Annotated in this window: 38 protein-coding genes and 1 pseudogene; 18 read left to right on the forward strand and 21 right to left on the reverse strand. The window is 71.5% G+C overall.

Translation table 11 applies throughout. The features are described 5' to 3' along the window. Nucleotides 1-83 precede the first annotated feature (83 nt). Both ACZ499_RS33445 and ACZ499_RS33450 read left to right on the forward strand, forming a co-directional pair. Nucleotides 84-698 (forward strand): sigma-70 family RNA polymerase sigma factor, encoded by a 615-nt coding sequence (locus tag ACZ499_RS33445; protein WP_468680072.1) that lies wholly within the window; start codon nt 84-86, stop codon nt 696-698. Continuing rightward, on the forward strand, nt 695-1,036 hold the full coding sequence (locus ACZ499_RS33450; RefSeq protein WP_468680073.1) for a hypothetical protein: 342 nt from the start codon (nt 695-697) through the stop codon (nt 1,034-1,036). The genes ACZ499_RS33445 and ACZ499_RS33450 overlap by 4 nt, the downstream gene beginning before the upstream one ends. A 217-nt stretch (nt 1,037-1,253) precedes the next feature. On the opposite strand, the gene ACZ499_RS33455 is transcribed toward ACZ499_RS33450, so the two are convergent. Beyond that, complete coding sequence (locus tag ACZ499_RS33455; protein WP_468680075.1) at nt 1,254-2,081, reverse strand: dienelactone hydrolase family protein; 828 nt, start codon at nt 2,079-2,081, stop codon at nt 1,254-1,256. A gap of 96 nt (nt 2,082-2,177) precedes the next feature. Between ACZ499_RS33455 and ACZ499_RS33460 the strand changes: the two genes are divergently transcribed. Beyond that, the gene (locus tag ACZ499_RS33460; protein WP_468680077.1) at nt 2,178-3,149 is read left to right on the forward strand and encodes a GlxA family transcriptional regulator; all 972 of its coding nucleotides are present in this window, start codon (nt 2,178-2,180) and stop codon (nt 3,147-3,149) included. Nucleotides 3,150-3,152: 3 nt separating this feature from the next. Here ACZ499_RS33460 and ACZ499_RS33465 read toward each other — a convergent pair whose 3' ends face one another. Both ACZ499_RS33465 and ACZ499_RS33470 read right to left on the reverse strand, forming a co-directional pair. Beyond that, nucleotides 3,153-4,424, reverse strand: a complete 1,272-nt coding sequence (locus ACZ499_RS33465; protein WP_468680081.1) for an MFS transporter — start codon at nt 4,422-4,424, stop codon at nt 3,153-3,155. Between the two features lie 32 nt (nt 4,425-4,456). Next, on the reverse strand, nt 4,457-5,050 hold the full coding sequence (locus ACZ499_RS33470) for an ArsR/SmtB family transcription factor (RefSeq protein WP_468680084.1): 594 nt from the start codon (nt 5,048-5,050) through the stop codon (nt 4,457-4,459). 190 nt (nt 5,051-5,240) lie between these two features. On the opposite strand from ACZ499_RS33470, the gene leuE reads away from it, so the two are divergent. Both leuE and ACZ499_RS33480 read left to right on the forward strand, forming a co-directional pair. After that, nucleotides 5,241-5,903 (forward strand): leucine efflux protein LeuE, encoded by a 663-nt coding sequence (gene leuE / locus ACZ499_RS33475; RefSeq protein ID WP_468680086.1) that lies wholly within the window; start codon nt 5,241-5,243, stop codon nt 5,901-5,903. A 79-nt stretch (nt 5,904-5,982) separates the two neighbouring features. Then, nucleotides 5,983-6,771: an HAD family acid phosphatase gene (locus ACZ499_RS33480; RefSeq protein ID WP_468680088.1), complete on the forward strand. Its 789-nt coding sequence runs from the start codon at nt 5,983-5,985 to the stop codon at nt 6,769-6,771. A 62-nt stretch (nt 6,772-6,833) separates the two neighbouring features. Here the strand turns inward: ACZ499_RS33480 and rox are convergent, their stop codons facing one another. After that, the gene (gene rox, locus ACZ499_RS33485) at nt 6,834-8,264 is read right to left on the reverse strand and encodes a rifampin monooxygenase (RefSeq protein WP_468680090.1); all 1,431 of its coding nucleotides are present in this window, start codon (nt 8,262-8,264) and stop codon (nt 6,834-6,836) included. A 333-nt stretch (nt 8,265-8,597) separates the two neighbouring features. Here rox and ACZ499_RS33490 point away from each other — a divergent pair, with 333 nt between their 5' ends. Further along, entirely contained in the window at nt 8,598-8,756 is a 159-nt protein-coding gene (locus ACZ499_RS33490) for a chaplin family protein (protein ID WP_468680091.1), read from the forward strand. A gap of 25 nt (nt 8,757-8,781) precedes the next feature. Here ACZ499_RS33490 and ACZ499_RS33495 read toward each other — a convergent pair whose 3' ends face one another. The 3 genes from ACZ499_RS33495 to ACZ499_RS33505 form a co-directional block, all read right to left on the reverse strand. Continuing rightward, on the reverse strand, nt 8,782-11,616 hold the full coding sequence (locus ACZ499_RS33495; RefSeq protein ID WP_468680093.1) for a type 2 lanthipeptide synthetase LanM family protein: 2,835 nt from the start codon (nt 11,614-11,616) through the stop codon (nt 8,782-8,784). A gap of 240 nt (nt 11,617-11,856) precedes the next feature. Then, nucleotides 11,857-12,057 carry a DUF6229 family protein gene (locus ACZ499_RS33500; protein WP_190087684.1) on the reverse strand — a complete coding sequence of 67 codons (201 nt, stop codon included), beginning with the start codon at nt 12,055-12,057 and terminating at the stop codon, nt 11,857-11,859. Between the two features lie 491 nt (nt 12,058-12,548). Next, nucleotides 12,549-13,076 carry a DinB family protein gene (locus ACZ499_RS33505; protein ID WP_468402075.1) on the reverse strand — a complete coding sequence of 176 codons (528 nt, stop codon included), beginning with the start codon at nt 13,074-13,076 and terminating at the stop codon, nt 12,549-12,551. Between the two features lie 718 nt (nt 13,077-13,794). On the opposite strand from ACZ499_RS33505, the pseudogene ACZ499_RS33510 reads away from it, so the two are divergent. Continuing rightward, nucleotides 13,795-13,884: pseudogene (locus ACZ499_RS33510) on the forward strand (SAM-dependent methyltransferase); the annotation flags it as partial. Nucleotides 13,885-14,210: 326 nt separating this feature from the next. On the opposite strand, the gene ACZ499_RS33515 reads toward ACZ499_RS33510, so the two are convergent. Together ACZ499_RS33515 and ACZ499_RS33520 are read right to left on the reverse strand one after the other, a co-directional pair. Continuing rightward, nucleotides 14,211-14,663: an iron chaperone gene (locus ACZ499_RS33515; protein WP_468680096.1), complete on the reverse strand. Its 453-nt coding sequence runs from the start codon at nt 14,661-14,663 to the stop codon at nt 14,211-14,213. 106 nt (nt 14,664-14,769) lie between these two features. Beyond that, entirely contained in the window at nt 14,770-15,279 is a 510-nt protein-coding gene (locus ACZ499_RS33520; protein ID WP_468402079.1) for a cupin domain-containing protein, read from the reverse strand. A 281-nt stretch (nt 15,280-15,560) separates the two neighbouring features. Between ACZ499_RS33520 and ACZ499_RS33525 the strand changes: the two genes are divergently transcribed. Then, nucleotides 15,561-16,436 (forward strand): NmrA family NAD(P)-binding protein, encoded by an 876-nt coding sequence (locus ACZ499_RS33525; protein ID WP_468680098.1) that lies wholly within the window; start codon nt 15,561-15,563, stop codon nt 16,434-16,436. A 71-nt stretch (nt 16,437-16,507) separates the two neighbouring features. Here ACZ499_RS33525 and ACZ499_RS33530 read toward each other — a convergent pair whose 3' ends face one another. Further along, nucleotides 16,508-17,086, reverse strand: a complete 579-nt coding sequence (locus tag ACZ499_RS33530; RefSeq protein WP_468680100.1) for a CGNR zinc finger domain-containing protein — start codon at nt 17,084-17,086, stop codon at nt 16,508-16,510. An 81-nt stretch (nt 17,087-17,167) separates the two neighbouring features. Here ACZ499_RS33530 and ACZ499_RS33535 point away from each other — a divergent pair, with 81 nt between their 5' ends. Beyond that, complete coding sequence (locus ACZ499_RS33535) at nt 17,168-18,499, forward strand: MFS transporter (protein WP_468680102.1); 1,332 nt, start codon at nt 17,168-17,170, stop codon at nt 18,497-18,499. A gap of 90 nt (nt 18,500-18,589) precedes the next feature. On the opposite strand, the gene ACZ499_RS33540 is transcribed toward ACZ499_RS33535, so the two are convergent. Further along, a complete protein-coding gene (locus ACZ499_RS33540; RefSeq protein ID WP_468680104.1) occupies nt 18,590-19,543 on the reverse strand; it encodes a TIGR01777 family oxidoreductase in 954 nt (317 codons plus the stop codon). A gap of 467 nt (nt 19,544-20,010) precedes the next feature. Between ACZ499_RS33540 and ACZ499_RS33545 the strand changes: the two genes are divergently transcribed. Together ACZ499_RS33545 and ACZ499_RS33550 are read left to right on the forward strand one after the other, a co-directional pair. After that, the gene (locus ACZ499_RS33545; protein WP_385820134.1) at nt 20,011-20,397 is read left to right on the forward strand and encodes a VOC family protein; all 387 of its coding nucleotides are present in this window, start codon (nt 20,011-20,013) and stop codon (nt 20,395-20,397) included. Then, nucleotides 20,394-21,035, forward strand: coding sequence for a TetR-like C-terminal domain-containing protein (locus ACZ499_RS33550; RefSeq protein ID WP_468680106.1), 642 nt, complete (start codon nt 20,394-20,396; stop codon nt 21,033-21,035). Before ACZ499_RS33545 ends, ACZ499_RS33550 begins: the two co-directional genes overlap by 4 nt. A 52-nt stretch (nt 21,036-21,087) precedes the next feature. Here ACZ499_RS33550 and ACZ499_RS33555 read toward each other — a convergent pair whose 3' ends face one another. Beyond that, a complete protein-coding gene (locus ACZ499_RS33555; protein WP_468680108.1) occupies nt 21,088-21,510 on the reverse strand; it encodes a hypothetical protein in 423 nt (140 codons plus the stop codon). A 130-nt stretch (nt 21,511-21,640) separates the two neighbouring features. Further along, entirely contained in the window at nt 21,641-22,090 is a 450-nt protein-coding gene (locus ACZ499_RS33560) for a carboxymuconolactone decarboxylase family protein (protein ID WP_468680110.1), read from the reverse strand. A gap of 83 nt (nt 22,091-22,173) precedes the next feature. Between ACZ499_RS33560 and ACZ499_RS33565 the strand changes: the two genes are divergently transcribed. Continuing rightward, nucleotides 22,174-23,052, forward strand: coding sequence for a sigma-70 family RNA polymerase sigma factor (locus ACZ499_RS33565; RefSeq protein WP_468680112.1), 879 nt, complete (start codon nt 22,174-22,176; stop codon nt 23,050-23,052). Between the two features lie 1,228 nt (nt 23,053-24,280). Here ACZ499_RS33565 and ACZ499_RS33570 read toward each other — a convergent pair. Both ACZ499_RS33570 and ACZ499_RS33575 read right to left on the reverse strand, forming a co-directional pair. Next, nucleotides 24,281-24,940 carry a response regulator gene (locus tag ACZ499_RS33570; protein ID WP_468680114.1) on the reverse strand — a complete coding sequence of 220 codons (660 nt, stop codon included), beginning with the start codon at nt 24,938-24,940 and terminating at the stop codon, nt 24,281-24,283. Beyond that, entirely contained in the window at nt 24,937-26,133 is a 1,197-nt protein-coding gene (locus ACZ499_RS33575) for a sensor histidine kinase (protein WP_468680117.1), read from the reverse strand. The genes ACZ499_RS33570 and ACZ499_RS33575 overlap by 4 nt, the downstream gene beginning before the upstream one ends. A 177-nt stretch (nt 26,134-26,310) precedes the next feature. Here ACZ499_RS33575 and ACZ499_RS33580 point away from each other — a divergent pair, with 177 nt between their 5' ends. From ACZ499_RS33580 to ACZ499_RS33590, 3 genes are read left to right on the forward strand one after another with little or no spacing between them, the layout of a single operon-like run. Further along, nucleotides 26,311-26,838 carry a YceI family protein gene (locus ACZ499_RS33580; RefSeq protein WP_468680119.1) on the forward strand — a complete coding sequence of 176 codons (528 nt, stop codon included), beginning with the start codon at nt 26,311-26,313 and terminating at the stop codon, nt 26,836-26,838. Nucleotides 26,839-26,874: 36 nt separating this feature from the next. Beyond that, on the forward strand, nt 26,875-27,816 hold the full coding sequence (locus tag ACZ499_RS33585) for an ABC transporter ATP-binding protein (protein ID WP_468680121.1): 942 nt from the start codon (nt 26,875-26,877) through the stop codon (nt 27,814-27,816). Next, nucleotides 27,813-28,619 carry an ABC transporter permease gene (locus ACZ499_RS33590; RefSeq protein WP_468680123.1) on the forward strand — a complete coding sequence of 269 codons (807 nt, stop codon included), beginning with the start codon at nt 27,813-27,815 and terminating at the stop codon, nt 28,617-28,619. Before ACZ499_RS33585 ends, ACZ499_RS33590 begins: the two co-directional genes overlap by 4 nt. 198 nt (nt 28,620-28,817) lie before the next feature. Here ACZ499_RS33590 and ACZ499_RS33595 read toward each other — a convergent pair whose 3' ends face one another. Both ACZ499_RS33595 and ACZ499_RS33600 read right to left on the reverse strand, forming a co-directional pair. Then, on the reverse strand, nt 28,818-29,258 hold the full coding sequence (locus ACZ499_RS33595; protein ID WP_385543165.1) for a carboxymuconolactone decarboxylase family protein: 441 nt from the start codon (nt 29,256-29,258) through the stop codon (nt 28,818-28,820). After that, complete coding sequence (locus tag ACZ499_RS33600; RefSeq protein ID WP_468680127.1) at nt 29,255-29,920, reverse strand: class II aldolase/adducin family protein; 666 nt, start codon at nt 29,918-29,920, stop codon at nt 29,255-29,257. Before ACZ499_RS33600 ends, ACZ499_RS33595 begins: the two co-directional genes overlap by 4 nt. A gap of 132 nt (nt 29,921-30,052) precedes the next feature. Here ACZ499_RS33600 and ACZ499_RS33605 point away from each other — a divergent pair, with 132 nt between their 5' ends. Continuing rightward, nucleotides 30,053-30,439, forward strand: a complete 387-nt coding sequence (locus ACZ499_RS33605) for a MerR family transcriptional regulator (protein WP_468680129.1) — start codon at nt 30,053-30,055, stop codon at nt 30,437-30,439. 722 nt (nt 30,440-31,161) lie between these two features. On the opposite strand, the gene ACZ499_RS33610 is transcribed toward ACZ499_RS33605, so the two are convergent. Next, complete coding sequence (locus ACZ499_RS33610; RefSeq protein WP_468680131.1) at nt 31,162-32,019, reverse strand: oxidoreductase; 858 nt, start codon at nt 32,017-32,019, stop codon at nt 31,162-31,164. 469 nt (nt 32,020-32,488) lie between these two features. Here ACZ499_RS33610 and ACZ499_RS33615 point away from each other — a divergent pair, with 469 nt between their 5' ends. Both ACZ499_RS33615 and ACZ499_RS33620 read left to right on the forward strand, forming a co-directional pair. Further along, nucleotides 32,489-36,559: a CHAT domain-containing protein gene (locus tag ACZ499_RS33615; protein ID WP_468680133.1), complete on the forward strand. Its 4,071-nt coding sequence runs from the start codon at nt 32,489-32,491 to the stop codon at nt 36,557-36,559. 375 nt (nt 36,560-36,934) lie between these two features. Further along, complete coding sequence (locus ACZ499_RS33620) at nt 36,935-37,426, forward strand: LysM peptidoglycan-binding domain-containing protein (RefSeq protein WP_468680135.1); 492 nt, start codon at nt 36,935-36,937, stop codon at nt 37,424-37,426. A 66-nt stretch (nt 37,427-37,492) separates the two neighbouring features. Here the strand turns inward: ACZ499_RS33620 and ACZ499_RS33625 are convergent, their stop codons facing one another. From ACZ499_RS33625 to ACZ499_RS33635, 3 genes are all read right to left on the reverse strand, one after another. Beyond that, nucleotides 37,493-38,674, reverse strand: a complete 1,182-nt coding sequence (locus ACZ499_RS33625) for a M6 family metalloprotease domain-containing protein (protein ID WP_468680137.1) — start codon at nt 38,672-38,674, stop codon at nt 37,493-37,495. Nucleotides 38,675-38,716: 42 nt separating this feature from the next. Beyond that, nucleotides 38,717-39,982, reverse strand: a complete 1,266-nt coding sequence (locus tag ACZ499_RS33630; RefSeq protein ID WP_468680138.1) for an alpha/beta fold hydrolase — start codon at nt 39,980-39,982, stop codon at nt 38,717-38,719. A 162-nt stretch (nt 39,983-40,144) separates the two neighbouring features. Further along, nucleotides 40,145-41,527 (reverse strand): aldehyde dehydrogenase family protein, encoded by a 1,383-nt coding sequence (locus ACZ499_RS33635; RefSeq protein WP_468680140.1) that lies wholly within the window; start codon nt 41,525-41,527, stop codon nt 40,145-40,147. Between the last annotated feature and the right edge of the window lie 182 nt (nt 41,528-41,709).

The following is a 41,709-nucleotide window of genomic DNA, read 5'->3' on the forward strand; positions in this document are numbered from 1 at the left end:
ACGCCAGAAGGCACCAACGTCCCCCAGGGCGCCGCCCCCCCTCCCCCCCCCCCCCCCCGCTCCTCCGTAACGGATCGAGGCCCATGCAGTACGCCATACCCGCAGCACTGCCCTGGTGGCCCCGGCTGCTCGCCCGTATGTCCCGGACCGAGGACGTCCCCGTACGCCGGCACGGTCTGCGGGCAGTCGGCACACCGTACGGCTGCGAGCCGCCGCCCACGCTCACCGAGCTGTACCGGGCGCGGCGGCTCGACATGGTGCGGCTCGCGCTCTTCCTGGTGGACGACCTGTACACCGCCGAGGACGTCGTCCAGGACGCCTTCGCCGCCCTCTGCCGCAGATACGGCACCTCGCTGGACGGGCTCGACGACCCCGCGTCCTATCTGCACACCGCCGTGGTCAACGCGGCCCGCTCCGTGCTGCGCAGACGTCGCACCGCCCGCGCCTACACCCCGCCCCACCAGGGGCACGGACCGCCCGTCGACGAGGGGCTGCTACTCGCCGAGGAACACCGTCAAGTCATGGACGCCCTAGCACAGTTGACGCAGCGTCAGCGCGAGGTGCTGGTGCTGCGCTACTGGTCGGAGCTGACCGAGGCGCAGATAGCCCACACGCTCGGCCTGTCGCGGGGCACGGTGAAGTCCACCGCGAGCCGCGCGCTGGACGTCCTGGAGAAGAAGCTGGAGGCGGGCCGATGAAGCCGCTTGCCGAAGACCGCCGGTCCGCGGCCGAGGACCGGGTGCGCGCCGCGCTGGCCGCCCGCGCATCGCTCGTCACCCACCACGACCTGAGCCACGAGGCGCCCCCGCAGGGGCGCAGTTGGGGAGTACGCCGGGTGCGCAGGGTCGCCTTCGCGGGTCTCGGCGTGGCTGCCGCCGTGGTGGCCGTGTGCCTGCTGGTGCTGCCCGGCGGCCCGCTGGCCCCGGCTCCGGCGCCGCCCGCCCACGCTCCGGGCATCAGCGAACGGCCGCCGTCCACGCCTACGGACCCGGTGGACCCCTCCGTCGCGGACCCCCGGGTGATCACCCAGCCATGAAGCACGTCCGTATCGCCCCGACTCACGTGTCGTCAGCCCGTCCGCGGGACCTTGGCGAACCCGGGCAGCGCGAACCAGGTGGGCAGCGCGCGGCGCACCTGCGGCGGCCTCTCTCTGAGCGAGAGCTGCCCGGCCCGGACCCGCACCCCCGTGGCGCGTCCGGGCCGGGCGGTATCGGGGAATTCCCGTAACCGCCTCGCCACGGCCTACCCCGGTGTCACGAGGTGTGTCGGCTCAGTCGGTCGGTCAGAAAAGCGAGGATCTCGTCCCTTGCCTTCAGGGTGGGGTGTCCGTCCTCGTCCACGAGGTGGGCGGTGACCACGCTGTGGGGAGACCCGACCACGTCGGCGAAGAACGGCGGCGGGGTGGTGTTCGCGGAACTGCCCGTAAGGACGCGGCCGTCGAAGGCGTCGCCCAGGAGCCTGCGGTAGGCGGCGAAGCGCTGGCCGGTGCACCAGCGGTCGTCGTCGAAGCGGTAGGCGAGAACCTTCAGCCCGTCGCGCTCGATGCGGTCGCGGACCGCACGCGCGTCCTCGTCGCTGATCTCGATTCCGGCAGGATCGTCCAGCGGCAGGGACGGGTGGTTGACCACGGGCGCGATGACGGCCGGCTCAAGTGCCATGGTGAGGGCGAAGTTGCCGGTGAAGCACAGCCCGATCGCGCCGACTCCTGGACCGCCGCATTCGGTGTGGGCCTGGCGCGCGAGCCCGCGCAGCCATGCGGTGACGGGGCTGGTGCCGCCCCCGGCGAACGCACGGAACTCGGCGCTGACGCACGCGCGGCGGACGACCTCGCTACCGCCCTCGGCCGTGGGGTAGGCGCCGTCGGTCCCGAAGAGGGAGGGGACGTAGACGGTGAAGCCCGCATCCCGTACCCACCGCGCCAGCCGAAGGACGTCGGGGCTGATGCCGGGCATCTCCGGCATCAGCACGACGGCTGGCCCGGTACCCGCGACGTACACCGTCTTGACCGTCCCGTCCACGTCCACGAGCCGGCGGGAGAAATCCGTAATGGCGTCGTCACGACATCCGTTGGCAGCGCTCATGGGGACAGCGTGTCCTCATGCCGCCGCACACCATGAGGGGCCAGATCGCCATGTGCGAGGGTAATCTCGCCAAGGGCCGACAGCGAGGAGGCGAGCGTGAGCGCATTGCGCGTGGGTGTCCTGGCCTATCCGGGCTGCTTCGCGTCCGAGGTGTTCGGCGTGCCCGACCTCCTGACCATGGCCACGCACGTCGCCGGTCCTGACCATGCGGGATACGAGGTGTCGATCGTTTCGCCCCGCCGTCGCGTCGCCGCGTCGGGCGGTGCGGCCCTGGCCGTCTCTCCCCTGCGCGAGGTCGACGTCCTTGTCGTACCCGGGTTCGAGCTGCTGCCGGGCCTGGACATGGACGCCAAGCTCGCCCTCCTCGCCCCCGAGATCGCGGCGATCCGCTCACACACCGACGCGGGCAACGCCGTGGTGTCGATCTGTGTCGGCGCGTTCCTGCTCGCCGAGGCGGGGCTCCTCGACCGGCGCCGGGCCACGACGTCATGGCTCTTCGCGGACGAACTGGCCCGACGCTGTCCGGACGCCGATGTCCGGCCCCACCACCTGGTCGTCACCGACGAGGGGGTGACGACGACGGCAGCCTTCAGCGCGATGTACGACTTCGCGCTGGAACTGATCCGCCGGCACAGCGGCGCCGACGTGGCACGGACGACCGCGCGGGTCGCGCTCGTCGACGACGCGCGATCGTCCCAGACCCCCTACGTCGACGCGCGGCTGCTTCCACGGCCCGGCAACGAGTTCTCCCACCGCGTCATGCGACGCCTCGACCAGACCCTTGCCGCCCGATACGACCTCACCGCACTGTCGGACACCTTCAACGTCAGCACCCGCACGCTGCTGCGGCGCTTCGCCGACGAGACCGGCCAGAGTCCGCTCGAGTATCTGCAGTCATCACGCGTCCGCCGCGCCCGTCACCTGCTGGAGACCACGGACCGGACCGTCGCCGGCATCTCCGCCGCGGTCGGCTACCAGGACTCCGCGACCTTCGCCGCCCTCTTCGCCAGACACACCGGACGCCGCCCGAGGGACTACCGCGCAACCTTCCGGCGCATCGCCCCCTGACACCTACGTGGTGAGGCCTGCCCGCTGACGCGGAAGTTCGGCACGCCGTACCGCGTCCGAGGCCAGGGCGACGACCGCGCCCAGACCGGCGAAGGTTCCGCATCCGACGAACACCGGGGCCGCGCCCCAGGCTCCGATGGCGGCGCCGACCAGCGGGTAGCTGAGGGGCGCGAGGCCGACCATGGTGACCATGACGACGGACGTGACCCTGCCCAGATAGGCGGGGTCCGCCGCGGTCTGTATCAGCGCGTTGTCCAGGCTGCCGAAGACGCCCGCGCTCAGCCCGATGACCCCGGCCAGCACCACCGCCATCCACAGGGTCGGCACCAGCGCGATGGCGGCCGCTCCCGCGCAGCCCACGAGCAGGGTTCCGGCCAGCGTCAGGCCCGCGCGGGGCAGCCAGCCGGCGACGGCGAGCAGCGCGGCGCTGGCCGCCGCTCCCGCACCGAAGCTGCTGACGATCCAGCCGTAGCCGGAAGGCCCCCAGCCGCGCTCGGCGTTGAGGAGCACCATGCCGACGTTGAGGGTGCCGGTCAGGCCCAGCTCGCACAGGGCGCCGACGGCGACGAGTGGCCCGATGAGGCGGTGGCGGCGGATGTAGCACAGACCGTCGAGCAAGTCCGCGCGTGCGGTGCCGAGTTCGGACCGCTCCTCGCGACGCGATCCGAGGCGCCGCATCCGGACCGCCAGCAGGAGCGGCAGGGACAGCGCGAAGAGCAGGCCCGCGACGGTGAAGGCGGCCGCCACGCCTCCGAGCCCCGTGGCCAGCCCGGCGATCGGCGGGCCCGTGATCTGGCTGAGCCGCATCGACAGCGAGCGCATGCCGGTGACCCGGGCCAGTTGCTCGGGGCTGGTGATCCGCGGTGGGAGGGCCCCGATCGCGGGTACGAACAGTGCGTCTATCGCACCGAAGACGAGCGCCACCGCGACCAGGATCCACAGGGCCGGCGCGGACAATGCGATGCAGGCGGCCACCGCCAGGATGAGGAGACAGCGCAGCGCGTCGCTGCCGAGAATGACCCGGCGGGGGTCGAACCGGTCGGCCACCACGCCTCCGCCGAGCATGAGTACCGCCCGCGGCAGTGCCCCGGCGGCCATGACGAGGCCGACTTCGGTGGGGCCTGCGGCTTTCTGGGCGGACCAGCCGAGGGCGACGAAGTACACGCTGTCGCCTATGAGGGAGGCGGTGTACGCGGCGAGCCAGCGCAGCACGTTGGCGTCGCGGTGGGCCGGCGCGGTGGCGCTTTCGGGCAGGGCTGTGTCTGCGGTGGCCATGGCGGGCTCCGGTGAGTGAAGGTGCGGCTGGGTCAGGGCCGGAACGGGAAGCCGTAGAGGTGCACGGACACGTGTTCGCGACCCTCGGTGTCGTCGGCCGCCTTGGCGGCTTTGCCCCGGTCCCGCCAGCGCCGGGCCACTGCTTCGAGCTCGTCGTTCATCTCGGCGAGTTCGGCCGGAGTCAGATCGACCAGCCACTCGGAGCTGAAGGCCGCGTCGGTCCACGTCTTGCCCCAGGCGGCCGTCTGGTCGAGATACGCACGGTACTGGGCGACGCGGGTGTCGAAGATGCCGCGGGTCACCGCGCCCACGGCGGCCGCCCCTTCGGGTGTGTCCGCGAAGTCGGAGTCGCGAAAGCCCCAGCCCTCCTCGGAGGCCACCTGCCACCACCGCTCCCGGCCGTCGGCGCTGCGGCCGCTCGCCTCGGTCACGAAGCCGTGCTCGGCAAGTTTGCGCAGGTGGTAACTGACCAACGAAGGCGCCTGGTCGACCTGCTCGCCGAGCTGGGAGGCGGTCGCGGCGCCCGCGGCGTACAGCAGCCGGTAGAGCTGCATGCGCAGCGGGTTGGTGAACGCCTTCAACCGGGACAGGTCGGTGATCTGCTCGGGCTCACGCTTCGGTCGCATGCACCGACCCTAAGTGTGAAAGATAAATTGCGCAATAAGTCTTTCAGAACCCGTCCGAGCCCTTCGTGGCGGGCACGCCGAACCCTCCGCCGGTTGCGCACGGGTACGCGACCTGGCCACGCGAGGGAACCCGTGCCGCATCGTGAAACCCACGGGCCCCATCTCGCACCTTTGTGCGACACTCCCCCGCATGCTGGGTGTAACCGATCTTCCGACATACCTCGTGGGCCTGGTGCTGATCATTTTGGCGCCGGGACCCAACTCCTTGTACGTGCTGTCCGTCGCAGCCCGGCGCGGCGTGCGGACGGGGTATATCGCCGCGGCAGGGGTGTGGACCGGGGACACGGTGCTGATGACGCTCTCCGCGCTCGGCGCGGCATCGCTGCTCCAGACGACGCCGCTGCTGTTCGACGCCGTCAAGTACGCCGGTGCCGGATATCTCTGCTGGATGGCGATCGGCATGCTGCGCCAGGCCCTCGGCATGTGGCGCAACCGCCACACCGCGACCGGCCCCGATGCGGTCGACGGCCTCCAGCAGGAGGCCACCACCGCCGAACGGCCCTACCGGCGCGCGCTGATGCTCAGCCTCTTCAACCCGAAGGCGATCCTGTTCCTGATCTCCTTCTTCGTGCAGTTCGTGGATCCGGGGTACGCCTATCCGGCGCTGTCGTTCCTGGTGCTCGGCACGCTGCTCCAACTGGCGAGCTTCCTCTACCTGTCCACGCTGATATTCAGCGGCACCCGGCTGGCCGCCGCCTTCCGCCGCCGCAAGCGGCTGTCCGCGGGCGCGACCTCGGCGGCAGGCGTCCTCTTCCTCGGCTTCGCCGCAAAGCTGTCGCTCAGCGGGGTGTGATCACTCTTGCACCGCCGCGCGGTAAAGAGTTGATCAAACACCCTGGCGGGGCGGTATGTGATGCGCGTAGATCTTTCCCATGCGCACTGTCACCAAAACCGCAGCAACTGTCGCCGCCCTCGCCGTCACCGGCGCCGCCTTCTACGGCGCCGGCGCGGCCACCGCAGGGAACACGACGCCGAAGAGCGACAAGGAGATCCCCAACATCACCAAGGTCGAGGACAAGATCAACGCCTACTACGGCGGGGCTCCCGACTCCACCGGGGCCTACCAGGCCTCCCCGACCAGCAACTACGCCAAGCAGGTCGCCGCGATCGAGGCGCGCGCGAAGCGCCAGATAGCGCATGCCGCCGAGCACTCGGGGCGGGACGGCCGTAAGCCCGCCATCGTCCTCGACGTCGACGACACGACGCTGCTGACCTACGACTACGAGAAGAAGAACGGCTTCGCGTACAACGCCACCGCCTTCAACACGTACGTCCAGAGTGCGCAGTCCATAGCCGTGTTCGGCATGCCCGACCTGGTCAACTACGCAGCGAAGAAGGGCGTCACGGTCTTCTTCCTCACCGGCCGCGACGCCTCACAGCGCGACGCGAGCGCCACCAACCTCACCAAGGCGGGCTACGCGGTCCCGGTCGACAGCACGCACTTCTTCCTCAAGGACAAGGCCAACCCGCCGGCCTACCTGAGCTGCGGCAAGCCCACCTGGACCTGCTCCACGGTCGACTACAAGGCAGGCACCCGCAAGCACATCGAGAGCCTCGGCTACCGCATCGTCGCCAACCTCGGCGACCAGTACACCGATCTCGCGGGCGGCCACGCCGACAAGACGTACAAGGTCCCCAACCCGATGTACTTCCTGCCGTAACCCGACCGGCCGGGGCGCACGGAACCACACCGCGCACCCCGGCCGGGCCGGGCAACGCGCGATCAGCCGGCGGCGTCGCCGAACCACTTCGTCAACTGGCCGACCAGATCCTGCTGATCGTCACCGACCCACACCACATGGCCGTCCGGCCGCAGCAGCACGGCGGGCACGTCCAGTTCCTCGCTGACGTCGACGACGTGGTCGACCCGATCCGCCCAGCCCGCCGCCGAGAGCCGGCCGGTCTGGTCGAGCAGCAGTCCGCGGCCGCCGTGCATCAGCTCGTACAGGCGCCCCTGCTTCAGCTTCACGTCCCGCAGCCGTCGGCCGAGCAGTTCGTGGCCCTCGCCGAGGTCGTAGCGGACCTCGACCGCGGTGATCATCCCGGTCACGTACCGGTTCACCTCCTCGAAGTCCATCAGCTTCGAGAACAGCTCGCGCAGCGCGGTGGGGCCCGGATCGGTTCCCATCAGCGTGATCTGCGCGCGGGTGTTGTCCAGCACGGCGGCGCCCACCGGGTGCCGTTCGGCGTGGTAGCTGTCGAGGAGCCCCTCCGGCGCCCAGCCGTTGACCGCGGCGGCCAGCTTCCAGCCGAGGTTGAAGGCGTCCTGCAGGCCGAGGTTCATCCCCTGTCCACCGGTCGGCGGGTGGATGTGCGCGGCGTCGCCGGCCAGGAACGCACGGCCGACCCGGTAGCGCTCGGCCTGTCGGCTCCCATCACCGAACCGGGACAGCCAGCGCGGCGAGTGCACGCCGAAGTCGGTGCCCGCGTAGGCGCGCAGCTGCTGTTTGAAATCGTCGAGGGTCGGCTCGGTCGCACGGTCCTCGGCCACCCCGTCGGCGGGCAGGACAACGCGGCACACCCCGTTCTCGTCGGGGGCGGTGACGCCGAACCGCAGTTGGGTCTTGTTGACTTCCTTGACGACGGCGGCGATCGTCGCCGGATCCTCGGTCACCTCCATTTGGCCCACCAGCGTCTCGACCTTGGCGGGCTCGCCGGGGAAACCGACACCGAGCAGCTTGCGCACCGTACTGCGGCCGCCGTCGCATCCGACCAGGTAACGCGAGCGCAGGTGCGTGCCGTCCACCAGCTCGACGGTCACCCCCTCCTCATCCTGGCTCAGCCCGACCACTTCGCAGCCGCGCCGGATCTCGGTACCGATTTCGAGGGCGCGCTCGTTGAGCAGCCGCTCGGTGACCGGCTGCGGGTGGGCGAGGCCGTACGCGTGAGCCGTGTCCAACCGGTCCGGCCACGGCTTCACGATGCCGCCGAAGAGGCCGCCGACCTGGAACTTCTCACTAACCGCCGAGAACCGGTCCAGCAGGCCGCGCTGATCCATCAGCTCGACACTGCGCGCGTGCAGGCCCTGCCCGCGGGACTGCTTGGTCGGCTCGGCCAACTTCTCCAGCACGACCACCTGCACGCCGTGCAGTCGCAGTTCACCGGCGAGCATCAGGCCGGTCGGTCCACCGCCGACAACGACCACGTCGATCATCAAAGTCTTCCCATTTCCGCAGGTCCTGGCTTCGTCCGATGATTCTGCGGCATGACCGGGGCCTTGCCGCAAGCCCTCCTGTGCGCTATAAATTAAGAGCGGCAAGGAGTCGGTGACCTCCTTGCCCTTCTCTTTGCCACCCGCTACGGGCAAGCGGCTTCGGACATGTAAGTGAACATGCGCTCCCACCGTGCGCGAGATGTGACTCCACCGGTTTTCATCTCCATATGGCCGACACCAAGAAGTACCTGCTCGCCGCGGTTGTCGGCACTGCTCTCACCCTCGGCTCCGCCGCGCCCGCCCTGGCAGACCACGGGCCGGACCACGGTTAGGGTGACCGCAACCACTTCGGCTCCGGCGGGACGGAGTGCACCACGGACGACCCCGGCGCCCACGCCGAGGGAGTCGTCTACGACTCCCCCGGCTTCCGGCAACCTGATCCAGATTCCCCTCAGCATCCCCGTCAACATCTGCGGCAACAGCATCGGCTGAGCGGTCAAACCGCAGTCGAACCCCTTCAGTCCAGCAGGAGGGGATTCGGCAGGATGGCCTCGGGGTGCATCCGCAGGAGGGTGTGCAGGACTCCAGAGAGGCCGGACATGAGGCTGGGGGAGAACGCTTCGCGGGCCAAACCCCCCACCGGCCCGCGTTGTTCGAGACCGGTGAGGATCTCACCGTCGAGATCATCGGCGTTGCCGGAGCCCAGGGACGTGAGGAACTCCCAGAGGCCGAGATCGCCGTGGCACAGGGTGTGGCTCCAGCCGAAGCCCTCGGCGGCGCACGCGCGCGCGGCCCGGTGCGCCATGTCGAGGTGGGCCGGATCGCCCGTACGCCGGTGGAGATCGAGCATGCCGATGCCGATCCCCGCGCTGCCGTGGCACCAACTGGTGAAGAAGTCCTCCTCGGCGCCGATGCGTACGTCCAGCCAGTTGCCTTGTCCGGGCTGGTAGAGGGAGTCCTGGTAGGCGAAGGCCCGCTCGGCGAGGTGGGTCCAGTCGCGGCGTTCGGCCGTGGAGCCCGCGTCGCTCAGGGCGAGTCGGGTCAGCGCCCAGCCGATGCCGGTGGCGCCGTGGGCGAAGCCGCCGATGCCCTCGGGGTTGAGCCGGGTCGTCCAACGGGCGCCGCTCGCGTCGACGATGGCCAGCCCGGACAGCCGGCGGCCGATGTGCGCGGCGGCGGCGAGCCAGCGGTCCTGTCCGGTCGCCTCGGCCAGATCGAGCAGCGGAACCACTCCCCCGGCCGCGCCGTTGAGGAGGTCCACCTCCACGTCGTCCTCGACCAGACGGCCCTGCGCGAGCAGCAGGGCTCGTTGGGCCGCCCGCTCCACCAGCCAGTCCTCACCGAGCACCCGGTGCAGCGCCAACCACGTCCACACCTGCGACGCAGCGCCGCTGAACGCTCCGGCCGACGGCGTCGGCGTCCGGTCCTCGGTGCCGATGAGCACCCGCAGCGCACCCTCGAACGCCTCGGTGACACCCGGGACTTCGTCCGCCCGCCCCGCCCGCGCCTCGGTCACATACTCCGCAAGCGTCAGCGCCACACCGCCCTGCCCGGTGTAGAGGTCGGCGGGCAGCACCCTGATGGACCACCCGGCCGGGGTGAAGACCGGGCTGATCCAGGTGACCGTGCCGTCCTCGCCGCGCACCGCGCCGTCGCACAGGCGCCGTACCATCTGCACGGCCAGGTCGCGGCGCCGCCGCTCGCGGTCACGGGCATGCGGGTCGCGGGCGCCCGCCTGCACCCGCTGGGGCAGTGAACGCTCATTGAGGTACGCGCCCACCAACGCGTCCTGGATCACCGACTCCTCCAGTGGCAGGTCGGCGGTGCGCCAGTCCTCGATGGTGGTCCGTACGACGGCCGTGTCCACCGTGAAGGTGGACATAGGCACGTCCCCGCCCATCAGGTCCGCTATCTCGCCGTCGATGGCCGCACGGTCGGTCGGGGCGCCGGGCAGCACCTCGGCGTTGCGCCGCAGGATGTCCCGGGCCCGTTCGACGGCCCCCGCCTCGTCGTGCAGCGACGCGGGATGCCACAGCATCCGGCCGATGTCCACGTACGCCTGTGTCGGCCGCAGGATCCGCCGCGCCTGGGCGCCCTCGAAGCGGCGCAGCAGCCGGTACGGGTCGGTCCCGGGCCGGCGCAGATGCGCGGTCATCTCGCGGAACCCGGCCAGGATCCGGTCCCAGTACGCGCTCAGCACCGGGGTGGGGCTGGGGTGGTTGCCCGCGGTGGGCATGGCCACCAGGTCCACCTCGAAGCGGGCCGCGGCGGTGCCGCCGTCCGCGATCACGGGGTTGGGGATCAGCGGTTGCTGGCCGGGCAGTGCGCCGACTCCGGAGATGTCCACCCCGCCGAGCGCGAAGCCGGTGCCGCGCACGGGCAGCAGTCCGGTGCGCAGCACCGTCCGGCGGATGGCCGCCGCCGCCACGTCCACCGCGTCGCCCCGGCCGCTGGCCGGGAAGGGCGCGGGGGCGTCGAAGAGGGTCTCCGCGTCCACGATCACCGGTACCGGGCCAGCCGCGATCATGTTCTCGGCGTGCATGTCGGTGCCGCCGGTGAAGCGGAGGACGGCCAGCCAGTGTCCGACGTTGCGGTAGAACGCGGCGAGTTCGGCATCGCCCGCGCAGTAGCGGTGGCGGACGAACTCGGACCAGCCGTACCCCTCACGCACCAACGTCTGCGGCACACGGATGCGCTCGTCGGGAGCCGGGGCGCCGGGGAAGTCCGCGAACAGCTCCTCCAGCAGCGCGCCCAGAGCCACGTCGGCCTGGGACGGCCGGGGCTTGTACATGACGCTGTCGCCGTCGAAGTCGACCCTGCTGACCGTCAGACCGCCGCGGTGGCTGTCGCCCGCCCCGAACTCGACGGCCCGTATCCCGCCCGCGGGTGCTCCCAGCAGCGGCCGCAGCAGTTCGCGGTCCTCGGCGAGCCGTGCGGCGAAACCGGCCGTCGCCGCCACCGCCAGCCGCGCCACCGACGCGATCCGCCGCCGGAGGGTCGGGTACCGGTCGGCCAGCCGGTCGAGATAGCTCTCGTCCTCGGCCTGTTCGATGAACGCGGCCCATATCGCGGTGTCGGGCACGGCCTGGGCAGCGGTGCCCGCCCGCCCACCGCCTTCCGCCATGCGCAGTGCGTGCAGTTCGATCAGGAACAGACGGGACAGCTTCGCGTGCAAGGACCTGATCAGGGCGGTGTGCCCGGCCTCCAGCACGACATCCCGTTCCGCGCTCTCCAGCGCGTCCACGGCGCCCAGCCGCCTGGCCAACTCCTCCCGCCACGGGTCGGCGATGTTACGTACCGGGCGGTCAAACCACTCCGCCTCGTCCCTCTTGTCCGGCGCCGATCCGTCCACGGTCCGCCCCTCCCCAATCCGTCGCGCGTCGGCGCCCTCAAGGCGCTCCACAGGGTGCCTGCACAGGGCGTGGGGAACCGCGCGACCAGCCTCGGACGCGACACGCGCGCCGTGGCATGGTGAGCGGTTCCCCACTCGTCTGTCCGTACTCTCCTGCCTGACTCTCCGGCCTGTGAACGTCACTCAGCGGCGGTGCCCCCGACGGGCGCACTCCGCAGGACGGTCAGCAGCCGTCGGTGATCAGCAACACCAGCTTCCGCGCGACCCGCTAGGGCTGGAGCAGAAGCCGTAGAGGGAGTCGCTCGGGTCCGTGAGCGCGGCCTCGGCGGCGGCGCCGCCGACGTAGAGCGGCCCGGCGGGGTTGGACTGACCGTACGCACTCTCGGCGCCCGACAGCCAGGCGTTGAGCACGGCGGTTGCGGGAACACTGGTCTGGGGCATCTGCGGCCTCCGGACATAGGAATTGGGACGGATTGCCCAGTCCCGAGTATTGCCGGATCCGAACACCTGTCAGACGACTAATCCGGCCACAGTCTTGGGGTGCTCGTGCGCGGTATCGCGCTGCGTGGGGCGACGGTTCACGGCACCACGCCGAGCGAGGGGGCTGGCCCACGAGCCTCAGGAAGGGTTTATCAGCCTTGACTTGATCCAGTTGCGTGGCTGCATTGCGCCTTGACGTTCGGCCCGGACTCCGCGAGGGCAGGCGACCCGGGATCGTGTACCGGACCGGGCAACTCCAGGTACTGGTGTCGGAGTACGCGACCTTGAGGGCAGCGAGAGATACGGGGGGGGGAGCATTGGCAAACAGACACGCACGGTAGGCAGGTGGGGCGATTCCGCGTGTCCGGCCGGCCCGTCGGCGTCCGGCCGGGTACGAGTTGGACGTGCGCTGAACGGCCCGGTGACCGGTCCTACCTCCCGGAACGGACGCGTCAGTCGCCTGTTGCCCCGTCGGTCCGCTCCCGCAGGAAGTCGGCGTGGCCGTTGTGCCGGGCGTACTCCTGGATCAGCAGCATATAGACCCACCGCAAACTGAGCGGCTTGCCCCGCGTGGACACGAACGTCTCGTCGAGACCGCGCCCCGCCACCGCCGCGTCGCACGCTCGCACCTCCGCCCGGAACAGGGCGAAGTCCCGCTCGGCGTCGGCCTGATCGACACCGGCGAGTCCCTCGTCACCAGCCGCCGGACCGGTGAACACCCCGCCGATCTCCTCGCCTGCGAAGCTCCGTCGAAACCACCAGCGCTCCACCTCTGCCATGTGCCTCACCAGACCGAGAAGGGTGAGGTTCGACGGGTCGACGGTCGCCCGCGCCAACTCGCCCGGCTCCAGCCCGGCGCACTTGGCCAGCAACGTTTCCCGGTGCCAGTTCAGCCACCCCTCCAGCATCCCGCGCTCCGGCACTACGCCCAGGCCGCCAAGCTGCGTGGTACGTTCCACCTGCGGTGCTCTCCACGTCATTCCCCCACCTTGGCGTCCACCACGGTCGAAGGCCAACCCGCGGGCCCCGCACCGACCGGCCGCAACCGCCCCCCGCCTGCCTGGCAGCATCGGCTGGTTCCGGGAACGCATCACGCGCCACGACCCGCCGTACGCCACCGAGTACGTCGTCGAGAGCAGCCTGCCACCGTCACGGCACGAACTGGGCGGTGTGGAGCTCAGCGAGGTGGATGACGGCACTCTGGTCCGCTGGACCACCCGCGCCGAGATCCCTGCCCGCTCGTCGGTGCCTTCCTCACCCGCCGCCTCGCACGGCCGATCATCACCCGCACCTTCCGCAACATCCTCGACACAGCCGACGCGGCGTTGACTCAACTCCCCCGGCCAGAACGGGCATGACCACCGGCACCGCATCGATACGCGCCACGCGGAGGGGGTGTCTGCCCGCCGCCCGATGGGCGGGCAGACACCCGCGGTGCACGCCGAGACGGGGGACCTCCGCGTTCACCGCACCGGCGACCGGGCCAGGAGAAAGCCGCGTCGCCGTAGCCACTAGGGCTGAAACGAGCGTGACAGCCGCCGCCCCCGGCTAAACAGCACCCCCTCAGCCAACAAATCCCCGACGGTGGCCGACGCGCGCCGGGTGCCGCCGCTCATCCGTGCCGACGCGGAGCCCGGGGTTCACGCCCACACCGAGCCGTACGAGCTGAACACCGCGGGGTCAAGGCCTGGCCGGGTGCAGGGCGCCCATGTCATCGCCGTGGAGCCGGGCGACGGCACGGCCGCCGAGTTCCGACGCGCTCTGCCCGATGTGCCGGTCGTCCGGGGCGCATAGGTACGTTGGGTGGCCCGGAGAGGGAAGGGCCGGGAGGAATCCGACCTCCCGGCTCACCCTTCTCGTAACGGGCTACGGGCGGCTGTTGATGACCCCGGCCTCGGCCGACGCGTCACCACCCTGCAGGGGCGACAGCGCCGACCGCCGTCAGGCTCAGCGCCGCCACAGCCGTCGCCACCAACGCCGCAACACGCTTGGACATGCTCATCAGTCTCCCTCCCGCAACAGCACCTTGCGATACAGCCGCGATCCTGACAATGCCCACCAACAACCCGTAACAGCGGTCTCCTCAAGCGCGGCTCGTTCCCCGGGCTCGCGTCTCAGCTCACCGCCTGCTTCACGAGCGCGGCGATCCGTGCCTCCACCTCGGCCGTCACCCCGGTCAGGGCGAACGCGGACGCCCACATCGTGCCCTCGTCGAGCTTGGCCTGGTCGCTGAAGCCGAGGGTGGCGTAGCGCGTCTTGAACTTGTCCGCGCTCTGGAAGAAGCAGACGACCTTTCCGTCCAGTGCGTAGGACGGCATCCCGTACCAGAGCTTCGGCGCGAGCGTCGGGGCGTTGGCGGTGATGACGGCGTGGACGCGCCCGGCCATGATCCGGTCCGAGTCCGGCATCTCGGCGATCTTCGCGAGCACGTCCTGCTCCGCCTCCGCCGCCTTTTCCGCGCGCGACTTGCGACGCCCCGCCGTCTTCAGCTCCTTGGCGTGATCCTTCATCGCGGCCCGCTCCTCGGCCGTGAACCCCTCATACCCACTGCTGTCGGTGCTGCTCATGACGCATCTACCCCTTGAGGACCTTGATGTGCGGCTCTTGAAGGGGACCTTAACCGGGGGCACCGACAACGGGGCTCAGCAGCGACCCGGGCGTGTGCCCGCCGGTTCACGACGCGGCGAGTGCGTCGCGCCAAGCGGGGCTGTCGACGTAGTGGTTGTCGTAACGCTCCGAAGACTCCGCGATCTTCTTCGGGTCGGTCTCGCCGCGCATCACACTGCCGAGCAGCCGCAGATAGTCGAAGCGGCCCATGCCGGGCGTGAAGGTGAACAGGACGTCGGCCTCGCAGCCCGGCGCCGCGGCGAAGGCGTGCGGGGTGTGCGGGGGCACGGCGAGGAAGTCGCCGGCGTTCAGAACGGTGACCTCCTCGCCCACCAGCACCTGGAGGGAGCCGCTGATCACGAAGAAGAGCTCCGTGGCCTTGGTGTGGAGGTGCGCGGGAGCGCCGACGGCTCCCTTCGCGAAAGTCGAGCGGTACGCGGTGAATCCGCCGCCGGGCGCGTCCGTGTCGGCCAGCAGCGTCATCACGCTGCTCGGGTCGGCACAGGTCTCGGCCTCGGCGGCGCGGGTGAGGAGAGCGTCGAAGCCGGTGCTCTTGCTGGTGTTCTTGCTGTTCACGGTGGTTTCCCCTTCGGTTCTGCAGCGGCCTCGTCGTCGCTGTGATCACCACTCTATGAAGCCGAAAGACCTTCTACAGAGTGCAATCTGATGCCGGAAATCGAGGTCAATCTTCGACCCGCAGCGATGCCGGGTCCGACCAGGACCAGCACGAGCACGAACCCCGCCCACCGTTGCAAGCTGGCTGGTTCGCACGTGTGGGCTGACTCGATGAAGCGGCTGCGTACACGCGGGGCCCTAGAGTGCGATGTGCTGGCGGAGTCCACGAAAGGGACGCTCCGATGACCATCGTGGTCACTACACCGACCGGACACGTGGGATCGCGCGTGATGCGCCTGCTGCTCCAAGCCGGCGTCCGCCCCCGCGTTCTGGTTCGTGACCCCGCCCGTCTGGACGAGGCGACCCGGGCGCGGGTCGATGTACGCCCGGGCGACCTGACGGACGCCGAGTTCGTACGCGACTCGGTGGCGGGCACACGGACTGTCTTCTGGGTGGATCCCACGCCCCACACGACGGCAGATCCGATCGAGACCTCGCTGCGGACTGCGGCGCCGTTGACAGAGGCCGCCCGGGCCGGTGATGTGGGACGGGTGGTGCTGTTGAGCAGTATCGGGGCGGAGAAGCGGCACGGGGTCGGGCACATCGACGCCCTGGCCGGGATCGAGGAACAACTCGACGCCACCGGAGCGGACGTGCTGCACCTGCGGTGCGCGTACTTCTTCACCAACCTGCTGTTCGACCTCGAAGGACTTGCCCAAGGAGTCCTGACCACGGCGTTCGACCCCGACCACCCGATGCCCTGGGCGGATCCGCGCGACATCGCAGACGTGGTCGCGGCCCGGCTGCTGAGCGACACCTGGCAGGGCCGGGTGGTGCAGGCCGTACACGGGCCGGAGGACCTCACTTTCCATCAGGTCGCGCAGATCCTCACCGAGGCGCTCGGGCACCCCATTCGGCTCAACCCCGTCAGCGACGACGCGACGCGGGACGCGCTGCGCGCGGCCGGGCTGGCGCCATCGGCGGTGGAGGGCATGGTCGGAATGACCGCCGGATCGCGCGATCTGGTGCCCGAACAGCCCCGCGACCTGCTCACCACCACGCCCACCCCGCTCAGTGGGTGGGCTCATGCCCATCTGCGTCCGCTGCTGGAGGGATGACAAGGGCCAGCGAGGTCGCTGGTCATTCAAGACTCTGGAGCTCTGGAGCCCTGGAGGGTCTTGGGGTGGTGTCAGCCGTCGGCGTCTTTGCGGGCACGGAAGGCCGCGGCTTTGGTGCGGTTCTGGCAGGCGGTGGAGCAGAACTGGCGAGCGGCGTTACGAGACGTGTCGACGTACACGCGGTCGCAGCGCTCGGCCCGGCACACGCCCAGCCGGCCCGCGAGACCGCCACCCACCGCCAGGGCGAGTGCGGTGGAACAGCTGGCGCTACAGCCCGCCGCGAACGAGTCGTTGGCGCCGTGGAAGTGCATCTGCCAGGGCTCCGCCCCGCTCCGGTCCAGCCGAGGCCGGGCGCCGGTGTCGCGCAGCAGGGCATTGACGACTTCGGCGGCGGCATCGGTCCTGCCGTCCTGCATGGCCTGGAAGGCCTCACGCATACGCCGTGCCGTCCCGGCCAGGTATGCGGCCTGTTCGGTGTCGATGGCGCGCGGAAGCGAGGATGCGGTGCGCGGTATCGCGGCGTCGATCGCGTCCGCAAGCTCTGCACCGCGTGGCGCGGCGTACGGGCGACCACGCGCCTGTCCGTCGGTCAACGTGTTCACGAGCGATACGGCCTGGTCCAGCAGCATCGCGACGTGACTGTCGAACATCACTTGACCAGTCACTCCTTCGATGGTTAGCGTGCGTGACTGACATTACCCGATTCAACAGTTACGCGAGGGGTGGCGGTCATGCCGCGGACCGTATGGCTGCTGGTGGCGGCACGGGCGATCAACCGGCTGGGCGCCTTCTCCCTGCCCTTCCTGACGGTCCTGATCAGCACCGACTTCGGTGCGAGCACCACGACGGCGGGCCTGCTCTCGGCAGCCTTCGGCCTCGCGACGATCCCCTCCCGGCTCGCGGGCGGCCACCTGGCGGCCCGCCTCGGACGCCGCCGTACGATCGTCATCGGCCTCACCGGCTGCGCCCTCGCACAACTGGGCGTCGCCGCCGCCGGTTCCCTGACCTCGGTGGCCTGCTTCGCGATCCTGCTCGGCCTGGCCTTCGAGCTCTACGAGCCGCCGAGCCAGGCGCTCATCGCCGACACCGTTCCTCCCGCCGAGCGGGTACGCGCGTACGGCCTGCTCAATGCCGCGCTCGCCGCCGGCGGCACGGGCGCCGGACTCATCGCGGCCGCTCTGGGCCGCTACGACCTGCGCTGGCTCTTCGTCGTCGACGCACTCACCTGCCTGGCATGCGCGCTGGCGCTGCGCATGGCGCTGCCCGCAGACCACCCTCACCCACTGGCGGCGGACCATCTGCCCGCCCCGGCCACGGACCATCCCCGCCCTCCCGCCACCCATGACCGCGAACTCGGCGCACCGGTCCGCCCCTGGCGCGACCGCGCACTGTGGGCGATGTTCACGTCCGGCACCGCGTTCGCGCTCATCTCCATGCAGATCGTCATGGCGCTGCCACTCACCCTGGACCGGCGCGGCCACGAGGCCGCCGACGCCGGGCTGCTGTTCACCGCCTCGGCCGCGACCGTCATAGCGGCCCAGCCCGCTCTGCGCCTGCGCCGCCTCGCAGCGCTTGCCGCCCCCGCGGCCCTCGCCCTCGGCTACACCCTGCTGGCAATCGGCCTGGCCGGTTACGCGATCGCGCACACCCTGCCCGCGTTCCTGATCGCGACCGCCGTTTGGAGCCTGGGCGACGTCATCATCCTGGGCCGGGCCATCAGCGTCGTGGCCGGTCTGGCCCCGCCCGGCGCCACCGACCGCTACCTCGCCGCGTACGGCATCAGCTGGGGCATCGCCACCACCGCCGCCCCCGTCACCGCCACGCAAATACTCGAACACACCGGCGTCACGACACTCTGGGCGGCCACCTCATGCCTCGCCCTGGCCCTCGCCGCCGTACAACTCCTCATCGTCAAACCACTCATCAAACAAACTGGCCCGCCCCGGCCGGCCGGAGACACCACCACACCTGGCACACCCACCCCGGCCACGTGCTCGGCCAGGGCGAACACAGCTTCTGCGGCAAGTGGGACGAGGTATCGGAGACCTCGTCCCAGAACTTGAAAGCGAACTGAAAGCCGATGTGAGGCATGACGTCCAGGAGTGCGTCAGGGGCCGTTCCCCGCGTGGGTCGGGGGGAGTCCAGACTCGGCGTCACCCCTCGCGCCGGCGCTGACGTCGACGCTCGGCAAGATCCCGGACGGCGTCCGGCCACTCACCGTGGCCGAACGCGAAGCCCGCATCGAGGAGGCGGCCGGGGACGACGCGGCGGCTCTTCAGCAGGAGTTCGGTGTCCGAGCGCAGTACGAACGCGCCGAGTTCGGCCATACCCTTCGTGGCGGGCAGACCCACCGGGACCCGCCAGGCGGCGCGCAGGGCGCGCATGAAGGCGCGGTGGGGAAGCGGGGCGGGGGCGGCGAGGTTGACCGGGCCGGAGATGTCGTCCCGGTCAACCAGGAACTGGACCGCGCGGACGAAGTCGTACTCGTGGATCCACGACACGTACTGGGCGCCGCCCGCGACGGGCCCGCCGAGGCCGAGCCGCACCATCCACGACATCACGTCGAAGACGCCGCCTCGGTCGGGGCTCATCACCATGGCGGAACGCAGCGCGACCTTGCGCGTGTGCGGGGTGTCGGCCTGCTCCTGCGCACGCTCCCAGGCCTTGGCGATCTCGACGCTGTAGCCCCAGTAGGCCGGGACGCCTGCTTCGGCGCCGCCGATCACACCGGTGGCCTCGTCGTGGGCCGCGTCGTAGCGGTGGGCGTAGATGGTGGCGGTACTCATCTGCAGCCAGAGGCGGGGCGGCCGGGCGGCGTCGGCGATCGCGCGGCCCACGGCCTCCGTCGAGCGCACGCGCGAGTCCATCATGGCCTGCAGGTTGGCCGGGGTGTACCGGCAACTGACACTGCGGCCTGCCAGGTTGATCACCACGTCACTGCCGTCGACCTCCTCGGCCCAAGGCCCCCTGCTCTCCCCGTCCCAATAGACCTCGCGCTCGCGTACGGGCCGCCGGGTGAGGATCACGACCTCATGGCCCGCGGCGGTCAGAGCACGGTCCAGCACAGCGCCGACCTGCCCGGTTCCGCCGGGAATGACTACCTTCATCGACTTCCCCTCCCTCTGTTGCCTTGAGCCTAGAGGAGGACTTGAACGCGTTCAAACGCGGGATCGGTAACGGGCGGGACCGGCGGGGAATCGGGTGGGTGGGCGAGCGCGGCCTGATCCCGCCGGCGGGGCACACACCCCGACGCCACCCCCCGGCCCGGCCGGACGCCGGCCACGCCGACAGTCAGTCGCATCCGAGAGGGCGCCCGCAAGCCCCGGACAGCGGCTGCACACCGTAACCCGAAGAAACACCCCGGCCCCCAAACCGGCCAGCCCCCCATGCGCACCCCGCCGCCGGGCTCAAGACCGAGCCTCGCCACACGCAACAAGCACTCCCCAACCGCCCCTACCCACAGAGCGGATGAGGCACCGTCACCCCTTTCCCAGCAGCCCCTCCCCTGTTACGATCCGATCCGGACCGAATCGAAATCACGACCGGCCCCCACTGACCGAAAGGCTCCGACCTCATGCTGCGCGTCAAGGACTTCGACCACCTCGTCCTCAACGTCCAGAACGTCGAGCGCGCCCTCGACTTCTACACCGGCCCCCTCGGCCTTGAGCCGGTCCGCGTCGAGGAATGGCGGGCCGGCAAGGTGCCCTTCCCCTCCGTCCGGGTCAGCCCCACGATGATCATCGACCTGTTCGACCGCCCGCGCGGCGAGTCGAACGTCGACCACATCTGCCTCGTCGTGGACCCGCTGGACTGGCAGCAGGTCATCGACTCGGGCACCTTCACCGTGCTGGAGGGCCCCGTGTCGCGGTTCGGGGCGCGGGGCAGTGCCACCTCCGTGTACGTCCAGGACCCGGAAGGCAACACCGTCGAGCTGCGGTGGTACCCGCAGGACGCCGAGTGAGTGCGGCCGGGCGCCCGCGCGACCCGGCGATCGACGCCGCCGTCCTCGCCGCCACCCTGGACATCCTGCGTACGGACGGCTACACGGGCTTCGCCCTGGAGGCGGTCGCCGCACGGGCTGGCACCACCAAAGCGGCCATGCGCCGCCGCTGGCCGCTGCGCCAGAACCTCCTCATCGACGCGCTCGCCTCGGTACTCGCCATCCCGCCCGTGCCGGACAACAACTGCACCCGCTGCGACCTCATGCAGAGCGTGCGGTTGCTCGACGAGGCTCTGCACGAGCGGCTGCCCCGCGGTGTCCTGGCACCACTGGTCGCCGACTGCGCCCGCGTACCGGAGTTGCACCGGCGGCTGATGGAGGTGCTCGTCCAACCCAGCAGGCAGGCCGCCACCACCGCCGTCGAACAGGCCGTCAGCCGCGGCGACCTGCGCCCCGACGTCGACCCGCACGTCCTCGTCGACCTCCTCGCCGCCTCCGTCTACCAGCGCGCGCTCCTGGGCGACACCACCACGGCCCGGCCGTCCGCAGCCGACACCGTCGACCTGCTCCTGCGCGGCGCGGCAGTCGACTTCGACCGCCTCGTCCGCATCAGCCAGACACCCGCCCATCTCCGCCGGCACCCGGACCGCCAGACCTGACCACCCCAAGCGCCCCGGCCGAGGCTTGAGCTCGTACCTCGATGGACAGTCTTCAGTCCGCCGTACATCCCCAGTACCGAGCCTCCGTCGGGTCGCCGTCGCGGTACAACACCGTGCACCTGCCCGCTCCACGGCCGGGGAAGGACAGCGGCCCGGTGTCCAGGGCGGCGTCCCATCGCGCGCGTGTCGGTCTGCCCTCGGGGGCCCAACTGCGCAGCTGCTGCTCGGTCAGTGGCCGCACCATGGCGACATCGTCGCGCGACTTGGCGTCGATGACCGCGCAGAAGTCGAGCACCGTGCAGGTGCCGCCGGTCAGGATGTACTCCTGCCAGGCCTCGTCCTGCCACAGCCCGGCGTTTCTCTGTCCGGAGAAACCATGGTCCTTCTCCGCCAGTTCCTGTTCCTGGGCCTGGCGCAACGCCGCCGCCGAATCCTTCCGGTACGGCCCCGTTCCCGCCCACTCGTTGCCACCCACCGCGGAGTCCTCCCTTTCGCAACCACCCGACAGCCGCCGCATGCCAACTCGCATGTTCTGTTCTCGCCGTGCCGGTTGGTGGGACGCCATCGCCTCGGGAAAGGGCCGGGCGTATGGCGTCCCACCCCGCTCACCAGGTCTTGCCGGCCTGCTCCCGGGTCGTGCGGTTGATCCGGTTGAAGAAGTTGGTCATCGCGATCACCAGGATGATCGCGGACAACTGCTCCTCCCTGAAGTGGTCGGCCACGGCGTCCCAGATCTCGTCGGTCACACCCGCCGCGCCGTCCTGGATCCGGGTGGCCGCCTCGGCCAGTTCGAGCGCCGCGCGCTCTTCATCGGTGAAGAACGGCGTCTCGCGCCACGCGACCACGTTGTGCAGCCGCTCCTCCGTCTCTCCGGCCTTCTTCGCCGCGTCGACACCTGCAAAAACGCACGGGCTGCAGCCGTTGATCTGGCTGACGCGCAGGTGGACCAGCTCCAGCAGGCGGGGGCCGGCGCCCCCGGCGTGAACCGCCTTGTGGAGGTGCTGGATCGCGGTGATCAGATCCGGGTTTCCGGCACTCTTCATACGTGCTTCCATCGGTCCCGCCCCTTCATCGGTTACGTGTGCCCTCCCGGGCTCGTCATCACCCACGACGGAGCGGATCCGAGGAAGGTAACAACATGTCCGACACCAGCCCGACGGACCCGGTGGCCGAGGCCTTCGAGTCCCAGCGAGACCGGCTGCGCGCGGTCGCCCACCGCATGCTCGGATCACACGCCGACGCCGAGGACGTAGTACAGGAGGCGTGGCTCCGGCTCTCCCGCCAGGACGCGGCCACCATCCACAACCTCACCGGCTGGCTGACCACGGTGGTCAGCCGGATCAGCCTCGACGTCCTGCGAGCGCGCCAGACCCGCCCCGAGGCTCCGTACGACGACCGGCTGTCCGAGTTCGTAGTGACGCTCGACGACGGGCTTGCTCCTGAGGACGACGCGGTGCTCGCCGACTCGGTCGGGCTCGCCCTCCTCGTCGTCCTCGAGTCGCTCCGGCCGAGCGAGCGGCTGGCGTTCGTACTGCACGACCTGTTCGCGGTGCCGTTCGCCGAGATCGGCCAGATCCTCGGCAAGTCCACCGACGCCGCCAAGATGCTCGCCAGCCGCGCCCGCAGGAAGGTGCAGGCGGCCGAGCGGCCGACAGCCGTCGGACGGGAGCAGCGAGAGGTGGTCCAGGCCTTCCTGGCGGCGGCTCGTCACGGCGACTTCGAGGGACTGCTGCGAGTGCTCGCCCCGGACGTGAGACTGACCGTCGACACCCCCGCCGGTGTGGTCGTCACCCTCGGCGCCACCGAGGTCGCCGCCGGCGCGAAACTGTCTGCCGCCGCAACGGTGCGGGGGCGACCGGTGCTCGTCAACGGCCTCCCCGGGGTCCTCTCCTGGCGCGAGGACGGCACCCCGCTCGCGGTCCTCGCGTTCACCGTCGCCAGCGGCCGGATCACGGAGATCACGGCCGTGGTCGACCCGGCCGAGCTCGCACTGATGGACCTGCCGGATCGGGTGTGAGTCCCCGTCCGGGCCGTCCCCGCAGCGGCGTCGCTTTTCACCGCGGGGGGGGCGGCCGTCAGGACTGAGGCCCAACCCTGCCCTCACGCGGGCAGCGACGGGCCGCGCGCCCACGGCATCATGGCCGCCATGATGCCCCCCTGCCGAAAGGCCGATGCCGCGTAGGCGGCCCGGCGCACTCCGCGCCGTACAGCAACACCAGCACCAACACACACGCTGCGCCCAGTGGGCGTACGACGAGCCGCCCATCGACCGGTTGTCGCAGGCCACAAGCGCCGCGATCCGTACAGCGGAACTGGCCGCCCGCAGCGAGCACGTGCGGCCCGGCAACGCCGCACGCTTCCTCGAAAGCCACCGAGCGTTTCTGCGCCGCCCGGCACGAAGCTGACACTGACCGCCTCCGAGTGCCCGGCCTGTCCGGCTGCCAGTACGACGACGTGGCCGTCGTCAGAGACGCGCTGCAGGACCTCGTGTGCCACCTGCCGCCCCGGGCGCGTACGGAACTGCAGCGCCTGCTCCGGCGCTTGGACGCGGAGTTCCGCCACCGCACCCTCCCCGACCCTGATCCGCCCCAGTGGACGGACTGGACGGGGCGACGCTGTCCGTGGTGGCGTCTGCGGCTCTGTGACGACAGTTGGGGGCCCTCCGAAGCGGGGCTTCATACCCGTTCGGCCGGGGTTCGGCGAATGGCGTAAGTTCCTGAGACACGCGCTGGTTCGGGGCCGCGCGCATGCGACGCGTCCTTGCAGGAGTGCTCCACCCACTCCTGGAGTTCGTGATGCGCCGTCCCTTCGTCCTGGCCACTGCCGCCGTTCTGGTGTGTTCCGCATGTACCCGTGCCGAGACGGTCCGCCCCCCCGCTCAACGATCCCCAGCACACCCTGCGGCAGGTCGCACAGATGCGGCAGGTACGCGCCCGGGGCAAGGACACGGTGAACGGGCTGCTCACCAAGCGCTATCAGGGCACCCTCGACCACGCCACCCTCACCTTGCGCATGGCCAAAGAGGCGCGGCAGCAGGTGGCGCACCCGGCCCCCGGAACGGCAGCGTCCGACTCAAGACGGTTGGTGGGCATGCTCCCGACGCATGGCATCCCCTGCGCTGCACCATGCCGTGGCTGCGCGACGCCACGGCCAGGCTGAAGGCGTACGCGGACGAACAGCACTCCGGCGCTGGAGGCTGCGCAACAGGCGCGACCAGACGTGAGCGCGTCCGCCACGTCAGGTCCCTACGCCCCGACGATCCCCGCATCATGGGCCAGCAGGCCCGCCTGGGTGCGGTTGGTGCAGTTGAGTTTGTCCAGCGTTCGCGACACGTAGCCCTTGATCGTGGCCTCGGAGAGGAACAGGCGGGACGCGATCTGCGCGTTCGACAGGCCTTCGCCGAGGCCGGTCAGGACCTGGAGCTCGCGTTCGGTGAGCGTGGCGACCAGGTCGCGGGCGCGGTCGCGGGTCGAGAGGCTGTCCGTGGAGGCGGCGATGAGTCGGCGGGCGGCGGACGGGGAGAGGACGGTGTGGCCCTGGGCGGCCGTCCGTACGAGGCCGATCAGCTCCTCCGGCGGGGTGGACTTGACCAGGAAGCCCGAAGCCCCGGCCCGCAGGGCGCGCAGCACGTACTGGTCGGCGTCGAAGGTCGTCAGCACCACGATGTGCGGTGGCTGCGGGAACGCGTTGATGTGCTCGATCGCCGTCAGCCCGTCCATGCCGGGCATGCGCAGATCCATCAGGACGACGTCCGGGCGGCTGCGCCGGACGGCCTCGACGCCGGACGCGCCGTCGTGGGCCTGGTCGACGACCTCCAGGTCATCGGCCGAGTCGAGAATGGTGCGCAGGAACACACACACCATCGGCTCGTCGTCCACCACCACGATGCGCACCCCCACGGTCATACCACCCGTTCCGGGGTCGGGACGTACGCGGGCAGCGTTGCCTCGACGCTGAAGCCGCCGTCGGGGGCAGGTCCCGCGCGCAGGGTGCCCTGGACGAGGTCGATGCGTCGGCGCAGATGCTCGATGCCCAGGCCGGAGCCCGTGGCCGCGAGGGCGCTGCGGGGGCTGCCGGTCGGGGCCGTGTTGTGGACCGTGAGGCGCACCCGCGTCTCCTCGTACTGCGCCCGCACGGTCACCCTGGCGCCGGGCGCGTGTTTGCGTACGTTGGTCAGCGCCTCGCGCAGTACGCGGTAGGCGGTGCGGCCCACCACCGGCGAGGCGAGGGCCGGGTCGCCGTCCTCGATCAGTTCTGTCGGTGTGCCCACCGCGACGGACTCGGCGACCAGGTCGGCGAACGCCGCCACCGAGGGCGTGTGGTCGCCCTCGGGCGCGGTGCGCAGAATGCCGACCAGGTCCCGCAGCTCTTCCAGCGCCTGGCAGCCCGCGGCACGCAGTTCCTCCGCCGCCTGCCGGGTCGCCTCGTCCCCGGCTGTCACCCGCAGGGCTCCGGCCTGCAGCACCATCAGGCTCACCCGGTGCGTGACGACGTCGTGCATCTCCCCGGCGAGCCGGGCGCGCTCCTCGGCGCGGGCCTGTTCGGCGAGCAGGTGGCGTTCCCGCTCGGCCCGCTCGGCGCGTTCGACCAGGGCCAGGAACATCCGTCGGCGCGCGTCGAAGCACAGGGCCAGCAGTGGCCCGACCGCGGTGCGCAGCAGCCCGATCGTCATGACGGTGGCCGACGGCTCCCAGGGCCGCATGATGACGAGGGTGGAGGCGGCGAGCACGAGGAACGCCGTGCGGCGGTCGTTGCGGCAGAAGAACGGGCCGTAGGCGGCCACCACGGTCGCGTAGGGGGCCCATACGTTCGTGTCGGTGGCGGGCGTCAGCGCACCGGCGGGCGAGCTCAGCAGCGTCACCGCGAGCGTGAACGCGCCGAGCACCCCGACGACGGCGAGCGGCGCGACGCGGCGGAAGACCAGCGAGGCACAGGCGAGCGCCTGCGCGCCCAGCATCACCCACGCGAGGGCGCCGGGGTGGTCCGGCCACCAGCTGAGGCCGATCAGCGTGGCGCCGGTGTCGAGTACGACGAAGGCGACCGCGATCGCCACGTCCACGGCCACCCGGTGCCGACGGTCGCACGGTCCGTCTGTCATGACGCTTACGGTAGGGCATGCGCGCCGCCGCCCCGCCGCCCCCGGATCCCGCCCTGCTTCCGGCCCGTACGGACCCTACGAAAGTCGTATGCCGGACGCGACGACCAGCCGTTGGTCGCTTCGGGAGCAGACCGCTCGCCCTGCCGGATCACGGGCGCGCTGCCGTGGAATGAGGCCATGGATGCGACAGACGAACCCACCGCCGAAGCCACCACGACGGCTCCCCGGCTCGGCCGCTACACGATCAGCACCGACCGCTCGTCGATCACCTTCAAAACCCGGCACCTCTTCGGCCTCCTGCCCGTGCGCGGCACGTTCGCGATCCGCAGCGGCACGGTCGACGTGGCCGGGCCGCTGTCCGATTCGCGGATGCGCGTGGAGGTCGAGGCGGCGAGCTTCAGCACGGACAACGACCGCCGGGACACCGACGTACGGTCGGCGAAGTTCCTGGACACCGACCGGCACCCGCTGATCACGTTCGTCGCCCGGCGGGTGGACACCACGTCCGTCTCCGGCACGCTCACCGTGTGCGGGATCTCCCGGCCGGCGAGCCTGGCGATCGTGCACACGGAGATACGCAAGGCCTCGTTCACCGTCCGTGCCACCACCCGGGTGGACCGCACCGACTTCGCGGTGACCGCGGCCCGCGGGCTGGCGGGGCGGTATCTCGGCCTGACGCTGGACGTCACGTGCGTACTCGCCTGACGCCGTCGGACGTGTGTCTGCCCGCGGGCGGCCGCCTTGTCTAGCCCGGTCGTGGTCGAAGACCTGCACAAGCGGTACGGCGCGGTGTCGGCGGTGAGCGGGGTGAGCTTCACCGTCGAGCAGGGGGAGATCTTCGCGCTGCTCGGCCGCAACGGCGCCGGGAAGACCACCGCCATGGAGATCATGGAGGGCTTCCGTGCCCGGGACGGCGGTCGCGTCGACGTGCTGGGCCTGGACCCGGGCGACCGGTCCACCGCGCGCGCCCTGCGCGAGCGGATCGGCCTGGTCCTTCAGGACATCGCGGTCGAGCCCTACCTCACGGTCCGAGAGACCCTTGCCCGTGACGCGGGCTACTACCCGGCGCCGCGCGATATCGACGAGGTGATCGCGCTGGTCGGCCTCGCCGGGCAGGAGAGGAAGAAGGTCCGCACGCTCTCCGGCGGGCAGAAGCGGCGTCTGGACCTGGCGCTGGGGATGATCGGGAACCCGAGCCTGCTCTTCCTCGACGAGCCGACGACCGGGTTCGACCCGAACGCGCGCCGGGGCGCATGGCAACTCGTACGGAACCTGCGCGACGCGGGCACCACCGTCCTCATGACCACGCACCACATGGAGGAGGCACAGGAACTGGCCGACCGCGTCGCCGTGATCTCCGCGGGGCGGATCGTCGCCGAGGGCACCCCCTCGACGCTCGGCGGACGCGACACCGCGCCGGCCCGGGTCCGCTTCGCGCTGCCGCCCGGCAGCACGGCCGCCGATCTGCCCGTCGCCGCCGTGCCGGACCGGGACGGACTGGTCGTCGTCGAGGCGGTGGAACCGACCGCCACCCTGCACCGGCTCACCGACTGGGCGCTGCGGCGCGGCACCGTACTCGACCGGCTGACGGTCGACCGGCCGAGTCTGGAGGACGTCTATCTGCGCCTGACCGACCCGGACCGCAACGTGCCCGAACGCCCACTGGAAAGGACCGCGTCGTGAGCACCGCCGCCCCCCGTGCAGCCGAGCCGCAGGCCCGGCGCCGCGGTCCCGCTCTGCTGTGCCATCAGATCCGCTACGAGCAGCTGACGTTCTGGCGCAACCCGCAGAGCGCGTTCTTCACGTTCGTCTTCCCGGTCGTCGTCATCGCGATCTTCGGCGGACTGTTCGGCGGCATCGGGAACAGCGAGTTCTACTACGGCCGCTCGGCGCTGCAGTACTACGTGTCGACGATCGCCGCGGTGTCCGTCCTGGGCTCCTGCTACAGCCAGTTGGCGATCGTACTCGCCGGGCGGCGCCAGAACGGGATCCTGAAACGGGTACGGGCGACACCGCTGCCCGCGTCCGCGTACTTCGTGGGTCTGCTGGCGCACTGCGTTGTCGTGAGCGTCGTCGACGTCGTGCTGATCACGGCGGTCGGCCGACTTTACGGCGTCTCACTGCCCGCCCCCTCGCAACTGCCCGTACTGGCCCTGACACTCGTGCTCGGCGCCACCGCTTTCTGCGCCCTCGGGGTCGCCGTGGCGTCGCTGATCCGCAACGCGGAGGCCGCGCCGTCGGTCGTGCAGTTCGTCCTGTTCCCGCTGGTGTTCATCTCGGGCACCTATATGCCGATCCACTCCGCCCTGCTGAACGGCGTCGCCGGCGCGCTGCCGGTGAAGCCGTTCAACGACGCTCTGCTCGGCGCGTTCACCACGGACCACGCCGGTCTCCCCTGGCGGGACTTCGCGGTCCTGCTCCTGTGGGGCGTGGCCGGTGCGGCCGTGGCGGTCCGGCTGTTCCGATGGGACCCGCGCCCGGAGTGAAGCGTCTTGCCCCGGGCCGCATCGGCGGTCCAGCCCCGGCTTCGCGGCCGTCAACGGCTTGAATCCCCTGTGCGAGCGTGCGCAGATCGGCACCGGCTGGTAGTCCGGCCTGGCCACAGCCACGCGTCGCACGACCGAGGGCCGTCACCGCGCACATACCGCGGTGGCGGCCCTGCCCGTTGCGGGGCGAGTCGTGCTTCAGAGCGGAACCCGGCCACCGGGTGGATGGGTTGGCCCATCCTCGTCACCCTCGCCAGGCGGCAGGAGTTCGGCGATGATCTCGGTGCCGAGTGCGTACGCCGGTACGCCCGCGGTGATGAGCGCGGTCTCGGCGACGCCGATGAGGTCGGCGATGCCGGCTCCGGCGTGGAGTGCGCCCTGGGCGTGGATCCGGGCCGGGTGTGCCCGGCCGAGGGCCAGCAACTGCCCGAAGTGGACGAGCTGCTGCACCCGCGCTCCCAGCGGATTGTCGGTCAGCACGATGTGGCGCAGTGCCGCGATCGCCTCCTCGGTCGGGAGCCGGCCGAATTCCTGGGCGAGGCGCAGCCGCTCCTGTACCCCGCTCGGAACGGTTCCGAGGGTGGAGCGGTAGCGGTCCCGTACGGCCTCCGTACGGGAGGCGGGGGTGTCGTCGGTCATGCCGTGGCCTTCGCGACCGCGGCGCGTACCGCCTCCTGGGCGCCCGGGGGGAAGTCCACGGCGCCACCGATCGCCGCCGCGGCGATCTCGGCCTCGGCGCTCTCCTCGATCGCCACCACGAGGTGGGCGGTGGCCGCCGAATCCGGGCCGAACACCAGGAGGCCGTGGTTGGCGAGCAGGACCGCGGACGTCGTCGGGCGCCGCTCCAGGACGTCGGCGATTCCGCGCACCGACACGTCCGACCCGCGAGGCCCCCAGGGGACCACCGGAACGTCCTCGGCCTGCCCGAAGCGCAGCATCGGCTCGGTGCGGCACGGCAGCGGCCGGTGGGCCACGGCGAAGGCGGTGGCGGAGGGCGAGTGGGTGTGGATGATCGCGCTCACGTGGGGGCGTGCCTTGTACACGGCGCTGTGCATCGCGATGATCTCGGCGCTGACGGACTGCAACTCGCCCTCCAGGACCTGCCCGTCGAAACCGACGGTCGCCAGCTGTTCGGGCCGCAGTCCGCGGACGAACCCCGGCGTCAGCAGGAGGCGTTCACCGTCGAGCCTGGCGCTCAGGTTGGCGTGCCCGGAGTGGGACATCACCCCGGCCGCGAAGAGCTTCTCCGCGGCCTCCACCAGCTGGTCGGCCCGCTCTTTCACCAGGTACGTATCGCTCATACCGCATCTCCAAAGTGTGCTGCCGGCAGCCGCTCGTTCGCCGCTGTCCACGTGCCGACCACTCTTCAACTTGAACTAAGGTTTAAGTCAAATGCCGGGACCGATGAGAAGCACGAGGAGCGGAACGTGCGGATGACGATCGGCCGACTCGCCGAGATCACCGGAGTGCCCGCCTCGGCCATCCGGTACTGGGAGCGCCACGGCCTGCTGCCCGCACCCGAACGCGAGAGCGGGCAGCGGCGCTATCCGCCGGAGGCCGCCGAGCGGATCACGGTGCTGCGCAAGTGCCAGCAAGCCGGGCTGACCCTGGCCGAGATCAGCGAGTTCCAGCGGGACCAGCCGCACAGAGAGGCGATGATCCGCGCCAAGATCACCGAGATCGAGCAGCGCATGGTCGACCTCGACCACGCCCACCAGCTCCTGACCCATGCCGTCAAGTGCAGCGAGGAGGACATCGTCAAGTGCCCGAAGTTCCGGGAACAGATGGCGGAGTGGCACGCGCCGAAGGCGACGCCGTGAACTCCCGTCCCTGTCCCTGTTCCTGTCCCCCATGACCGGCGTCGGCGCCCGGCCCCTGCCTCATCCTGCTCGTTCGACGGCCCGCAGCGGGCAGCCGTGCCGACGCTCGTGGCGAGTTCGGAACGCAGGGAGGCGACCGGGCCGTACGAGCGAGCGCCTGGTACGACCTCGTCGTCACCCCGGGGTCCGGAGGCGATGTACACACCGCCGCCGATGGCCAGGAGGCCCGCGACCACAGCAGCAACGATCACCACGGGCTTGCGGCGGAAGGGGCCTCGACCCCCGTTGCCCGGCGGAGTCTGGGCGTACGGTGCCGGGCTCGGCGGCCCGTAGCCATCGGGGTACGGCGGCTGCGGCGGGTGCCCGGCGCCGCCGGGGGCTTGGCCGTCGCCACCGGGGTGCACCGGCCCTGGCTGACCGTAACCCCCGGGCTGCGCATACGGGTTGCCCGGAACCGGCTCCAGCGGCGGCTGTTGACTGGGCGGCTGGCTCACAGCGACATTCCCCCGAATTCGCCAACGAAATCGCTACCTTGACCACTCGGGGCTCTCTCTATCACTCCGCACAACAGGCCCCATATGCTGCTACACCCCGGTTACCGAAGGCGGACCCGCGCGGTCACCATCCGCGTCGCCCTTGCTGGATCGGCCGTGCCGACCACGTTCCACCGCGGCCGCGGCCGTCGCCGACGGCGTGTGCGGGAAGGTCAAGGCCCGTCCCTACTATCCGAGTTCGGCGATGTCCTCCGCGCTCAGCCTCAACGCCCCGGCCGCGACGTTCTCTTCCAGGTGGTCCAGCGAGCCCGTGCCGGGGATGAGCAGGGTGTTCGGGGAACGGGCCAGGAGCCAGGCGAGGGCCACCTGTGGCACGGTCGCGCCGTGGCGGGCGGCGACGGCGTCCAGGCGCTCGGCCGTCAGAGGCCGGAAGCCGCCGACCGGGAAGAAGGGCACGTAGGCGATGCCCGCTTCGGCGCAGGCGTCGATGAGCGGGTCGTCGTCGCGCTGGGCCAGGTTGTAGAGGTTCTGGACGCAGGCGATCGGTGCGATCTTGCGGGCCTCGTCGAACTCGGCGGCTGTGACGTTGGAGATGCCCAGGTGCCGGATGAGGCCCTCCTCGCGCAGTGCGAGCAGGGTTTCGAGGGGCGCGGCCAGGGGTGTCTCGGTCCGGTCGAGGTCGCCCATCCGCAGATTCACCACGTCCAGGCGGTCCAGGCCGAGCGAGCGCAGGTTCGCCTCGACGCCGCGGCGCAGGTTGTCGGGGGTCAGGCCGGTCTTCTCCGCCGCGGGCAGGGCGACGTCGGAGCCCTCGACCAGCGCGCCCACCTTGGTCACGATCACCAGATCGTCGGGGTAGGGGTGCAGCGCCTCCCGGATCAGCTCGTTGGCCGCCACCCCGTCACGCGAGTAGTAGTGCGAGGTGTCGATGTGGTTCACGCCGAGTTCCACGGCCCTGCGCAGGATGGCCAGGGCCGTGTCCCGGGTGGGCCGCTCCCCCTTCGGCCAGCCGGTCAGCTTCATCGCGCCGTACCCGATCCTCGCGACGCTCGAATCGCCGCCCAGCGCCCATCGTTCTGTTGTCATGATCACCACCCTAGTTGCCCCGGACGGCCAGCGATCTGACGCTGGTCGCACGCCGGGGGCGTGCGAATTCCGGCGCGCCCCCAGCTCCGGGTCACGAATCGGCCAGTAGGTGGCCGAAAGGACTCGGCTGTTGAAAGCTTACGTATGTCTCAAGGGGAGCGGCCGACCGCTGCGGCCACGGCCGGCGGTGAGGTTGCCGGACGGGCGGGCGCAGTACGGCGCGGGCTGGGGCGGGGGATTCCATGACGTGGGCAGCATGCGCTCAGCACCGTGTGGCGTGTGAACAACGCAGAGCGCCGCAGCACCGGCTCCGGCTCGGGGTCCGGCAGTGCGGTGACGCTGAACTGCAAGGCGGCCAATCCGAGGGCCGACACCACCGCACCCTGCAGATCAGCCCGCTGCTGCGGATGCGTCATCCCGGCCTGCCGAGGGCAATCCGCTCGAACCCCTGCGAGGAGCGTCCGGCTTCATGACACTCGAAGACGCAGGAGCAACCGGGGCGGGCGGTGGAGGGGCGGGCCGGGTGGCGGAGAACGGGGCGGCGGAGAACGGGCCGGGCGAGCCGGAAGCGCTCGGCGCCGTGCAGGGGCACCTCAAGACGATCGCCGACACGGGAGACCCGTCGTCGATCCTCGACCAGGACGTGGCGGCCGACGTGGCACGTCTGGAGGAGCAGTTCCCCGGGAACCGGACGATGGGCGGCGTCCTCGCCCTGGGGTGGGTGGAATGGCACCGTGCGCGGGCCTCCGCCGGTGAGGTCGCGCAGTTCCATGAGACGTTCGCCGTCCTGTGCCTCCTTCCCGCCTTCCTCGCCGGAGAGGCATACGTGCCCAGTGCGGCGCTGCCCCAGGAGTTGCTCCCGACGCTGGCAGGGGCCGCGATGGAGCCCGCTATGCGGATGCTTCGGGACGCCGGTGACAACGCGGGCCTGGATTCGGCCACCAGGGCCGCCTGGGCCTGGATGCGTATCGTCGGGCACATCCCGGTGGGCCCTGCGGCCGCGGGTGCGCTCGCCAATCTGAGTGTTGCCCTACGGCTGTTGGGCGAGCGGGGCGGTGGCACCGAGAACCTCGACCGGGCCGTCGACACCGCCCGCCACGCCGTCGCGACGATGGCCGAGGACGCACCGCAGCGGCCGGCGGCGATGGGCATCATGGCGACCGCCCTGTGGTCCCGGTACGAGAACACGGCCGCCCCGGAGGACTTGGACGCGGCAGTGGAGGCCGCACGCGCCTGTGCACGCGCGGGCCAGTCCGATGACCCCTTGCATCCGAACGGCGTGCAACTCGCCGCGCAACTCCTGCACTTGCGCTACGAGCGGTCGCGGTCGCTCAGCGATCTGGAGGAGTCGATCGACTGGATGCGCCGGCTGGTCACGGCGACCGGCCCCGGCGACCCTCTGCTCGCCCGGCTGCTGGCCATGCTGGGCGAGTGGCTCGCCATCCGCGCGGCGCGGACCCAGGACACTCAGGTCATGGAAGAGGCCGCCGAGACCGCGCGACGCGCCGCCGCCGCGGCGCCGGATGACGACGTGGAGGCCCAGCTCGCCGTCTCGGGGGTCTGGCACACGGTCTTCGAGCACACCGGGGATCCGACGGCTCTCAAGGCGGCGAGGGGCCTCGCGGTACGGCACGCCCGCGCCCTGTCCCCCGAGTCCGCCGGGCGGGCCCGCCATCTGGCCAACGCCTCCCTCACCGTGCTCTCCGCCCATGCGCACACCGGCGTTCGCGACGACCTCGACCTCTCCGTCGAACTGGGCGAGGCGGCGCTCGCCGCGGCGCCCGCCGGACACGCCAACCGGGACGTGGCGCTGCGCGCCCTCAGCGGCGCGCTCGCCCATCGCTTCCAGAGCGACGGACACCTCGAAGACCTCGACCGCGCGCTCGCTCTCAGCCGTGAGCTCCGTGACGCGCCGGGCGCCGGGCATGCTCCCTCGCTCGACCTGTCCAACCTGAGCCTCATGTACCGCGCCCGCTTCCTGCGCTCGGGAGAGCCCGCCGACATCTCCCGGGCGATCGAGGCCGCCGAGTCGGCCGCCGTACACGCCGCCGACCCGCGTCACCGTGCCCGGGCCCGGCAGCAGCTCGCGCTCTGCCTCGTCAGGCGTTCATCCGCCCAGGGCCGCCCGGACGATCTGGACGAGGCCATCGAGCTGGGCCGCGCGGCCCTCGCGGATACTCCGCGCGACCATCCCGACTGGGTGACGATCATCGCCAACAACGCGCTGGCGTTCCTCACCCGGTACGAGCACAGCGGCGCACTGGAGGACATCGACGCGTGCCTCGCCTCGGTACGCGACGCGAGCAGCCGGCTGGAGCCCGGCCATCCCGCCCACCCCCAACTGCTCAACAACGAGGGGTACGCGCTGCTGACCCGGTACCACCGCACCCGGTCGGCCACCGAGCTCGACGCGGCGATCGACAGCACCCGGAGCGCCGCGGACCTGATGGCACCCGTCGACCCCCGACTGCCCGGATGCCTGTCCAACCTGTGCCTGGCTCTGCGCGACCGCTTCGACCTCACAGCCGAACCGGCCGACCTGGACGAGGCGATCGCCGTCGGCCGTCGAGCCGTCGCAACGACCGCCTCAGGGAATCCGGCGCGCGCCACGCACCTCAACAACTTCGGCTACAGCCTGCTGGCCCTGGCCTTCCAGGACCCCACGGATACCGCCGTACGCGACGAAGCCGCCCGCGCCTTCCGCGAAGTCCTGGACATCCTCCCGGCAGGCGCCCCCTCACGGACCTATCCGCTCGTCAACCTCGGGCAGTTGCTCGTCCTGTCGGCCGCCACGGACCCGGACGCGGAACCCGCCGAGTCCGCGGCCGTCAGCGCGTTCACCGAGGCCTGGGAGCTGACCGGCACCGCGCCCCTGCGCCGCCTCACCGCCGTACGCGCCGCCGCACGCCTGTTGTCCGACCGGGAGCCGGTGCGGGCGGCGGCGCTGCTGGAGGCGGCCGTGGACGTTCTGCCCGCGCTCACCCCGCGCATGCTGGCCCGCACCGATCAGCAGAGCCTGCTCGGAACCTGCTTCGAACTCGCCGCCGATGCCGCCGCCCTGGTCCTGACCGCGCGCGACGAACCGAGGACCGACCCCCCGGCCGCCGACTCGGCCGCGTCCAGGGCTCTGCGGCTGACGGAGGCGGGCCGGGGCGTCATGGTCGGCCAGGCACTCGACACCCGGGGCGAGGTCACCGACCTGCGCCGCCGACTGCCTGAACTCGCCACGCGCTTCCTGGCGATACGCGAACGGCTCAACGCGGCTTACGCGGACGGCGCCCCCGGCGTTTGGGCGTCCACCGAGCCCTGGTACCCGGCCACGGAAGCCCGGCGCGACCTCGCCGCGCAGTTCTCCGCCGTCCTGGACGAGATCAGGTCCCGGCCCGGCTTCGACCGGTTCCTGCTGCCGATGGAGCTGCCGGACCTGCTGGCCCAGGCCGCGTACGGACCGGTGGTGGTCTTCGCCGTCAGCGGCCACGGCAGCCACGCCCTGCTGATCCGCCCCGACGCCGTCACCGCGCTGCCCCTGCCCGGCCTGGACCGGGACACCGTGAGGCAGAGGGCTCAGGACTTCACCGCGGCGCTGAGGTGGGCGCCGAGTCCCACTCCCGCACGCAGCGAACCGGCCCTGCACACCCTCAACTCCACCCTGGAGTGGCTGTGGGACGTCGCGGCGGAGCCCGTCCTGACCGCCCTCGGTCTCACCTCTCCCCCACCGCCGGGGCACCAGGCTCCTCGTGTGTGGTGGAGCCCCGGCGGGCTGCTCGGCCTGCTCCCCCTGCACGCCGCCGGATACCACCGGGCTCCCACGGACAGCCCAGGGGCGACCGTCATGGACCGCGCGGTCTCCTCCTACACCCCGACCCTGCGCGCACTGCGCCATGCCCGCCGCCCCCTGCCCTCGCGCTCCTCGCACCGCGCGCTCGTCGTGACGATGCCGCTCACCCCCGGCGCCCCTCCGCTGCCGCACACGGCCGAGGAGGAGGGGTACGTACGCACCCATACGCCGGAGCCGCTGGTGCTCACCGCGCGGCGGAAACACACGGACACCTCGGCGCAGGAGACCGCCCCGAGCATGCGCGAGGACGTGATGTCGGCGATGGGCGACTGCTCCCTGGTCCACTTCGCCTGTCATGCCGTCAGCGACCCCGTCGACCCGTCCCGCAGCCGTCTCCTGCTGCAGGACGCCCCGCTCACGGTGAGCGGCCTGGCCGCCCTGGACCTCGACCACGCCGGGCTGGCCTTCCTCTCCGCGTGCAGCACCGCCTCCACGGGCGTGCCGCACCTGGCCGACGAGTTCGTCAACCTCGCCACCGCGTTCCAACTCGCGGGCTTCCGCGGCGTGGTGGCCACGCTCTGGCCCGTATACGACAGCCACGCCGCCGAACTCGCCCGGCTGTTCTACGCGGCCCTGGGCAGCCCTTCCGACCTCACTCCCGACCGGGCCGCCCGGGCACTGCACGAAGCGGTCCGCCACCTGCGCGACCGTATGCCCGATCGCCCCGACACGTGGGCGGCCCATCTGCACTCCGGTGCTTAGGGCCTGTCCGGCGGATCTTGTCTGGGACGCGGGGCCCTGGCACGCCCTCCCCCAAGGCCTCAAGGGCCAGGGGGGACCCCCATCGCGTCGACGCCCTCCTCCGCCTTGCAGCATTGGGGTCTCCCCTGCTCGAACGAAGTGGAGAGCTTGGGGAAGCACCAGGACCCCGCTCACCAGGACCGAAAGGCGCAGGCACCTCACGGGCGACCAGATCCGCCGGACAGGCCCCAGCGCAGGCGGGGGCAGCGGGAGAGCCCTCGCACATTGGCCACCACCCGGACCGGCGCCGCGAAATCGGCCGAAGCGTGCCGTTGTTTTCCGTCGGCCCGCCGCCGAAGCTGCGAGTGCCGCACAATTCACTACCTGGGAGGCTTCATGACCAATCGCATGGACCAACCGCGCGCCCTCGACCTGGTCGGCAACCCGATCCACATCGGCGGGGTCGCCACCGGATTCGAGTCCACCCTGGAGTACCGCATCAGTGACGGCCACCACCAGGTGACCGGCACGTTCAGCGCGGGAGGCGGCACCGGTGAACACGGGCAGTTCCATCTCGCCGTCGACGTCGGCCGCGCGTCCTTCCAGCTCGACCGACTGCTCGTCCAGGTCTTCGAAGCGAGCGCCAGGGACGGCAGCGAGATCAACGCCGTCACCGTTCCGGTCATCTACGGGCCGCGCATCGTGCCCGGTTACTACGGCTACCGCGAGCACAAGGTGGTGAGGGGCGACACGCTGTCGGCCATCGCCAAGACGTACTACGGCGACGCCTCCCTCTACTCGCGCATCGTGCGGGCCAACCCGGCCCAGATCACCGACCCCGACAAGATCGTGCCGGGGCAGGTCCTCCGCATACCGATCGGGTCGTGATCCGGACCTGATCCGGCGGTCACCACCCCGGTCCGATGCGGACACCGGCCATCGGTACGCCGCCGCTCACTTGCTGAGCCGCACCGTGTCCCCCGCCGCACCGCCCGCGAGGACGTCGATGCGGGCGCCGGTGTCGGGGTCGGTGAAGCTCTGTCCTGCGGTCCGGGCGGCCAGGTCCAGGGCGGTGCAGCCGGTGGGCACGGTGGTGGGGTGTGTCGGGGCGATCCGGACCGGGCCCTCGCCGGTCGCGGCGGCCGAGTCGACCTTGTAGACGAGGACGCCGGTGGAGCAGGCGGCCGGGTCGTTGCCCTCGGCACGACGCGACTCCGCCACGTACGCGGTCGTCTCGCCGGTGCGCAGGACGGCGATCTTCGTGCCGCCGGGGCGTTCCACCGGGGTGAGGCGCACGGTGCGCTGTCCCGGTGCGGCCAGGCAGGCGACCTGGTCGTCGCGGATCCAGCCGAGTTTCCAGGAGTGCCAGCCGAGGTACTGAGGGGCGGCCCCGGCGATGTTGCCCATGACGTCCCAGCCGCCGACGTACTGATGGGTGTCCCCGGTGAAGGAGTACAGGTCCGGGAGACCGAAGGTGTGGGCGGTCTCGTGGTCGGCGACCTTGGGGCCCCAGCGCCACATGTCCTGGCCGAAGGTGACGGCCCACTTCAGCCGGGTGCCGTCCGCCGTGATGCCCGCGGTGGCCGGGTCGTAGAGGTAGGTCGGGGAGAAGGGGACGGCCGTCGCCGCCTTGGTGGGGACGATGTACACCATGTCGTACCGCGAGAAGTCGGCGTAGGGGTCGGCCGCGGTGACCGCGTCGCGTACGTACTTCTCGTGGGCCTCGAAGGTGATGCCGCGCGCGAAGTCGTACGACGTGGAGGCGGCGGGCATCCGTATCCAGCGGCGCAGCGGGGTGAGGGCGAGGCGGGAGCGGCCGTAGCTCGCTGCTCGCATCCACTGCGCGGCGGGGGCGAGTTGGGCGGCGTAGGGGGCGGTGGAGCCGGTTTCCGGTGCGTCGGGGAAGTCGACGAACAGGGTGAGGACGCGGTGGGTGCCGGTGGACGGCTGGAACTGGGTGCGGTCGGTGTCGTGGCCCTCGTCGGTCCAGCCCGTCCGGCCGGGCAGCGCGCAGGCGGCGGGAGCGGCCTGGTGCGGCCGGGGTGCGGCGGTCGCCGCGCCGCTCCCGGCCAGGCACACGGTGAGGGCGACGGCAGCGGTGGCGAGGGGGCGCGGTCGGAGCGAGGGGGCAGGCATGGCTCTCCTCCAGGAGGCGGGCGAAAGGGGGTGGGGGGCCGGTCAGGCGTGGCCGGCGGCCAGGTCCATCAGGCGGGCGAGGACCCGGCCGCCCGAGGCGGTGATCCCGTCGTGCTCCCACTCGTTGGTGACCCAGACGCGGCAGGATCCGACCTCGCGCGCGGTGCGCAGGGAGAGCCCCGCGTCCACGTACATGTCGTCGTGGTAGACGATCGCGGCGAGCGGGACCTCGTTGGCGGCGAGGCGGTCCGTGTCGTACAGCTGCGGCCAGTCGGTGCGTCGGGCCAGCAGGTCCGCGGCCCCGGCGAAGGGACGCAGGGCCGCGACCTCCTGGAACATCCAGGGGTAGATCATCTCGCCGGTCAGGAGGAACGGGTCGGCGCCGTCGGCGAATCCGGGGAAGTCGCCGAGCGCGCGGGCGGCGGCCCAGCCGGTGGCCGAGGTGCCCTGGCCGTAGAGGGTCTCCTGCAGCACGGCGAACAGGGGGTTGCCGGTGAAGCCGGTCACGCCCATCACCTGGTGGAGGAACGTGTCACTCAACTCCCCCTTCGCGTCCAGGGCTTCGTCGAGCAGCCAGTGGACCCGCTCGTAGCCGTCACCCATACCGAGGGCGAGGCCGAGGGTGCGCAGGCGACGGGGGGTGAGCCGGTCCCCGTCGGGCAGCCGTACGTCGGTGGCCGCGAGGAGGTCCGCGATCTCGCGCAGGCGGGCGGCGTCGTCGGGGTAGCGGGCGTAGAAGCCGAGGACGCGATCGCGCACCCGGGGGTAGGTGCGGGCGTACACGTCGTCGGCGGTGGCCGTCAGGCCGGGCAGCCCACCGGCCACGTAGCAGGCGCGCAGCCCCTCGGGGGCCCGGGACAGATAGGTGAGGGTGAGGAAGCCCCCGTAGCTCTGGCCGAGGGTCTCCCAGGGTTCGTCGCCGCACAGCCGGCGCCGGATCAGCTCGGCGTCGGCGACGATCGCGTCGGCGCGGAAGTGGGCCAGGTGGTCGGCGAAGGCGGCCGGGGACGGGAAGTCGGCGGCCGTCCGGCCGGTTACGGGAGTGGAGCGGCCGGTGCCGCGCTGGTCGAGCAGGAGTACCCGGTGGGTCTTCAGTGCGTGGTCGAGCCACCCGGGCGAACCGGCCGACGGTCGGGGCGACTTGCCGCCGGGGCCGCCCTGGAGATAGAGGAGCCAGGGCAGTCGCTCGGCCGCCCGGGCGCGGTCGACGACCTCGCGGGCGAAGACCTGGAGGGTCGGGCCGTGCGGGGCCGAGTGGTCCAGCGGGACGGTGAAGACGTGGTCGACGGTTGCGTACGCCGGGTTCATGGATGCCTTTCGCGGCGCGGGCGCCGCCGGGTGCTGTGTGACTTTTCTTGGAGGAGCATGGCGCGGGCGGCCTCCCGGCGAGGAGCCCTCGTTCCCGCATAACGTCGCGTTATGGAGGGGCCGGGGGCCGTTCCCGCCGGGGCAGGCGGCGCGCCTACGAGGTCACCTCGCTCGCGAGGGCGACAGGGTGTAGGTGCGGCTGGAGGTGTAGAACTCCAGGGCGGCCCGGCCCTGTTCACGCGGCCCGTGGCTGGAGTCCTTGGTGCCGCCGAACGGAAGGTGGAAGTCGACGCCGGTGGAGGGGGCGTTGACGCGGATCATCCCGGTGTCGAGCCGGTCGAATCCGTGCAGGGCGGTGTCCAGGTCGGCGGTGTGCACCGAGGTGACCAGGCCGTACGGGACCGAGTTGGTGATCCGTACCGCGTGGGCGAGGTCGTCGGCGGGCAGCAGGGCGGCGATGGGGCCGAAGAACTCCTCGCGCAGCAGGGGATGGGCCGGGGAGACCTTTTCCACCAAGGTGGGGGCTGTGTACCAGCCGGGGTGCCGGGGCGCGGTACCGCCCGCGAGCACGTCCAGGCCGCGGGAGGCCTCGCCCACCCGGTCGCGGGCGCGCTCGCTGATGAGCGGCCCGCAGACGGTGTCCGCCGAGGCCGGGTCGCCGACCGGGAGCGCCCGGAGCGCTTCGGCGAGCGCCTCGCGCAGCGGGTCGAGGGCCGCGCCGACGGCGATGACACGGCTGGTGGCGGTGCACTTCTGGCCCGCGTATCCGGCGATCGCGGCGGCGATGTGGGCGGCGGCCTGCGCGATGTCGGCGTCCGGCAGGACGATCGCGGCGTTCAGGCCGCCCATCTCCGCCTGGACCGCGATGCCCCTCTCGGTGGCGGCACGCGCCACCGCCCGGCCGACGCCGGTCGAGCCGGTGAACGAGACGACGTCGGCGCAGCGGACGAGCGCGTCACCTTCGGTGGCCCCGCCGGGCAGTACCGTGAACACCCCGGCGGGCAGGGCGAGTTGGAGGATCTCGGCCAGACGCCGAGCGCAGGCCGTGGCTTCGGGAGCGGGCTTGAGCACCACCGCGTTGCCGACGGCGAGCGCCGGGGCGGCCTTCCAGCTCGGGATGGCGAAGGGGAAGTTCCACGGGGTGATGAGCCCGGCGACGCCGTGCGGCCTGCGGCGGGTGAGCAGCAGGCCGGATCCGGCGGCGGGTTCGTGGACCGCCCCGACGGGTTCGTAGGGCGCCTGGGCGTAGTACCGCCAGATGGCGACGGTACGGGCGACTTCGGCCCGGGCCTCGGTGAGCGGCTTGCCCACCTCGCGCACGGCGAGCGCCGCCAGTTCGTCCGCCGCGGCCTCGACCGCGTCGGCGGCGGCGCCGAGCGCGGCCGAACGCGCGGCCGCACCGCCGAGCAGCCATCCCGGCTGGGCCGCACGGGCCCGCTCCACGGCGTCGGCGGCGGCACGTGCCCCGGGGGCCGGGATCCGGACGAGGACGTCGGCGGGGTCGGCCGGGTTGCGGGAGATGAGGTGAGTGACGTCAGCGGTCACGGGAGGGGTCCTCCAAAGAAGGGGGGGTGCGGGTCGAGGAAGTACGGGGCAGTTGCGGTGAGCCGGGCCCGGCCGGTGACGGGCGCTGCGGCGCGGGGGGGGGGGGGGGGGGGGGGGGGGGGGGGGGGGGGGGGGGGGGGGGGGGGGGGGGGAGGGAGGGGAGCGCGGCGAGGGAGGATAGT

Source organism: Streptomyces sp. NPDC031265 (assembly GCF_055570295.1).

What these genes read in the sequence shown, in the direction of transcription:
- ACZ499_RS33445 (WP_468680072.1), top strand. Translation starts at nt 84, where the DNA reads ATGCAGTACGCCATACCCGCAGCACTGCCCTGGTGGCCCCGGCTGCTC.
- ACZ499_RS33450 (WP_468680073.1), top strand. Translation starts at nt 695, where the DNA reads ATGAAGCCGCTTGCCGAAGACCGCCGGTCCGCGGCCGAGGACCGGGTG.
- ACZ499_RS33455 (WP_468680075.1), bottom strand. Translation starts at nt 2,081, where the DNA reads ATGAGCGCTGCCAACGGATGTCGTGACGACGCCATTACGGATTTCTCC.
- ACZ499_RS33465 (WP_468680081.1), bottom strand. Translation starts at nt 4,424, where the DNA reads ATGGCCACCGCAGACACAGCCCTGCCCGAAAGCGCCACCGCGCCGGCC.
- ACZ499_RS33470 (WP_468680084.1), bottom strand. Translation starts at nt 5,050, where the DNA reads ATGCGACCGAAGCGTGAGCCCGAGCAGATCACCGACCTGTCCCGGTTG.
- leuE (WP_468680086.1), top strand. Translation starts at nt 5,241, where the DNA reads ATGCTGGGTGTAACCGATCTTCCGACATACCTCGTGGGCCTGGTGCTG.
- ACZ499_RS33480 (WP_468680088.1), top strand. Translation starts at nt 5,983, where the DNA reads ATGCGCACTGTCACCAAAACCGCAGCAACTGTCGCCGCCCTCGCCGTC.
- rox (WP_468680090.1), bottom strand. Translation starts at nt 8,264, where the DNA reads ATGATCGACGTGGTCGTTGTCGGCGGTGGACCGACCGGCCTGATGCTC.
- ACZ499_RS33500 (WP_190087684.1), bottom strand. Translation starts at nt 12,057, where the DNA reads ATGCCCCAGACCAGTGTTCCCGCAACCGCCGTGCTCAACGCCTGGCTG.
- ACZ499_RS33505 (WP_468402075.1), bottom strand. Translation starts at nt 13,076, where the DNA reads ATGACGTGGAGAGCACCGCAGGTGGAACGTACCACGCAGCTTGGCGGC.
- ACZ499_RS33515 (WP_468680096.1), bottom strand. Translation starts at nt 14,663, where the DNA reads ATGAGCAGCACCGACAGCAGTGGGTATGAGGGGTTCACGGCCGAGGAG.
- ACZ499_RS33525 (WP_468680098.1), top strand. Translation starts at nt 15,561, where the DNA reads ATGACCATCGTGGTCACTACACCGACCGGACACGTGGGATCGCGCGTG.
- ACZ499_RS33530 (WP_468680100.1), bottom strand. Translation starts at nt 17,086, where the DNA reads ATGTTCGACAGTCACGTCGCGATGCTGCTGGACCAGGCCGTATCGCTC.
- ACZ499_RS33535 (WP_468680102.1), top strand. Translation starts at nt 17,168, where the DNA reads ATGCCGCGGACCGTATGGCTGCTGGTGGCGGCACGGGCGATCAACCGG.
- ACZ499_RS33540 (WP_468680104.1), bottom strand. Translation starts at nt 19,543, where the DNA reads ATGAAGGTAGTCATTCCCGGCGGAACCGGGCAGGTCGGCGCTGTGCTG.
- ACZ499_RS33545 (WP_385820134.1), top strand. Translation starts at nt 20,011, where the DNA reads ATGCTGCGCGTCAAGGACTTCGACCACCTCGTCCTCAACGTCCAGAAC.
- ACZ499_RS33560 (WP_468680110.1), bottom strand. Translation starts at nt 22,090, where the DNA reads ATGGAAGCACGTATGAAGAGTGCCGGAAACCCGGATCTGATCACCGCG.
- ACZ499_RS33565 (WP_468680112.1), top strand. Translation starts at nt 22,174, where the DNA reads ATGTCCGACACCAGCCCGACGGACCCGGTGGCCGAGGCCTTCGAGTCC.
- ACZ499_RS33570 (WP_468680114.1), bottom strand. Translation starts at nt 24,940, where the DNA reads ATGACCGTGGGGGTGCGCATCGTGGTGGTGGACGACGAGCCGATGGTG.
- ACZ499_RS33575 (WP_468680117.1), bottom strand. Translation starts at nt 26,133, where the DNA reads ATGACAGACGGACCGTGCGACCGTCGGCACCGGGTGGCCGTGGACGTG.
- ACZ499_RS33580 (WP_468680119.1), top strand. Translation starts at nt 26,311, where the DNA reads ATGGATGCGACAGACGAACCCACCGCCGAAGCCACCACGACGGCTCCC.
- ACZ499_RS33595 (WP_385543165.1), bottom strand. Translation starts at nt 29,258, where the DNA reads ATGACCGACGACACCCCCGCCTCCCGTACGGAGGCCGTACGGGACCGC.
- ACZ499_RS33600 (WP_468680127.1), bottom strand. Translation starts at nt 29,920, where the DNA reads ATGAGCGATACGTACCTGGTGAAAGAGCGGGCCGACCAGCTGGTGGAG.
- ACZ499_RS33605 (WP_468680129.1), top strand. Translation starts at nt 30,053, where the DNA reads ATGACGATCGGCCGACTCGCCGAGATCACCGGAGTGCCCGCCTCGGCC.
- ACZ499_RS33610 (WP_468680131.1), bottom strand. Translation starts at nt 32,019, where the DNA reads ATGACAACAGAACGATGGGCGCTGGGCGGCGATTCGAGCGTCGCGAGG.
- ACZ499_RS33615 (WP_468680133.1), top strand. Translation starts at nt 32,489, where the DNA reads ATGACACTCGAAGACGCAGGAGCAACCGGGGCGGGCGGTGGAGGGGCG.
- ACZ499_RS33620 (WP_468680135.1), top strand. Translation starts at nt 36,935, where the DNA reads ATGACCAATCGCATGGACCAACCGCGCGCCCTCGACCTGGTCGGCAAC.
- ACZ499_RS33625 (WP_468680137.1), bottom strand. Translation starts at nt 38,674, where the DNA reads ATGCCTGCCCCCTCGCTCCGACCGCGCCCCCTCGCCACCGCTGCCGTC.
- ACZ499_RS33630 (WP_468680138.1), bottom strand. Translation starts at nt 39,982, where the DNA reads ATGAACCCGGCGTACGCAACCGTCGACCACGTCTTCACCGTCCCGCTG.